Origin of the sequence: Dorea sp. MB18-49, from assembly GCF_023669465.1 — a bacterium.
GTDB classification, from domain to species: Bacteria; Bacillota; Clostridia; order Lachnospirales; family Lachnospiraceae; genus Dorea_A; species Dorea_A longicatena.
The window spans coordinates 1-40,579 of record NZ_JAMOYX010000025.1 but is presented as its reverse complement, the minus strand read 5'-3'; the positions used below and the strand labels follow the sequence as shown (position 1 = coordinate 40,579).

The following is a 40,579-nucleotide window of genomic DNA, read 5'->3' as shown; positions in this document are numbered from 1 at the left end:
ATAAATCGAATATTAAATGTATTATAATCAAAGAAAACCTTGACAAAACGTGTTGCAATGTTATAATAACAAACGTAACATATGTAACAATTCTGTAATAATTACAAAAGATAAGAAAACATAAAGGAGGGAGTTTATGGATTCTATTCTTAAAAAAGGATTGTTCCTGGTTACTGTGACAGGAGCCATAACGGCGTTTCCGATTATGGCGCAGGCTGCAGATATAGATGATACGCAGGATATGCCGACAGCAGGAATTGAGCAGGTACTTGGAGAATGTTACACGTCAGAGAAGACAATTTCGGTAAAGGATTACCTTGTACCGACACAAAAGGGAGAGTATTTAGATATGGCATTCGCCAATGTACAGTCATTTCTTTATATAAGAAGTGAACCGACGACAGAAAGCGAATGGGTCGGAAAATTATATCCGGATTACGCGGCAAAAATCATAGGCCCGGTAGGAGAATGGACGAAAGTGCAGTCGGGTAATGTCACCGGATATGTATATTCTGAGTATATAACAGTAGGAAATGAAGCACAGAAAAAAGCAGAAGAACTTGTGCAGAAGAAGGATACGGAAAATGCTAAGGAAGCATTTACGTATGCAGAATCAAAAGAAGAAGAGGCCGCAAGGCTTCAAAAAGAGGCAGAACAAAAAGCCGAGGAGGAGAAAAAGGCAGCAGAAGAAGCGGCCAAACAACAGGAAGAACAACAGACGCAGGCGGCACAGACCGGACAGGCTATTGTAGATTATGCATGCCAGTTTATCGGTAATCCGTATGTATGGGGAGGTACAAGCCTGACAAACGGAGCGGATTGTTCGGGATTCGTACAGTCGGTATTTGCACACTTTGGAATTTCTCTTCCGCGTACGACGTGGGATATGGAGAATGTAGGAACTGCGGTAAGTTACGATCAGGCTGTTGCGGGAGACATTATTCTATATGACGGACATGTTGGAATTTATATGGGAAATGGGCAGATCGTAAATGCAATTAACAGTGCAAAAGGGATAGGAATTTTGCCGGCAACATATACGAATATTGTTACGGTGAGACGACTGGTATAACAGAAACGGACGGGAGATTTTAAAATATTTTTGCGAATCTTTCGTCCCTTTTTTGTTATCCACACTATCCACATAAATTTAGAGTTATCCACAATGTACAAAATCCACAAAAATCGACACTTTTCATCGAACGTACAAAATCTTAAAAAATATGGTGGAAAAAGTTATCCACACAAAAAAATAGGAAAAATGTAGAAAAATGGGGATTTCCACAAAGTTATCCACGTTATCCACACCCAAAGTGGGAAAAACGGGGGATTACTCGGGGATAGAAAAAGAACGAACGTTTTGTAGACTTGTTATAAAAATGACGTTTTGTCGAAAAAAAAAGGAATTCGTATTGACTTTTAAGTAGTCAAATATTAAGAATAAATTTACAGAAAATGTTTACACAATGGTAAAAAGCTACTATAATGGAAACACTGAAATAAAAAGGAGGCGATAAGATGGCACAGATTACAAAAGACATGACATTTGGTGAGCTGCTTTCCAAATACTATTCTACATGTCCAAAGCTTGTTGACGATCTGATGGAAGCAGGAATGGGTTGCATCGGATGCCCACATTCTCAGATGGAATCTATCGAAGAAGGCGCTATGGGACATGGAATCGATCCAGACCTTTTAGTTGCAAAGTTAAATGCAACACTGGAAGCAAGCCAGGCATAATATAAAATGAGTATAAAAAAGCTCTACGGGGAATTATCCCGTAGAGCCTTTTTAGTATACCAGAGTATGCAGATTAAATATTCGCAAGCTGCTGAACCGCATTCCCGGAAAGGAATGTCTCACAGTGCTCTTCTAAAAATGCAAATGTTGCACCGGATGCACTTTCTAATGCACCGTATTCGGATAACATATTACAGATACGGTTAAAATCTGCGGTGGAATGGTCTGACTGTGCAAGTGCCAGCAGATACATCTCTTCCTGATCATCTTTGTATAATGTATTGGAACCGTGGTACATCGGAGCCAGCAGATGAGCGGCCTTCAGTACATTCTCCATTACAGGGAAAGAAAAGAGCCGGATATTGTTACCGGAATCCTTCTTATCTGTATTATCATCTGAAGTCTCAGAAGCTGCTTTTGCAGTCTGTGCTGCCTGTGCTTCAAAAGATTCCTGAACCTTTCCGAGCAGATCAAGTAAACCTTCTGCTCCTTCCAGCTTGCCTGGAGTATTCTTCTTCTTGGCGTCAGCTATGGAAGAAGGTGCAAATTTTGAAAATCTAGTATCGAGTTCTTCTGGGTCCTCGACTTTCGTAATTATCAGCACGATCGAATCTGCAGAAGGGATAGCCTCGATCATAAGAGGAATATCTTCTGCTTCAAAACCAAATTCGAAGGCTGCCTGTTGCATCATATCGCGGAAAAGTGATTTGGCTTTCTCGGTTCCGTATGCCAGTTCACTGAGCTGTAACTGACGGTCAGCAAGATCGGCACGTGTCAGAGTACAACGGATCTGGTTGTCACTGATTTTTTCAATCTTCATAATCATCACTTCCTTCTAAAATAGTATATCATACAAAATGTTGGATGTTCAATAAATTTAATATAAACAAAGTGGAATATAAAAATAAAAAAGACTTGATTCTTCAAAATGAATCGGATATAATGGCCCTACTGGAAGATAGTTTTCCCTGATAACTGTGTTATTAGAACATCAGGAAAAGAATTTCCTGAATTTTATTTCAATTCCACATTCCGGGTGGAATGAATCTATCAATGACAAATCAGATTAATTACAGCCGTTTCAGGCAGATATTTCACGTTAACAATTTATTTTTACAATTACATAATTGCCGGAACTGTTTTCCAGTTATATTTATCAGTTGCTGCATAGAAGGACAGTATTGTATCACAAGCATCTCCCTGACCGTAAAATATGCGTGACAACCACGGTTATCATCCGGTAAAGAGGAGGAAGCAGTATGGGGGAGAAAGAAGAGATGAAAGAGATGTTTCAGGAACTGACTGGTTTTGAAAAGAAAAATATAAGCCTCAGGATCAATGGGGTACCGGCCAGTCCTATGCAGATCGTACAGGCGCATACAATGTGTGAACACCAGTCCTATATGAGGGATTATGTGCTGAATGACAAAGGCGATGTGAAAGAAGTGTGGTTCCAGAATATAACAATTTAATGGAAGAAAATATGTAAATACCCCGCAGATCAGAACGAAAGTTTTGATGAAAATGTCGAAATATAATGACGTGTATCTAACGTTTTGCTATAATGTCTTCTGTAGGAGGTGCAGCATGGAAGACAGAGGAAGAAATAGCCGCACATATAATAACAGAAAAAAAACAAGTGCAAGACCATCCGGAAGACCGGCTTCGCAGAGCAGAAACAGAAGGACATCCGGACAGACGCCTGGAAGAAGACCGACAGGTAGGAGAAGTTCTGCGGACAGAGCGCGCATGAGAAGAAGACGACAGAGAAACCGCATGATCCAGCTTGTCCTGTTAATAATATTAGTAATTGCAGCAATAGCAGGGATTGTTATATGGAAACGATACAGCCCGTCAAAAGAGCAATATGATATGAAGAAATATTATGGAATTGAAAAAGACGGACAGCTTGGGATCACTGTAGATAACAAGGTCGTAGAGGCTAAGGGTAAATTGTCGGACGGAAAGGCTTATGTTGCGTATGATGTCGTAAGAGATTACATTAACAGCCGTTTTTACTGGGATTCGAATGAGAATGTACTGTTGTATATGCTTCCGAAGGATATGATATCGGTAGATGTGGGCAGTAAGGATTATTCGGTATTCAGAGAGAAAAAGAGCGAAGATTACGTCATTTTAAAAACAGAAGGAAACACAGCATATATCGCGTTGGATTTTGTCCAGCAGTACACCAATATTGATTATGAAGTGTCAAGTAATCCGGATCATGTAATGATCAGAACCAAATGGGGCAAAACGGATGTGGCAACTGTAAAGAAGAATACACAGGTGCGTTATCAGGGTGGAGTAAAGAGCCCTGTACTGGCAGAACTCAAGAAAAAAGATGAAGTAACAATCATCGAAAGTGAAGAAAACTGGAAGAAGATCCGCACAAAAGAAGGTGTGATCGGATATGTTAAGAACAATGCTCTGAAGAATGAAGAGAAGAAGAACATTACAAGAAAATTCGATGAGCAGAACTATTCAAGCATTTCAAAGGATTACACCATTAATATGGCATGGCATAATGTAACAAATCAGGATGCTAATAAGGGAGTGGCACAGAAGATCGCACAGACCAAAGGTCTTACGACACTGGCACCGACATGGGTGCATGTGGCAGATACCAGCGGCAATATTACATCTATTGCATCATCTGATTATGTAAGTTATGCACATCAGCAGAATATCGAAGTGTGGATGACCGTCAGAGACTTTGACGGAGGAATCAGTTCAGAACAGGAATCTTACGAATTGCTTAGTTATACATCAAGACGTGAAACGCTGATCACACAGCTGATCGCTGAAGCGCTGCGTGTTGGGGTAGACGGTATTAATGTAGATTTCGAGAAGATATCTGATAAATGCGGAGAACATTATATAGAATTCATTCGTGAATTATCGGTGAAGTGCAGACAGAATGGTCTGGTATTATCGGTGGACAATTATGTTCCGAAGAGTTTTAATACGCAGTATGACCGTAAGGAGCAGGGAATTGTAGCAGATTATGTAGTGATCATGGGCTATGATGAATATTATGCGGGTTCCCCTGAGGCAGGACCGGTATCCTCATATAATTATGTAAAAGAAGGTATTGAGGAGACATTAAAAGAAGTTCCGGCTAAAAAAGTTATCAGTGGAATTCCGTTCTTTACACGTCTGTGGAAAGAAACACCGAAGACAGAAGAAGAGCTGGCAAGTGAAAAGGGAACAGATGCGGCAGAGTATTCTGTCAATGTAGAAAGTGTGGCATATGGTATGGATAATGCCCAGGCGCAGATTAAGCAGGCTGGGGTTGAGACGACATGGGACAAGAAGGCCGGACAGAATTATGCAACATGGGAAGCAGACGGAGCAAAATACGAGATCTGGCTGGAAGATGCCAAATCCATCGAACCAAAACTTAAGCTCATGCAGAAGTATAAGCTTGCAGGTACCGCTGAGTGGTCTTTGGGACAGGAAAGCACGGATATCTGGAATCTGATTCAAAAATATGTAAATTAATCAAAACTAAATAACAGATAAAATACCTCTTGCAGTCATATAGTAGAATATATGAATTGCAGGAGGTATTTTTATTTGCGAAAAAAAATAGAACTGGCAGTACTGTTACTTTTTCTGGCGGTACTTGTGCTGCTCAGTAAGAATCTGCAAAAACTTGTATCCAGCGGAAATGTAACAGCGAAAAATAAGATAATCGTTCTTGACAGCGGGCACGGCGGGGATGATCCGGGAAAGATCGGTGTGAATCAGGCAAAAGAAAAGGATGTCAATCTTGAGATCGCCAGAAAAATTAAAAAAGGACTGGAGAAAAAAGGCTGGGAAGTTGTAATGACAAGAGAAAAAGATGAGATGCTCGGCGATCCACAGGCCGGAAATAAAAAGATCCATGATATGAAAGCAAGAGTAGAGATCATCAATAAAACAATGCCGCAGGCAGCGGTAAGTATACACCAGAACAGTTATCAGGATGAACAGATACGGGGTGCACAGGTCTTTTATTATTCTCATTCGGAAGAAGGAAAGAGAATGGCGGAGCAGATGCAAAAAGCCCTTCTTACAGTGGATGAGACGAATACAAGACAGGCAAAAGCAAATGATACATACTATCTGCTCAAACGTACGGAAGTACCGACGATTATCGTTGAGTGTGGCTTCTTAAGTAATCCGGAAGAGGCCGCGAAGCTGACCGATACGAAGTATCAGAAGAAAATGGCAGATGCAATTACGAAAGGAATCATTGCTTGTGTGGAAAACTAGAGTGTAGTATAATGAAAATCATGAAAACAATAATAGAGAAAATAGATAAAAATCAAAAAAATACAGATATTATAAGAGAAGCAGGACGGATCTTAAAAGAAGGAGGTCTGGTTGCATTTCCCACAGAGACTGTATATGGTCTGGGAGCCGATGCATTGAATGAAGATGCGGCAAAGAAGATATATGCCGCAAAAGGAAGACCGTCCGATAACCCTTTGATCATCCATATCACGAATATGAAAGCACTGGATAAAATTGTCTCAGAAGTTCCGGAGAAAGCTGTTAAAGTTGCAGAAAAATACTGGCCGGGACCGCTTACAATGATCTTTAATAAGAGTGATATTGTGCCGTATGGAACGACGGGAGGTCTTGATACGGTTGCTGTCAGAATGCCGGTAGACGAGATCGCAAGAGAAGTAATAGATGCGGGTGGCGGTTATATCGCCGCACCAAGTGCCAATACATCGGGAAGACCAAGCCCGACGACTGCACAGCATGTGGCAGAGGATCTGACAGGCAGAGTGGATATGATCGTAGACGGTGGTGCTGTGGAGATTGGCGTGGAATCAACGATACTGGATGTGACAGTAGAGCCGCCGATGATCTTAAGACCCGGAGCGATCACAAAAGAAATGTTCGAAGAAGTAATCGGGGAGGTTACAGTTGACCGGACACTGATCAGACCGGACAGCAAACAGGTGCCGAAAGCACCGGGAATGAAGTACCGTCATTATGCACCAAAAGCAGATCTGACGATCATAGAAGGACCGCTTGAAAAAGTAGTAAAAGAGATTAATAAGCGCGCAAAGGAAAAATCCGAAGCAGGCTATAAGGTAGGAGTGATCGGAACAGAAGAAACCGTAGCTGATTACAAATCCGGTGATGTAAAATGTATCGGAACAAGAGCCGATGAGTCTACGATTGCTGCGAATCTGTTCCGGATATTAAGAGAGTTTGATGACGACCAGGTAGATTATATCTACAGTGAGTCGTTTGATACTGCGGGAATCGGAAGTGCGATCATGAACCGTCTTCTGAAGGCTGCAGGACATCATATAGAAAAATTGGTATGATACATTGCACAACAAGGAGGAGAACAATGTCGAAAGTACAGGTTATGGATCATCCGCTGATTCAGCACAAAATCAACTACATCCGCAATGAGGAAGTAGGATCAAAAGAATTCAGAGAAATCGTTGGGGAGATCGCATCATTGATGTGTTATGAAGCAACAAGAGATCTGAAGATGGAAGATGTTAAGATAAAAACACCAATCTGCGAGATGACAGGTAAGCAGTTAAGTGGTAAGAAACTGGCTGTAGTTCCGATCTTAAGAGCAGGCCTTGGAATGGTAGATGGAATGTTAAATATGATCCCATCTGCAAAGGTTGGACATATCGGTCTTTACAGAGATCCGCAGACATACGAACCGGTGGAATATTACTGCAAACTGCCATCTGACTGCGATGAAAGAGAAGTATTTGTCGTAGATCCAATGCTGGCAACCGGCGGATCATGTATAGCAGCACTTCAGATGCTGAAAGATAAAGGTGTAAAGCATCTGCGCTTTATGTGTATCATTGCAGCACCGGAAGGTGTAAAACATCTGCAGGAAGCACATCCGGATGTAGATGTATATATCGGTGCACTGGACGATCATTTGAATGAACATAAATATATCGTTCCGGGACTTGGTGACGCAGGAGACCGTATTTTCGGAACAAAATAGTGACGAGGAGAAACATATGGGAGATAAAAGAAAGGATTATATAAGCTGGGATGAATATTTCATGGGAGTTGCCAAACTTTCGGGAATGCGTTCTAAAGATCCAAATACGCAGGTTGGATGTTGTATAGTCAGTCAGGATAATAAGATTCTGTCAATGGGATATAATGGTCTGCCGACAGGCTGCTCGGACGATGTATTTCCATGGGGAAGAGAAGGGGACGATCCTTTGGAGACCAAATATGTATATACGGTTCACAGTGAGCTGAATGCGATCCTGAATTACCGGGGCGGCAGTCTTGAAGGAGCCAAATTATATGTATCCTTATTCCCATGCAATGAATGTGCCAAAGCAATCATTCAAAGCGGGATTAAAGAGGTTATCTATGATTGTAATAAATACGAGGGTACAGCTGCGGTAATGGCTTCCATGAAGATGTTTGATGCGGCAGGAGTAAACTATCATAAGTATCACCGCACGGACAGGGAAATTAAGATTTCGTTATAAGATATGAAAAACAGGTTTGGAAAAGGAATTCCGGACCTGTTTTTTTGTATCGCCATGCGTTCGGAAGAAACTGCCGGTGGCGGGTTCTGTAGATACCAAAGTATATAAAAGAGTGGAATAAAGTATGGATAAAAGGACATATAATTAAAAAAAGTAAAAAGAAATAAGAACAATTATGAAGAAATGGGGAACAAAAATTGCAGTAAATTTCCTGGTTCGAGGAATTGTCAGCTTCGCAATTATATTTTTTGTAAACGGATTTCTTGACGGACAGGAGATTTCTGCGTGTGTGGGAATGAATCCTGTCACATTTTTGACATCGGGAATCCTTGGATTTCCTGGGGTTGCCATGCTTTACGGTATAACTTTCTATCAAATTATGTGAACATTGCACAAAGATTAAAAATTTTTAAAAATACCATAGACAAATATAAATCATCAGGTATATAATCAGCCTACAAGTTACGAAGTAGCTTGTATCTGATTTGTAGTTCTAATTGTTAGATTCAAAAGATTCAATGAATTCAGTGCCATATCGGCAAGACGTTTCAGACATTTTTATAATGTATTGAAGGAGGGATAGTATGTGGTAAGCAGAAATCTGGTAATTTGCGACCAGGAAGAGAGATATGCGGCGGCGCTTGCACATTTTTTTATGAAGACCAAGGAATTGGCGCTTGGAGTGCAGGTGTGTAACAGTGTTGCGCAGGCCCTGAGACTGCAGGAGGAATCACCGATTGATATTCTTCTGATCGGCAGCGGTTATCCACAGGAAGAGCGGCAAAAAGTACGGGCAGAAAGTGTGTTTGTTCTGACACAATCGGAAGACGTGGCACATGAGACGCATGAGAAACTTATTAATAAATATCAGTCCGGAGAGGCCATCTTAAGAGATGTGATCGAACAGTGCCAGGAGTCGGTAGAACCGGGGAATTTCTTTCTTGGCACGGTGAAGAAAGAAAAGGTTCGGATCATCGGAATATTTTCCCCTGTTCATCGAAGCAGGAAGACCGGATATGCATTGAGACTGGGGAAAGATCTGGCCAAAACATATAATGTATTGTATCTGAATCTCGAGATGTATGGAGGTATTGGCGGTCATTTTCCTGAGATTGGACAGACAGTCGCAGATGCACTCTATTATTCGAGACAGGAAAAGAAGCATTTAAGAGCAGCACTTGCGGGTATGGTAAAGCATATGGGGCCGCTTGACTATCTTCTGCCAATGAGGATGTCGGAAGATCTGAAGGCAGTAAAGATAGAAGAATGGATGAGATTCATAGAGCAGATTGCCAGCCAGAGCATATATGAAGTGCTGATATTGGATATCGATGAAGGAATCCGGGGTGTATACGAACTTCTGAGGATGTGTACAGAGATACATGTAGCAGTAATAAAAGAGGAGGTGGCGCAGGCAAAGATGTTCCAGTTTGAAGAGGAGTTACATCTGATGGGATACGATGATGTCAGACATAAGATGATAAAAAAAGAACTGGAAGGATGATAAAGAATGATAGAAGCAGAGCAGCTCCATGCAAGAATCCTGGCCAGATTAGATATGACAAGGGACATGGAGGATGAAGAGCTGACAGAATTGATCTATGAAGTACTTCAGGAAGTCTCACAGGAAGAATATCTGCCGCTTGATCAGAAGACAATGCTTGGAAAAGAACTTTTCAATGCATTCCGGAAACTGGATCTGTTGCAGGAATTTCTGGAAGATGATGATATTACAGAGATTATGATCAATGGAACACAAAATATTTTTATTGAAAAGGCAGGGAGGATATCCCAGTCAGATAAAAGATTCTTGTCGGCGGACAAGCTGGAAGATGTGATTCAGCAGATCGTGGCAGGATCTAACAGACTGGTAAATGAGGCATCACCGATAGTGGATGCCAGACTTGCGGACGGATCTCGTGTAAATGTTGTGCTGCCACCGGTAGCGCTGAACGGACCGATCGTTACAATCCGAAAATTTGCAAAAGAAGTAATTACAATGAATAAACTGATGGAATGGCAGTCAATCAATTCAGAAGTATCGGGATTTCTGGCTTCATTAGTAGCCGCCGGATACAATATATTCATCAGTGGTGGAACCGGATCCGGGAAAACCACATTCTTAAATGCATTATCGCAGTACATTCCAAAAAATGAACGCATCATCACAATTGAAGACAATGCAGAATTGCAGATTCAGAATATAAAGAATCTTGTAAGACTGGAGGCAAGGAACGCGAACGTAGAAGGAACCGGGGAGGTCACGATCAGAGATCTGATCAAATCGGCGCTTCGTATGAGGCCGGACCGTATCATCGTAGGAGAAGTGCGCTCGGCGGAAGCGATTGATATGCTTCAGGCACTTAATACAGGACACGACGGAAGTCTCAGTACGGGGCATGCGAACAGTCCGAAGGACATGATAAGCCGTCTGGAAACTATGGTACTGATGGGAATAGACCTTCCCCTCCCTGCAATTGAGCGTCAGATCGCGTCAGGACTGGATATCATTGTACATCTTGGAAGGCTTCGGGATAAAAGCAGGAAGGTGCTGGAAGTAACAGAGGTATTAGGATATTGGGATGGACAGATCCATTTGCAGACGATTTACCGGTATGAAGAGATTCGTAAGGAGGATGAAAATGTAACAGAAAATGAAAAAAAGGATCAGGAAAATAAAGTCCATGGAGAATGGAAAAAAGTTGCGGAACTTTTTCACCGCGAAAAACTTGTGGCAGCAGGATATTACATTTAAAGAACGCACAAAAGCAGGGATGAAGACGGCCGGAATGATAGGCATTACAGCCTGGCTTTATTATCGCAGAGTGTGGGCCGCTATTTTTTTGATACTGCCGGGAATCTGGCTGTACAGGGAATTCCTGGAAGAAGAAAGTAAAAAGAAGGAACAGGAATTTCAAAAACAGTTCCGGGAGATGATACAGACACTGTCGTCGGCGCTTAATACAGGATATTCGGTGGAAAATGCATTTTATGAAACGCAAAAAGAACTTAAAATACAATATCCTGAAGAAGCGAGGATTTCCAGAGAATTACTTCTCATTACAAGGAAATTAAGAATGCATATTCCGGTTGAACAGGTCCTGGAAGAATTTGCAGAGAGGGTTCCGTCAGAGGATGTAAAAAGCTTTGTGACAGTATTTGTAACAGCGAAGAAAAGTGGCGGGGATATGATCGGGATTATTCGTAATACAACCAGTCAGATCGGCGATAAGATAGAGGTAAAAAGAGAGATTGATACACTACTTGCCGCAAAGAAATATGAATTTCAGATCATGTCGATGGTTCCGTATGGGATTATTGCTTATATGTCACTTAGTTTTTCTGATTTCATGGAAGAATTGTATGGGAATGTAACAGGAATAGGGGTGATGACGCTATGTCTCGGAATCTACGTGGGCGCTTATTATCTTGGAGTAAGGCTCCTGAGAATCGACGTATAGTGAAGGCAGCAGGCCTGATCATTGCTTTGGGGATATTAGTGACGGGAGCAGATATGGCATGTTCCCGGACACAGATGACACCATCCATAGAGAGAAATGACTATGGAAAAGGGAAAAAAGTGGAAGAACTGGATGTGCAGATCGGAAATAAAAAGAAAAAGGTCCGGACTTCGGTAGAGGTATCAGAGCGACAGTATTCTGCGAAGGAGGTACAGGAATTATTCTCAAGGATCATCAGGAAAATGGACAGGCTGATATTGGCCGGTAATGAGACATTGGATCGTGTGGATGAGGACCTGGATCTGGTCACAGATATCCCGGGGGAGCCTGTGAAGGTCTCCTGGGAACTGGACCGGTATGACGTAATGGATATCCAGGGCAAACTTAAGGAGCAGAATATCTCTGAAAAAGGAGTTCTTGTAAAACTGAATGCAGTCCTTACCTATACGGCAAACGAAAAAGAGCAGGCTTCTTATCAGTGCGTGGCATGTGTATATCCGAAAAAACTAAGCGGAGAAGAAAGCACAAAAAAGAATGTTGAAGAGGCAATAAAAAAAGCAGATACAGCAACAAAAGAAAAGAAAAAACTAATTCTGCCAGAGATGCTGGACACAAATGAACTCAGATATTATCAGGCCTTTAATGAACGCGGACCGGTTATAACGGTAATGGGAATGATGATAGGGATACTTCTGTATGCATTACAAAAACAGAATATCCGAAAGGCAGAAGAAGAAAGAAAAAAGCAGATGATCGAAGATTATCCGGAAGTCATCAGCAAACTGACATTGTATCTTGGTGCAGGAATGACGGTAAAGAAGGCATGGAGAAAGATAACCGAAGGATACATGAAGGAAAAAGAAGACGAAAATGAAAGATACGTATATGAAGAAATGAGACAGACCTGCCATGAAATGGACAGCGGCGTAACAGAAGCTGAAGGCTATGAAAATTTTGGAAGACGATGTGATCTGCAGATTTATATAAGGCTAGGAGCACTATTGTCACAAAATTTAAGAAAAGGAACGAAGGGATTATCAGAACTTTTAAAGCTGGAATCCATACAGGCTTTTGAAGAACGGAAGGCGCGGGCGAAAAGACTGGGTGAAGAAGCAGGAACGAAGCTGCTTTTGCCAATGTTTCTGATGCTGGTAGTAGTATTGATCATTGTTATAGTTCCGGCTTTTTTGACCATGCAGATATAAAGGATAAGAAAGGAAGAGATGTTATGTGGAGAATACGATATGCATTACAGGTATTAAAAGATGACAGGGGAATCGGAGTAGTGGAAGTGATATTGATCCTGGTGGTTCTCATTGGGCTTGTTATCATCTTCAAATCCCAGCTTACCAGTCTGGTGCAGACAATCTTTGAAAAAATCACCAGTGAAAGTTCGGGAATTTAAGTTATTATGCATTCGAAAGAAGCGGCCGGCTGTAGATTATGCAGATACCGAAGAGTGCAGGAAAAGCGGCCGGATAGGGACTGTTTGAATGGAGAAGTTACAGTCTATCTGACGTTGACTTTTGTTCTGTTTGTTTCTTTGATACTGGCTCTTGTGGAAAGTGCGTCGGTGCAGATGGCAAAGAATTACAGGCGGGCAGATATGAACCGGGCATTGGAATGTGTATTTGCAGAATATCAGAAAGAATTACTGGAAAATTATGACGTATTTGCCATTGAATGCGGTTATGAGACTGGGACTTACACGGAACAGAATATTCTGGATCGTCTTTCTTATTACGATGCAGATATGGAAAATGAGATAGAGCGGATCCAGTTGTTTACAGATAATAGCGGAGAGTTATTTCGTGATCAGGTCGGAAAATACATGAAACATAAGTACGGGATCGCGTGGGCGGATAAATATCTGGGAAATGTCTCTCTCTGGAAGAACCAGGAAGAGAAAGCGGATGAATTTACTGAGGAAGAGGAAAAGCAAAATGATCAGCTTAAGGATCTTTTAGGAGAACAGGAAGCAGAACTTCCGGAAGAGGAAAATCCGATGCAGCATGTAGCAGAATTGAAACGTTCACCAATCTTAGAACTTGTGCTTCCGAAAGATAAGACAATATCGGAGAAACAGATATCATTACAGGAGATGCCGGAAAAAAGAGAAAATCATACCGGATATGGGGCTTTTTCAGATGTGGAACCGGAGGATGGAACGTTGACGTCCGTTTTGCTCGGAGAATATGTGATAGATCATTTTACAGATTTTACCGATGGACCGAAAGGAGGAGAACTTGATTATGAACTGGAATATATTCTGGCGGGCCGGGAAAGTGACAAAGGAAATCTGGAAACGGTGGCAAAGAAGCTTGTGATGTTGAGATTTGTGCCGAATTATATTTATCTTCAGACGAGCAGTACAAAACAGGCGGAAGCAAGGGCGGCGGCCGGGACTTTATGTACACTCCTGGCAGTCCCGGCTGTTACAGAGGCAGCGGCGCAGGGAATCCTGCTTGCCTGGGCATATGGAGAATCCGTTATGGATGTCAGGTCACTCTTAGACGGGCAAAAGGCCGCAATTACAAAAGATGATACGAACTGGCAGTTATCGTTGTCCGGTCTTATGAAACTTGGAACAGATGAAGATACAGGAACCGGCATGGATGTGCAGGATGGTATGGGATACAAAGACTATATGAGGATGCTCTTATTTCTGGAAGGAAAGGAACGCATGTCTATGCGGGCAATGGGCATCATTGAGAAAAACATGCAGAGCATTTACGGACAGCCGGCGTTCCGGATCGATTACTGTGCAGGAAGAATGGAGATCCGTACAGTGTGTAATCTAAGAAGAGGAATAAAGTATCAGTACCGGACATATTACGGTTATCAGTAGAAAGAATCAGAGAACAAGATGTAATAGTATGAGGCGGATAAAGATGCCCTTTCAGGCATCAAAAATATCCCAAAATTATAATAAAAAAACAAAGAAAGGAGCAGGATTCGCATTATGAGTAACAATTTACTCCCCTCACAACCTATCTGTTATTCAGGCCTTGAAAGGGTATCTTTATCCGTCTCACAACTATTGCGCAGATTTTCCGATGACAGACAGAAAGGAAGCGTGACGGCAGAGGCAGCGGTTGCTGTACCGGTGTTCTTTCTGGCAGTCGTTACGATGTTGTATCTTCTGGAGATGATGGCAGTACATACGGCAGTGAGAAGCGGTCTTCAATATGCAGGAAAAAAAGCAGCTAAAGAAAGTTGTGTGACGCAGATGCTGATGCCGTCAAGGATAGAGAATGATCTGGTGTATGCAGTGGGTGAAGAACGGCTTGGAAGAAGTATTGTAAGAGGCGGGAGCAGTGGAATAGACTGTTCACGGTCGAAGATGTCGGCCCGAACCGGGATCGGTAAATTAACGGCAGAGTATCAGGTAGTCATTCCGGTGCCGCTATTTGGGATTGCTCCGGTAAAATGCAGTGAGAAAATGAAGATAAAGGCGTGGAGCGGATATGAACGGGAAGGGTGGATGGATACGGGAAATGATACGGTGTATGTAACGGAAACAGGACTTGTATATCATAAAGATTATCATTGTTCGCATCTGGATCTGTCGATCCGCATGACTCATTTGGAACTGGTAGAGGGACTTCGCAATGAAAACGGAGGCAAATACTATCCATGTGAACACTGTGTAAAAGGAAACGGGGGAAACATTTATATTACGAATTCGGGAGACCGGTATCACAGTTCGCTGTCGTGCAGTGGTTTAAAACGGACGATATATGCAATACCGATATCGGAGGCGGCAGGAAAGGGGGCCTGTTCCAGATGTGGACAATAAGCAAGGTGCTGGCAATGGCTGTATTAACAGGACTGTCAGTGATGGATTATAGAATACGGAAAGTTCCGCGGGATGTACTTCTGCTATGTATGGCAGGGGTGATCATCTATCAGGTACTGACGGGAAATGTAGACTGGAAATTGTCGGTGGCCGGTGGATTAAGCGGCATATTATTTTTATGGATCAGTAAAATTACCAATGAAGCGATTGGGTATGGGGACAGCCTGGCAATTCTGATCCTGGGGATATATCTGGGAATCTGGGGACTTTTGGAAGTGCTTATGACGGCATTTTTCATCCTTGGAATTATCGGATTGATCTGTGTGGTAATAAAAAGAAAAAAGAAAGGACTTGCTTTTCCTTTTTATCCATTTCTGACAGTGGGATATCTGCTTGGGGTGTGTATAGGAGGAATCTGAGATGGAGGAAAGAAAGCAAAGGTGGTTAAAGGGTAGTTTTACCGTGGAGATGGCTTTTCTGATACCAATGATATTATTCCTGATCATGGGATGTATAAGGATATCTTTTTATTATCATGACAAGAATATTATTGCAGGAGCCGCATATGAAACGGCGGTTACGGGAAGTACAAAGGTGAGAGAAAAGGATGGAATCAGCGAGAGTGAATTAAATGCGTTATTCAAAGAAAGGGTGGGAAGGAAGTGTATCTTATTTTCAAGAATAAGAGTACAAAGCAGTGTGGGAAAAGATGAAATTAAAGTACAGGCAGCTGCAAGACGAAAGAAAATGGCAATATCTGTAGAAAGCCGTGCAGCGGTGACAGAACCGGAGAAATATATCCGGGATATCAGAAGGATTAAAAAATGAGAAGGATCAGATAATGGAACGAAAGATAACGATAGAAGAACACGTATTATATAAAGAGGATTACCAGATGAAAATGTTAAAAGCAAATTCGCCGGAGGGCTTTTTGCATGTAGGAGGAAGAGGTGTTAATGGCAGCAGTTATTATGATTATGATGTAAGTGGTAAAGTATCAATGCAGGCGATGTATGCCAGAGCGAAATTAAAAGCAGAAGATATAAGGCACTTTATGGAACAGTTAGGAAATGTACTTAAGGAAGCGGAACGTTATCTTCTGGATATTCATTGTATCCTGATGGATCCGGAATACATTTTCTATGAAGAGGGCAGATATTATTTTTGTTATTATCCTTTGGCAAAACAGGATATATGGGAGAAGTTTCATATATTGACGGAGTATATGGTAAAAGTTGCGGATTATCAGGAAGAAGAATGTGTCCGTCTGGCATTTTTATTGCATAAAGAGACAATGGAGGATAATTACAGTCTGGAAAAACTAATTGCAGCATGTGAAGAAAAGAAAAAAGAAGAAACGAAGATTCCGGATATAAGAGATATAAGAAAAGAAACGATGATCGATGAATTGCTGGAGGAACGAAGGGAAAAGACATCATATTATGATACCAGAGAACATGACTGGATATCGGAGCAGGAGATGGGGAGTTCGATCATGAGAGAGACGGATAATCTATGGATGCCGGTAAAGCGCTTCCTGAATAAACACAAGAAGTCAAAATGGGGTGACTGGGACGGACTGCATATAGAGGAAGAAGAGCTGTGATAAAATTCAGTTAAATATAGAATAAAATGATTAAGAATTCAGGTAATCTATGTTATACTAAAAGAGACAGAAGATGAACAAAGCGAAAGGTAATGAAGCGTATAAATGAACAAGAATACGATTAAAGCGCCATGTACGATATTACTGGCAGCAGTGAATGTCATTGTATTTCTGGTCCTGTCTTTTCTGGGGATGACAGAAGATGGTGAATTCATGTTGAAGCACGGAGCCATGTATGTTCCATATCTGATACAAAGAGGAGAGTACTACAGGCTATTTTCCAGTATGTTTCTTCACTTTGGGTATGATCATCTTGTCAATAATATGATTGTACTTGTAGCTATGGGATGGAATCTTGAACTTGACATAGGAAAAGTAAAGTTTCTCATTGTGTATTTTGTAAGTGGACTGGCGGGGAATGTTCTGTCGGCATGGTGGGATATACAGACCGGAAGTATGGCTATATCGGCGGGAGCGTCCGGTGCTATCTTTGGGATCATTGGAGCACTTCTGTATGTGGCAATCCGTAACAGAGGACGGATTGGAGACATATCCGGCAGAGGCCTGGTCTTTATGATCGTACTGACATTGTATTATGGATTTACCAGTGGTGGTGTTGATAATATGGCACACATAGGAGGCCTGCTTGCCGGCTTTTTATCAGGAGTTCTTCTCTATCGGAAGCGTAAGGATAAATACCGTACCGGCATATTGTGCTGATCTAAGTGTAATTGTACCGTGATGAGCCTGGATGATCCGGCGTGTGATTGCAAGACCAAGTCCGGTTCCATCAACTTTGTGAGTGATGAATGGTTCAAAGATGTGTTCCTGATCTTCAGGAGCAATACCACAGCCGTTGTCAGAGATTTCGATATGAAGCAAATCTGCATCGGCGGTTACGGACAATGAGATCTGTGGGGAGTGTGCCGGCATATCGTGCTGATCCTGAGAAGGTGATTCGGTACGGACCGCATCAGCGGCATTGCGAAGAAGATTGAGCAGTGCCTGACGAAGTTTTACAGAATCGGCAGATAGAACTGGCAGATCTTCCGGTATGTATGAAGTGAATTCAATATCTGTATCTATAATAGAAGAAGCAAAGGACAGAGCAATTCTGCGGAAAAAGCTGCCGGTACTTAACGGAGCAAGATCCAGCCGTTCACCGTTGTTATAAGAAGACAGATCTTCTAATAACAGTTTCATATATTCGATGTCCTGGTGAAGCTCTGACCAGTGAGCGAATTCCAGTACTTCGGGATGTTGTGATTCGATAAGTTGAAGCGTGCTGTAAACGAGGGTCAGAGGATTACGGATTTCGTGACTGATGGTGCTGATATCCATCTGATGAGACTTAAAAATCCGGTTAAAAAGTTCTTCTGTTTCAGGATGTTCCTGTATAATCTGTTGTAATTTGTCATGGTCTGTCGATGATAACATAATAACTACCGCCCCTTTCTGAGGTATCAGTTTAGCATTGGTGGTTTAAATAATCAATCATTTATTTTCAGAGAAAGAAGGATAATATTATGAAAGACAATAACTGCATTTTTTGTAAACTTGCAAATGGAGAGATTCCTACAGCTACTATTTATGAAGATGAAGATTTTCGTGTGATCCTGGATGCAAATCCGGCAGCTAAGGGACATGCACTCATCCTTCCGAAAGAACATTATGCCAATCTTTATGAGCTGGATGATGAGCTTGCGGGAAAATCAATGATTCTTGCAAAGAAGATGATTACAAAGCTTACAAAAGCACTGGACTGTGATGGCTATAATATCGTCCAGAACAATGGTGAAGCAGCCGGACAGACAGTATTTCATTATCATGTACATATGATTCCAAGACACAAAGATGATAAAGTGGGACTTGGATGGACAATGCATGAACTTACAGAAGAAGAAAAAGAAGATGTTTTATCGAAAATTTAACAGATAAAAGATAGGAGCGTAAAGTGGAAAAAGAGTTTACAGAGGGAGATGCCTTTGTGGCTGCATACAGCGAATACTTCGGTGTTGTATACAAAGAGGCATTAAAATACTCTGGAAACCATCACATAGCAGAAGAGATTGCTCAGGATGCCTTTTTCACCGCATATATACAGTGTGGAAGTGAATCAAAACAGCAGATAAAAATATGGATGCTTATGTTCGCAAGATACAGAGCGATGAATTATATAAGAGATCATAAGCGTGAAGTTCCATTGGCAGAGATTACGATGTCAGAGGACAGATATCCGAATTCATTGATCGATGACAGTTCGGAAGATCAGGTGGTTGCACTGCTGAAAGAAAAATGCTTTCGTGAACTTGGAATTGATATTTTTCAGGAACTGTATCAGAAGAATGCGAGATGGTACAAAGCCGTGACTCTTGTATATTATGCGGATATGCCACAGAAAGAAGTCGCAAAGAGAATGGGCATTACATTAAATGCATTAGAAGGCATACTAAAGAGAGCAAGAAAATGGATGATAAAAAGGTATAAAGATCAGTATGACCGCTTACACGATATATAAAAAACAGGTGGGATGTACAGCCACCTGTTTTTTATATCAAAGTATGCAAGAGGATCTGCCGATGGCAGATCCTGTACATAAGGTCAATAGATGAGAATGTTTCCGGATTAGTGTCTGGCAGCAGCCTCGATCAGATCAATGATGGTGTCGATAGAATTCTGCTGAGGAGAATTCTTCATGGTCTGAATGTATGTTTCACGATTCTGATACAGGTTCATGATCGCATCAAGAAGAACATCATGATTAAGCTCTTCCTCTTCAAGAACGACACTGTAGCCCTGACGTTCGAAAGAACGGGCATTTAAGATCTGGTCTCCACGACTTGCATTTGCAGAAAGTGGAATCAGAAGATTCGGTTTGTGCAGTGCAAGAAGTTCGCAGATCGCATTGGCTCCGGCTCTGGAGATAACGAGATCCGTCAGAGCAAAGAGGTCTTTTAATTCGTCTTTGATATATTCGAATTGTGCATAACCCTGAAGGCCTTTCAGAGATTCATCAACTTTGCCCTTACCACAGAGATGAACAACCTGGAAAGACTGAAGCAGTTCAGGAAGGACACTGCGGACTGCATCGTTGACGGCAACTGAACCAAGACTTCCACCGACTACCATGATTACCGGTTTGTCCTGTGTGAAGTGCAAAAATTCTAAAGCTTTATATTTATCACCGGATAACAGTTCCTGACGAATAGGAGAGCCTGTCAGAACAGCCTTTCCAGCAGGAAGATGCTCGATGGTTTCCGGGAAATTACAGCAGATTTTTGATGCCGATGGCATAGAAATCTTATTAGCAAGTCCCGGTGTCATGTCTGACTCATGGATAATGGTCGGAACATGACGGCTTTTACCGGCAAGAACAACAGGAACGGATACGAAGCCACCTTTGGAAAAGATTACATCAGGATGAAGAATCTTTACAAGTTTTTTCGCTTCGCCGAGTCCTTTGATTACACGGAATGGATCTGTAAAGTTCTGAACGCTGAAATAGCGGCGAAGTTTACCGGTTGAGATTCCATGATACGGGATACCGAACTGTTCAATCAGTTCTTTTTCAATTCCGTTGTAAGAACCTATATAGTGAATATCATAGTTTAATTCTTTCAGGCGTGGCAGAAGAGCGATGTTAGGTGTAACATGCCCGGCAGTACCGCCACCGGTTAAGATAATACGTTTCATAATTACCTCCAGACTTGAATATGTATTATTTTCGAATCAATAATATAATAAAGATTATACCTATATTATACTTTCTGAAAGAAATAGGTCAAGTGGCAAAACTATGGAGAAATTTGAAGACCAGTCAAAAATTTGAGGGTAGCAAAATGAATAATGAGAAAGATGAATTGAAAGAATGCATTGCCAGAGAATTTGAGGAGATTGCAAAAGAGGAAGAAGAGTCCCTTGAAAAGGATACGAGTCTTGTTGTGCCTGAGGGAACGAAGGAGGCTGTCTTTGCAAGATTAAAAGAACAGATGAGAGAATATCAGCGCGAACAGGCGGAAAATGAAGCCAGAGAAAGAGAAGAAGCCATCAATAACCTGTCTGAAGAAGACCGCAAAGCACTGGAACTCGGAAGAAAGATGCTGAAGGCTGAAGTTGGAACGGCAGATACATCAGAAAAGAAAGTTCATTATCGCAGAAAACCTCTGAAGATATATCTGGCACTGGCCGCTGTTATCGTATGCGTACTGGCAATGGGAATCACCAGCATGGGAGGACCGGAAAGAGTTGTACGGATGGTGAGACAGGCTGTTGGAGATAGAGAAGTTGAGAAAAATAGTACCAGCCGGAAAATTAAAACGATAGCAAGTGAGGATGAGGAAAAGGCCTATCAGGAAATAAGAGATGCTTTCGATACAGATGTAGTTAAAATATTTGTCTGCTTACCAGATATGAAATTTGATACGATGAATCTGGATGAGAGTAAACAGGTTGCGGAGATGTATTATAGTTATGATGGTGAAACAATCGGATATATAATTAATATGCCATACAGAGATAGTTCTTTGGGGATAGATTTTGAAGATTCAATAGAAAAGGAATATTCCAAAGTTGTAAATGATTGTGAAATCAAGATAACAATATATAAACTTGAAGATAATAAAAAATCAGGATGTGTTGCGAGATTTAAACATGGAAGTATAGAATATTTATTAACAGGAACAATGAAACAACAAGATTTCGAAAAAATTTTAAAAAATTTATTTTTTCCAAAATAAATGCGACAGTTTTTTGAAAGTTATGTGTATTAATATATGAGGGCGAAAAAATAAGTACGAACGGAGGTGAGATATGAAGAGGAGATTAGTGTCTATGTGTCTGGCAGTAATGCTGGTCGGAGGATTATCGCTGTCGTCAATGCAGGAAGTTAGAGCTGCAGGAAATAAAGTGATTGATGGATCGGAATTAACCCATGATGAGGAATCAATAGGTTATGATACCAAGATTACCAGAGGTGAAGATTTGATGACGGGTTATTCTAAATGCACGAAGCTCGCAAAAGGCAAGATATATGTTGGTGGGACGACGATTGCAAGACATGTAGTTGACAGCGTACAAATAGGTGTACTTGTAGAACGCGCCAAAGAAGAAGATACAGAATGGTCTTACTACGACGGATGGCAGAAAGAAAACCTGAATATGAATCGTGTAACTTCTAACAGGACGTTATACGTCGAAGGTGATTATTATTACCGTGTACGTTGCACACATGCAGCTAACAGCGACGTGAGCAGTTCATTTACTGATGGTATTTATATCGATTAATATCCTCAAAAGAGCATAGAAGCAAAAAACACAACACAAGAAGCAAAAAAACAGTAAAGTTAAAAAAACAACGATGAATGTTTAAAGTAGAACAATAGGACGGAATAACTCGAGGTAATTAAAGGACCGAAGGTCCGATGCAAGCAGAAGATTATAAAGCAGTGGTAAAAGATGTAGTTGGCAGGGATTGAAAAATAAGGTAGTTTATAACAAGGCAAAGACGTAAAAATATGTAATTATAATGTATAACAAAAAAACCATAAACTAATAAAGACAAATATCCATAAAACAAATAAAAGATAAGTAATGCATCAATACTAGTGAACGAAAAACAATTAAAAAAGTAACAATTGTAATAAGTAAACGAAACACTGAATAAAGATCGAAATCTTGCAGTATGAGTACATAAAAAAGAAGGTATCCCCATAAAAGGCTACAAGTCTTCCCCGATAAGGGGAGGACAAGTAGCCTTTTTTTTCTGTAGTTATGAAATTCGCAGAAAATTATTCTCCAAGAGCCTGTTTTAAAGCTTTGGATAACTGGTCAGGGCAGGATGTTGGTCTTGCACCACATTTTGTTCCTTCCAGACGTTTGATCACTTCGTGAGCGTCCATTCCTTTTACAAGGCTGCTGATTCCGGCTGTATTTCCGGCACATCCGCCTACGAATTCTACATTTGCGATTTTATCTCCGTCAAGTTCTACATGGATCAGTCGAGAACAGACTCCTGATGGTTTGTAATCCATATCTATTACCTCCTGTTGCTTTTGTAAATAATTGTTTTATTGTCATACGTCTCAGATTATAACAGAGATTCTGTCTGTTTGCTACTTATTTCGCCGGTTGAAATCGAATTTTCTATAAGATATAATAGGGCATAGACGAATTAATATAGAAAATATCGTAATAACAGGAGGATATAGAGCTATGATAGGTATTATCGGAGCAATGGAAGAAGAAGTGGCAGAACTTAAAAAAGATATGCAGATCGATGAGACTATAGAACAGGCAGGGATGGTATTCTGCAAAGGTTCATTGGGCGGCAAAGATGTTGTTATTGTAAGAAGTGGTATCGGTAAGGTGAATGCAGGAATCTGTGCACAGATCCTGGTGGACAGATTTGGTGTGGATACATTGATTAATACCGGTATTGCGGGTTCACTGGATGCACAGATCGATATCGGAGATATGGTGATCTCGACAGATGCACTGCATCACGATATGGATGCGACGATATTCGGAGATCCGGCAGGACAGATCCCAAGAATGGACACACTGTCATTCCCGGCAGATGAAAAACTGGTCAAGAAGGCAGTAGCAGCAAATGAGAAAGCCAATCCGGATATTCACACATTTACCGGAAGAGTGGTAAGCGGCGATCAGTTTATTTCGGATAAAGATGTGAAGGAAAGAATCTCATCATTATTCCATCCGATGTGTGTAGAGATGGAAGGTGCGGGAATTGCCCAGGCAGCTTACCTGAACAAAGTTTCGTATGTCATCATTCGTGCAATTTCGGATAAAGCTGACAACAGCGCGACTATGGATTATCCAACGTTTGAAAAGAAGGCAATTGCCCACAGTGTAAGACTTATGAAGGAATTACTGCCGATGATCTAGGTATAAGTGAAAAGGCATACAATTTAAAATATCATAGAATGTGCCCGGAACCGACATGATATGTGGTTTTCTGTGCGAAATATGAGGAACGAAATTAAGCGCCCTCCTGTTTGATTTACAGTATAATGCAAATCAAAAGGAGGGCTTTTATTATGCTGGAAATGTTATTGGACAAGAAGTTACTGTTCGTACTCATGGGGATCCTGACCGGACTTGGTGTGGTGGACAAGTGTATCGTGAGTATGACGATGAAACGTATGGTGGAGGCGGCGGGAAGTATGAGTAAGAGTAACCACCCGCTGATGCGCCTGGTCCGTGCAAAATTCGAACACGCATGTATGATCAGCGATACGGTGGAAAACGTAGGGGTATTTGTGGATAAGTATCTGTATGAGTATAAAGTCTGTGGATTACGACTTCACACGCTGCGCAGACTGGAGAAGATATGTGCGGGACTGCTTATCGTAACCGGACTTGTCGGTGCGGGACTGAGTTATCGGGTATATGGCATGGGAGATGCTGTCCTGCGGATGGGTGCATGTGGCGCAGGACTTGGAATCCTGGTATGGCTGTTCCATCTGACAACGGATGAGAATTATTGCATGCAGATGGCAAAGAACTATATGGTAGATTATCTGGAAAATGTATGTCTCCACAAGTATGAAAAGGCAAATCAGAAAGAACGCACCGGACGAAGAGACAGTGTGATCAAAAAAGACGAGACAAATGATACAAAAGAAGAAAAGGCAGAAAAAGAGGACAAAACGGAGCAAGAAGAAAAAGAAGAATCTGTTCCGGTATCCGGCTCCGGTGTTGTGCAGATGCAGCGTGAGAGCCGCAGAAAAGAAAGAGTAAAGGAGAACGCCAGGAACCTGGCAAAAGCATCGGCGCGGCTTGCCGGTACAGACGGGAGTAAAAGGACAGAAGATATATTGCAAGAAGAGGTACAAAGTACCGGGACTCTGGCCGGTAATGCGCAGGCAATGGAGATTAAAGGAAATGCCGATAAGGAGTCTGCACAGGAAGATGTACAGGAAGAAATACCGAAAGAAGACACCATACGTGAGCTTCCAAAGGATGAGATGATCCGCCAGATCCTGCGGGAGTTTATGGCTTGATAATATAATGTTATTTTGCTAAAATATACGCATGAATAATATATTTGATAAATTAAAGAATTACAGCGATTCTGACTACTATGCATTCCATATGCCGGGGCACAAGAGAAATCTGGATCTGATGGACGGGACATCTCCGTACCGGATCGATATTACAGAGATTGATGGCTTTGATGATCTGCATCATGCAGAGGGAATTCTAAGAGATGCGCAGGAAAGAGCAGCAAGAGTTTACCATGCGGACGAGACACATTTTCTGGTGAATGGAAGTACGGTTGGAATCTTAAGTGCAATATTAGGAACAACTGAAAAAGGAGATTCCATACTTGTGGCAAGAAATTGCCACAAGTCTGTGTATCATGCGATATATCTGAATGAACTGGATCCGGTCTACCTCTATCCGAAATTCGATACGGAACAGGGACTTAGCACAGAGATTGATGCTGCGGATGTACAGAAAGCACTGGAAAAACATCCGAAGATCCGCGCGGTGATGATCGTGTCACCGACATATGATGGTGTGGTGTCGGACATCGAAAAGATTGCAGAGATTGTGCATGCAAAAGGGTGTCCGCTGATCGTGGATGAAGCACACGGTGCGCATTTCGGATTTGATCCGTATTTCCCAAAGAGTGCGAATATATATGGTGCGGATCTGGTGATCAACAGTCTTCATAAGACGCTTCCGGCGCTGACACAGACGGCGCTTCTGCATGTGAACGGGGACATGGTGAACCGAAGAAAAGTGAAACAGTATCTGGATATGCTGCAGACGAGCAGTCCGTCGTATATATTGATGGCGAGTATCGATGCGTGTATCGGAATGCTGGAAGAGACACTTGAAACGCATTCGGATGCAAGATCAGATTATAAATATAAAAATATTTTTTCTGAGTATGCCAATCGCATTGAAGCACTTCGCAAAGATCTGAAACGGCTTAAGTATCTGAAAATTGTCCAGACTGATAATACAGACCGCTATGACAGATCCAAATTCGTGATCTCCGTAAAACACGCACCGATGTCCAGTCACGAGCTGTATGAGATATTACTTCATAGATATCATTTGCAGATGGAAATGTTGGCAGGGACCTATGTTCTGGCTATGACAACTGTGGGAGATACGCAGGAAGGTCTGGACCGGTTGAGAGATGCGCTGCTAGAGATTGATAAAGAGATAGATACCAGGCAGGGCCGGCCGGCTGCTATTGAAACTGACCTCCCACTTTCCGGCAGACAGCCGGCACTTGAAAAAGTGTGGACGATCGCAGAGGCGGTGAACCGCAGGGATAAGATACAAAAACGAAGCTTTGAAGACAGTATCGGATGCATTTCTGTGGAATACGCATACCTCTATCCGCCGGGAAGCCCGCTGATCGTACCGGGTGAGCGTATTACAAAAGAAGCGGTAGAGATACTTCACTGGTATCAGGAACATGATTTTTCGATTGAGGGACTTCAATCGGAAGATGGCATAGAGGTGTGGATAGATGGGTAAGATATACTACATGATGGGTAAAAGCTCTTCGGGAAAGGATACGATTTACAAAGATATCAGAAAGGATCTTCCGGAACTTAAGACTTTAACTTTATATACGACCAGACCGATGCGTGAAGGCGAGAAAGATGGAGTGGAATATTACTTCGTAACGGATGAAATACTTGAAAAATACCGTGAAGAGGGTAAAATAATTGAACTTCGCACCTATCAAACCGTGTATGGGGACTGGAAATATGCTACAATAGATGATGGACAGATTAATCTGGATGAAAATGATTATCTCATGATCGGTACACTGGAGTCTTATATAAAGACAAAAGAGTACTATGGAAATGAGAACCTGATCCCGCTTTATATCGAAGTGGAGGACAAAGAACGCCTGATGCGCGCGATCGTGCGAGAACAGCAGCAGGATCATCCGGGCTATGAAGAAGTCTGCAGAAGATTTCTGGCTGATCAGAAAGATTTTTCGGAGGATAATCTGAAGAAAGCAGGAATTACAAGAAGATATCAGAATGATGATAAAGTACGATGCAAAGAAGAAATAGTAGAGGTAATACGAGATGGGAAGCTTTAAAGATGTGGTTGGCCACAAAGACATATTAAAATATATCAGCAGTGCAGTAGAGAATAACAGGGTCTCTCATGCATATATTCTGAACGGGGAGAGAGGTTCCGGTAAGAAGATGCTGGCGAATCTGTTCGCCATGACGCTTTTGTGTGAGACCGGGGACAATGAACCGTGTGGAAAATGTCATTCCTGCAAGCAGGCAGAGAGTGGCAATCATCCGGACATTATCCGTGTGACACATGAAAAGCCGAACAGCATCAGCGTAGATGATATCCGTACACAGGTGAATAACACTGTGGATATCAAACCATATCAGGGACCGTACAAAGTCTACATTATCCCACAGGCAGATATGATGACACCGCAGGCACAGAATGCGATCCTGAAGACGATCGAGGAACCGCCGTCATATGCAGTTTTCTTGCTGCTGACGGAGAATGCGGAGACATTACTTCCGACGATCAATTCCAGATGTGTAATGTTAAAGCTGCGTAATATCAAAGATACACTGATCAAAAAGTATCTGATGGAGAATCTGGAGATCCCGGATTATAAAGCAGATATGTGCACGGCATTTGCACAGGGTAATATGGGACGTGCGATCATGCTGGCCAATTCCGATCATTTTAACGAGATCAGAGAAGAAGCGGTACAGCTTCTGAAGCATATCAGTGAGATGGAATTAAATGAAATCGTTGCTGCGGTTAAGAATATATCCGTATATAAATTAGAGATCACAGACTACCTGGACATTATCATGATCTGGTACAGGGATGTCTTATTATATAAAGCAACAAAAGAGATTGACAAGGTCGTATTCAAAGACCAGTTACAGAGTATAAAAGAACAGGCGAGAAAGAGCTCTTATGAAGGAATCGAACTGATCCTGGAGAGCCTTGAGAAAGCGAAAGCCAGACTGAAAGCGAATGTTAACTTCGATCTGGTTATGGAGCTTTTGTTCCTGACCATAAAGGAGAACTAATCATATGACGAAGGTAATAGGCGTTAGATTCAGAACTGCCGGGAAAATATATTTCTTTTCACCGGGAAAACTTGAGATCAAGACCGGTGATAAGGTAATCGTTGAGACTGCAAGAGGTGTGGAATTTGGTTCTGTAGTAACCGGACCGAAAGAAGTGGAAGATGACAAGATCACACAGCCACTCAAATCCGTGATCCGTCTTGCGACAGAGGACGATAAGAAAAAAGAAGAGAAGAATAAAGAAAAAGAAAAAGAAGCATTCAAGATTTGTTTAGACAAGATCCACAAACACGGCCTTGAGATGAAACTGATCGATGCGGAATATACATTTGATAATAATAAAGTGCTGTTTTACTTTACGGCAGACGGACGAATTGATTTCCGTGAGCTTGTAAAGGATCTGGCGAGTGTGTTCCGTACCAGAATCGAGTTAAGACAGATCGGAGTGCGTGATGAGACGAAGATCCGCGGCGGGATCGGTATCTGTGGAAGACCACTTTGCTGCCACACGTATTTATCTGAGTTCGCACCGGTATCGATCAAGATGGCGAAAGAACAGAATCTTTCACTGAACCCGACAAAGATATCCGGAGTTTGCGGAAGACTGATGTGCTGTCTGACGAATGAAGAAGAGACATATGAAGAACTGAACAGTCATCTTCCGGCGAACGGAGATCATGTGACGACACCGGAAGGATTAAGAGGAGATGTACAGTCAGTTAACGTGCTCCGCCAGCTGGTTAAGGTTGTTGTGACGCTGGATAATGACGAGAAAGAGATCCGTGAATATCCGGCAGCAGAACTGAAGTTCAAACCAAGACGTAAGAAGAAAGACGTAAGACTTTCGAAAGAAGAGATGAAGGAACTGAAGGCGTTAGAAGAAAAGAACGGAGCGTCAAAATTAGATGATAACTAAATTACTTCCGAATGAAAGACTGGATGATCTGCAGATCAAAGGATATGAGATCATTCAAAGTCCGGGCCGTTTCTGTTTTGGAATGGATGCAGTGCTTTTGTCAGCATTTGCCAGAGTAAAGAAGAATGAAAAAGCACTGGATCTCGGAACGGGAACAGGAATTCTTCCGATACTTCTGGAGGCAAAATATCCGGGACTGCATTATACGGGACTGGAGATCCAGGAAGAGAGTGCAGATATGGCAAGGCGCAGTGTCAGTTATAACGGGCTGGAAGAACGGATCGACATTGTAACGGGAGATATCAAGGAGGCAGCATCCATATTCGGAGCCGCCTCTTTTGGGGTTATTACAACCAATCCCCCGTATATGATCGGAGACCACGGACTGAAGAATCAGAATGAAGCATTGTATATTGCAAGACATGAGGCACTTTGTACACTGGATGATATCTTAAGAGAGAGTGCGAAGATACTGAAAGTCAAAGGAAGATTCTATATGGTCCACAGACCGTTCAGGCTTCCGGAGATCATGACAAAGATGTGTGCGTATGGAATTGAGCCGAAGCGTATGCGGCTGGTATATCCGTATATAGATAAAGAACCGAATATGGTTCTGATCGAGGGAATGAAGGGCGGAAATCCGAGGATGCAGGTAGAACCGCCGTTGGTTGTATATCAGAAAGATGGAAGTTATACGGAGGAACTGCTTGCACTCTACAGAATGAGTCCGTCGTAAGTAAGGAAAATATCACGGCGCAAAAGCCATGGCAGCAGATGGAACGGGCAGATAGGTACAGAGCAGGTACCAAACATAAGATGGAGGAGTATGAGATGGCAGGAACATTGTACTTATGTGCAACACCGATAGGGAATCTGGAAGATATGACATTCCGGGCGGTGAGGATATTAAAAGAAGTGGATCTGATCGCAGCAGAAGATACCAGAAACAGTATCAAGCTTCTGAATCATTTTGAGATTAAGACACCGATGACCAGCTATCATGAATATAATAAGATAGAAAAAGGACACAAACTTGTAGAACGTCTGCAGGGCGGTGAGGACATTGCAGTGATCACGGATGCCGGGATGCCAGGAATCTCTGATCCGGGCGAAGAACTGGTGAAGATGTGTCAGGAAGCAGGGATCACGGTTACAGCTGTTCCGGGAGCCTGTGCATGTGTCACGGCGCTTACGATATCCGGACTTGGAACGAGAAGGTTCGCATTTGAGGCATTTCTTCCAACGGATAAGAAAGAAAGACAGGCCGTTCTGGAGGAACTGAAAGATGAGACGAGAACTATGGTCATTTATGAAGCACCGCACAGACTGGTCCGTACATTGAAGACGCTTCAGGAGACTCTCGGTAACAGACGTATCAGCATCTGCAGAGAACTTACGAAGAAGCACGAGACCGTATTTGCCACAACGATCGAAGATGCGCTGGTATATTATGATGTACAGGAGCCGAAGGGTGAATGTGTCATGGTGATCGAAGGAAAGAGCAGAGAAGAGATCCGCAATGAGGAAAAAGCCAGATGGGAAGAGATGAGTATCGAAGAACATATGGAACTTTATCTCGGACAGGGAATGGACAAAAAGTCTGCGATGAAACAGGTGGCAAAAGACAGAGGTGTAGGAAAAAGAGATATTTACCAGGCACTTTTATAGGCTGTTCGTCAACTTGTATAGAAAAAGAGAAAAAGATTGTTCAACTTGGGCATTACCCGGGTTGAACTTTTTTTATATACTTTTATCAGAACGAAACAGATAACGACTGGAATAAAAATGATTATAAATCAGGAGGAATTATAGCAATGGCAAGTTTATCATTGAAACACATTAACAAAACATATCCAAATGGATTTGAAGCAGTGAAAGACTTCAACCTTGAGATTGAAGATAAAGAATTCATCATCTTCGTAGGACCTTCAGGATGTGGTAAATCTACAACACTTCGTATGATTGCCGGTCTGGAAGATATCACTTCCGGAGAATTAAAGATCGGAGACAGAGTGGTAAATGACGTAGAGCCAAAAGACAGAGATATCGCAATGGTATTCCAGAACTATGCTCTGTACCCACATATGACAGTATACGATAACATGGCATTTGGGCTGAAATTAAGAAAAGTACCAAAAGACCAGATTGACAAAATGGTTCGTGAAGCAGCTAAGATCCTTGATCTGGAACCACTGCTTGACCGTAAACCAAAGGCTCTTTCAGGTGGACAGAGACAGCGTGTTGCAATGGGACGTGCGATCGTTCGTAATCCTAAGGTATTCCTTATGGACGAGCCTCTTTCAAACCTGGATGCAAAACTTCGTGGACAGATGCGTATCGAGATCTCTAAATTACATCAGAGATTAGGTACAACTATCATCTACGTAACACATGACCAGACAGAAGCTATGACACTGGGAACCAGAATCGTAGTTATGAACGCAGGTATCGTTCAGCAGGTAGATACACCACAGACTCTGTACGATCATCCATGCAACCAGTTCGTAGCCGGATTCATCGGATCACCACAGATGAACTTTGTTGACGCTACATGTAAAGTTGTCGGAGATAAAGTATACTTAGTAGCAGGACCTTCAGAGATCGAACTTCCACCGGCAAAAGCTAAGAAGCTGATCGAAGGTGGATATGCAGGAAAGACAGTTGTTCTCGGAATCCGTCCGGAAGATGTACATGATGAGCAGATGTTCATCGAAACTTCTCCTAATACAGTGATCGAAGCTAAGATCCGTGTATATGAGATGCTTGGTGCAGAAGTATTCTTATACTTTGACTATGAAGGATCAAGCATGACAGCAAGAGTTGATCCTAGAACAACAGCAAGAACAGGTGACCATGTGAAATTTGCTCTGGATGCTGAGAAGATTCACGTATTTGATAAAGAGACACAGGTTACAATCACTAACTAGTCTGTAATTACAGATAGGAATAAAGACCGCGGTAATCGTGGGGAACAGATGAATATAAGAGGGGCCGGGCGTGAGACAGCGTCCGGTCTTTTGCATTTTTTATGCAGACAATAAAATTTTACTTTGTTAAAGCGTTATTATCTGTTATAATGTATTCGTAATGCAGTTCGTTAGCGTGTTAAAATGTATACAAGTATGCAAGAGGACACAAAGAACAGTATTGCGGACAGGAAATGGAGGACAATGAGTGTTATCAAATCAGATATTACACAAAACAGCGCAGGATATCAGGGAGATCACCGGATTTGACTGTGCAATATGGGATATGCAGGGACTTTGTCTTGTAAGGACGAATGAGAATCTGACAGAGTATGAGCTTCAGATTCAGGATTTCCGTGATGATGAAGAAGAGCCGGATGAGATGATCCTGGATGAGATGGGAATGTTCCGCATCTATGAGGACAGTGATCCGACTTATATACTGATGCTGAAGGGAAATGCAGATGGTATGGAACTGGCGGGGCGCATGGGAGCAAGCCAGCTTAGGAATCTTCTTTATGCATACAAAGAACGGATGGATAAGAACCGGTTCATTCAGAATCTGCTTCTGGATAACCTGCTTCTGGTCGATATCTATAATCAGGCAAAGAAGATGAAGATTCCGGCAGAAATTAAGAGGGTTGTATTTGTAATCGAACCGAAGAATGAAGGAGACATTCTGGTACAGGAAACACTGAAAGGTCTGTATGCGACGGGAACAAAGGATTTCGTAACCGCAATTGATGAAAAACATATCATTCTGGTAAAATCATTGCAGTCGACTGATGACTATCCGCAGGTAGAACAGATCGCCAAAGAGCTGGTCACAACACTGAACATGGAAGCTATGGTAAGTGTAAGAGCAGCATATGGAACAATTGTAGAGGAGTTAAAGGATGTATCCAGATCATATAAGGAAGCAGATATGGCACTGGAGGTTGGAAGAGTATTCTATGTAGAGAAGAAAATTCTTGCATACAATGAACTTGGGATCGGGCGTCTGATCCATCAGCTTCCGGCATCACTCTGTGAGATGTTCCTGAATGAAGTATTCGAAGATGGCAAAGCAGACATTTTCGAAGAAGAAGAACTGACGACTGTTTATACATTTTTTGATAATAATCTGAATATATCAGAGACGGCAAGGCGCCTGTATGTGCATAGAAATACACTGGTGTACCGTCTGGAGAAGATTCAGAAGAAGACTGGACTGGATGTTCGTGTATTTGATGATGCACTGACATTCAAGATTGCTATGATGGTAGCGGATCATATGAAATATATGAAACAGTAATTTTGTTAGAAAGTGTCTGAATTCAGACATTTCAATATATTTATAACACGATAGTAGGAGGACAAAACATGCTGAAATTATATGACAAGGGAGTCTATTTACTGAATGGAACAGAGATTGTGGAAGAAAAAGAAGCAGTTGCTGCAAAGACAGGTAAAGATGTGACTCCACAGGAAGCTGCAAAGAATACGATGGCATATAACATTCTGGCAGCGCATAATACCTCAGGAAATATGGATCGTCTGCAGATCAAGTTCGATAAGCTGACGTCCCATGACATTACATTTGTCGGAATTATTCAGACGGCCAGAGCATCCGGACTTGAAAAATTCCCGATTCCTTATGTACTTACGAACTGTCATAACTCACTTTGTGCGGTTGGAGGAACCATCAACGAAGATGACCACATGTTTGGTCTTACCTGCGCGAAGAAATACGGTGGAGTCTATGTACCGCCTCATCAGGCAGTCATCCATCAATTTGCTCGTGAGATGTTAGCCGGCGGCGGCAAGATGATCTTAGGATCAGACAGCCACACCCGTTACGGAGCACTCGGAACCATGGCTATGGGAGAAGGCGGACCGGAGCTTGTAAAACAGCTTCTGAATAAGACTTATGATATCAAGATGCCGGGCATAGTCGGAATCTACTTAGACGGCGAACCAATGAAAGGTGTCGGACCACAGGACGTAGCACTTGCGATCATCGGTGCAACATTTGGAAATGGCTATGTTAACAATAAAGTAATGGAATTCGTAGGACCTGGTGTAAGTAAATTAAGCGCTGACTTCCGTATCGGTATCGATGTTATGACAACCGAGACCACCTGTCTGTCATCTATCTGGAAGACCGACGACAAGATTAAAGAATTTTACGACATTCACGGAAGAAGCGAAGATTATAAAGAGCTGAATCCTGGAGCTGTTGCTTACTATGACGGTATGGTATATGTGAACTTAAGCGAGATCAAGCCAATGATCGCAATGCCGTTCCATCCGTCTAATGTGTACACGATTGACGAAGTAAGAACGAACTTAAAAGACATCCTTCACGATGTAGAGCAGAAAGCTCTCGTAAGCCTGGACGGGGCAGTTAATTATTCTCTGCAGGATAAGATTGTGAACGGACAGTTATATGTGGATCAGGGAATCATCGCAGGATGTGCCGGTGGTGGATTTGAAAATATCTGTGCTGCAGCAGACATTATCAAAGGACATTACATTGGTTCTGATGAATTTACATTCAGCGTATATCCGGCAAGTACACCGATTTACATGGAACTTGTAAAGAACGGTGCAGTTGCTGACCTTATGGAAGCAGGAACGATTGTGAAGACAGCATTCTGCGGACCTTGCTTCGGTGCCGGAGATACACCTGCCAATAATGCGTTCTCCATCCGTCACTCAACCAGAAACTTCCCGAACCGTGAAGGCTCTAAGCTTCAGAGCGGACAGATCGCATCTGTTGCACTTATGGATGCACGTTCCATCGCAGCAACAGCAGCAAATAAGGGATTCCTTACACCTGCAACTGACATGGATGTGGAATACAAAGGACAGAAATATCACTTTGATAAAAATATTTATGCAAACCGTGTCTTCGACAGCCACGGCGTAGCAGATCCATCTGTAGAGATCAAATTCGGACCGAACATCAAAGACTGGCCGGCAATGGCAGCACTTCCGAAGAACTTACTCCTGAAAGTAGTATCCGAGATCCACGATCCGGTTACAACAACAGACGAATTGATTCCGTCAGGAGAGACATCTTCTTATAGATCAAATCCTCTGGGACTTGCAGAATTTGCATTATCCAGAAAAGACCCTGCTTATGTAGGCCGTGCAAAAGAAGTGCAGAAAGCCGAGAAAGCAATCGAGGCAGGACAGTGTCCGTTAGAAGTATTAGACGAACTGAAACCAGTTATGGCAAAAGTACGCAAGACGTATCCGGAAGCAGGAGAAGGCAACCTTGGAATCGGAAGCACGATCTTCGCAGTAAAACCGGGAGACGGTTCCGCAAGAGAACAGGCAGCATCCTGCCAGAAGGTACTCGGCGGCTGGGCAAATATTGCGAACGAATACGCAACCAAGAGATACCGTTCGAACCTGATCAACTGGGGTATGCTTCCATTTATTACAGAGGAAGATCATGAGAACTTAAGCTTCAAGAACGGTGATTATATCTTCGTGCCGGAGATCAGAAAAGCAATCGAGGATAAGAGTGCTGAAATTAAGGCGTATGTGGTTGGAGATACTTTGAAAGAGATCACTCTGAAGCTCGGTGATATGACGGATGCGGAGAGAGAGATTATCTTAAAAGGATGCCTGATCAATTATTATAGAGGATAGAGAATAAGAAAGACAGAAAATAAGACAGATAGAAACACTCCGGGAGGTCTGATAGACAGCCTGGAAAGTTTTGATTTTTCAAAAGTCCATTATGTATTTATGACAGTGTCGATTACCAAGGAGATTCCTGTACCAATCGTAGAAGTCGGAATGTTCCTGGGACAGGACGATGTACAGATCTGGTGCAGAAAGAAGCGGCCGGTGAAGACGCGAAGATGAGTCTCATCCTTGCACATGCAGAAGACCAGATGATGAGTACGGAAGTATTCAAGGTTTTGGCAGAAGAAATGATCGAACTTTATAAAAAAGTGAACAAATAAATTAGAATTATTTTAATAACCTTTTTTCTCTCCAATATAAACAAATAAAAACTCTTCAGAATTCTGAGACATGAAAGATTTGTCGGGATTTTGAGGAGTTTTTTGACGTCATAATAAAATAGGTAGATGAAAAATAAAATTAAATTTACTATATACAACCTGAGTGCCTTATGCTAGAATATATCCAAGCATTATATTTCTATATTTTCTAAAGCAGAAAAACTGTTTCTATATTCAAGCGAAATACATATCAGAGATTTTCAATGCTTAAGATTCACAACATATTAAAATGAGCGGGAGGATTTCTGAAAAAGTATAGATCCTCCTGAATTGCAAGTGGAGGATAATGGATGGAAGAAAGCAAAAGAGAACGATGGAAAAAAGCAGTGTTACCGGAAAGAGACACAAAGATGGGATTTTATCTTAACAGTAGAGCACCATATGTTTTGTACGAAGGGGAGACGAAGTCACGATATTTTATTGATAAGACATTGATGCTGGAAAAAATATTTGGATTTATAGAAGAGGAAGTAGACGGGCTATATGAGAAGTATCTTGCGGATACGGTGAATCCGAATGGGAAATTATTGGACAAATTCTGGTCCATATGATGAGATCTGAAAGTTGATGATACAGCAGAATCAGCAGTGCGTCAGATCAAAGAAAAGGGTTATGCGTTACGTTTTCAGGGAAAACTGGGTGATGACGAAATATACACGGGTGACATTCTGGCAATTGGAATCGGTTATTGGAAGGACTCAAAGGAACATGAATGTAAGATAGAAAAACTTTCAATTTAGTGCAACAGAATCTGGAGTAAAAGACTCTTATATATGTAGATGATAGAGAAAAGAAAGAAAAACCATGAAAACTCATATCTGAGGGAGGACACGATATGAAATGCAGTATAAAGAAATTCTCGGAAATGTACGAGACTGTCTACCGTGATCTGTACCGTTACGCACTGTGCCTGATGAAGAATCCGCAGGAAGCTGAAGATGCGGTGAGTGAGGCGGTTATCACAGCATACGAGAACATACATAAATTAAAAAAAGAAGAAGCATTCAAAAGCTGGATATTTACAATTCTTACGAATAAATGTAAGAAGAGATTGAAGAAAGCGTTAAAAGAAACACCGGGAAGAGAAGAAGAACTTCCGGAACAAGCGACAGCACCGGATTATGATCTTGCAATCGATGTTAAGAAAGCATTCTTTGTGCTGTCGGAAGAGGAACAGATATTAGTCGGATTATCCGTATTTGGCGGGTATTGCAGTCAGGAGATCGGTGAGATGATGAGGCTGAATCCGAACACGGTACGGTCGAAGCGGAGCCGGGCACTTAAGAAGATGGAATGTGTGCTGGGCAGTTACGGCGAAGATGAGAAGGAAAGAAGGGAGTGAGAAGGTATGAAGCGCGAGAATGAACATAAAGAATATTGTGAACAGGACATCGTAGATCAGATTTCAAGAATGTCAGAAGATACAGAAGTCCCGGATAGTCTGAGATCGGAGAATATAGATAAATTATTGGAAAAGAAAAAACAGAAGAAACATTTCCGTCCGTATCAAATCGGGCTTGTAGCGGCGGCCTGCGTGGCAGTTGTGGCGGGAACTGTAGTGTGGCAGTATGGAAGGATGCATGAAGGAGCGATAAATTCTCCAGATGTGTCAGGTGGCAATGCAGGCAGCAGTGCAGGAAATAGTAATACAGTAAAGAAGATCAGCGACAGTAAGAAGATCAGGACAGCCCAAAGTTATGACGAAATCTATAAATATATCAAACGTTCACAAGATAACTCCGGCATTGCAATGTATGCAAGAAGTGTAAATGAAACAGCAGCCGTAGAGGATTCGGCTTCAACAGGAAGATCAACGGCGTCTTCAACGGAAACGGCCTCGGCAGATACCGGTGTGGCAACAGCAGATGGCAGTTATTCACAGACCAATGTACGACAGTCCGGTGTAGATGAAGGGGATATTGCCAAAACAGACGGGACTTATCTATATGTGCGGGAAGATAATGGCCGGACCATCGATATTGTAGACGTAGGAAACAGCGGAACGAATATAGAAAAATACAGCGAGATTACGCTTGGAAAAGAATACACAATACAGGAGTTTTATGTAAATACAGATCAAAAGAAACTGGTGGCTGTATGTCAGAAAGAATGTGCAGATAAAAGTAACAAAAAGCAGACGAACACAGATACCTGGAATCAGACTAAAACAGCGGCGGTCACTTATGACATCCGTGATATTAAAAAGCCGGTAAAAGAAGGCGAAGTAACACAGAGTGGTACTTACAATTCGTCTCGTATGGCAGACGGATATCTGTATCTGTTCAGTGAATACTATACAGGTGGCGACATGGTCAAAGATAAACCGGTCACCTATGTGCCTCTGGTGAATGGCAAAGAGATGAGCCAGACCAGTATCTGTCTGCCGCCGGTGAATTGTGGAACAATGTATGAAGTGATCAGTTCCGTGGACATCAGCAAACCGGATAAAACAGTAGATAATAAGGCAATTCTCTCCGAAGGCGGTCAAATGTATGTAAGTGGAAAAAATATCTACTATTATGAATCAGAATGGCAGCAGGATAATCAGACTGTGACGACACTTCGCAAGATTTCTTATAGAAAGGGCAAGCTAAAGGCCGTAGCTCAGGGAAAAGTAAAAGGATATCTGAATGATACATTTTCACTGGATGAATATAAAGGGAACTTAAGATTATTTACAACCAATGATGATGAAAATCTGGTAACAATCTTAGATAAGAAATTGGATAAGATCAGTTCTATCGAGAATCTGGCAAAAGGGGAATCCATCTATTCTGCAAGATTCATGAAAGAGGCAGGATATTTCGTGACATATGAGCAGGTAGACCCGTTGTTCAGCGTGGATCTGTCCAATCCGGAGAAACCAAAGATCCTCGGCAAATTAAAAATCCCGGGATTTTCAGAATATCTGCATTTCTATGGAGAAGATAAATTACTTGGAATCGGCATGTCAACCGATGAAGAATCAGGGGTGTCGGAAGGCGTAAAAATCACCATGTTCGATATTACAGACAGAGCGGATGTAAAAGAAGAATCAACCCTTGTACTGGATGATCTGTATGGAACAAATGCAGCATACGATTACAAATCCGTTCTGGCCGATCAGCAGAAAAATAGGATCGGGTTCTCCGGCTACAGCCAGAATGGGGAAACGTACTGCCTGCTGACTTATAATGGAAAAGAGAAAAAGTTTGAAACAATCCTGAAAGAAGAGATTAATGGAAATACTTCGCAAGGTATCCGGGGGATTTATATAGAAGATACATTATACGTGATCAGTGGAAATATTATCGAGGCTTATGATATGGATACCGGCAAGAAAAAGGGAGATATTATATTGTAAAACCGGAAGTTTTATAGTCGAGGTTCCAGAATGGAAAATAAAACACACAATACCGAAACAGAAGGAATCATATAATCGGTATTGTGTGTTTTTTAGATACCAAAGTATGCAAGAGAAGCTGCCAATGGCAAGTTCTGTAGATGTAACTGTTACTGCATATGACTCAGACGGCTGCGAAGCACAGGTCCGACAATGATCGCAATGATAATCTTCACTGCGTCACCGGCAAGATAAGGGATAACTCCGACAGAAAGTGCTGCAACAAAGGACATTTTTAACTGAATTGCAAGCCACTCTGTACCGAAGATATAAGTGATCGCCATACCGATGAGCATACCGACAACGGCCAGGATTCTGTTCTTTGGAAATTTGTCAACGAACAGTCCTGCGATCAGTGCGAGGAAGATAAAACCAATCAGATATCCGCCGGTAGGACCTGCAAGCTTACCTAATCCGCCGGTGAAACCAGAGAATACAGGAAGACCGACAAGGCCAAGTAACAGATATACGATATAGCTGATCGTTGCATCTTTAAATCCAAGTACATAGATACTGATCATGATCACCAGGTTGGTAAGACTGATCGGTACCGGACTGACAGGGATCGGAATCGCCATAGGAGCGAAGATACAGGTGATCGCAGTCATCAGGGCGATCAGAACCAGTTTACGGGTGGAGAGCCTTTTCGTTGTTGTGCTGTTTGCTGTGTTATTCATAGTAGTAATTGTCTGCCGGCTGGCAGAACTCCTTTCCTTTAGATTCATATCAAAATATAAAAGCAGTATAAAATGAAATGTGCAAAATGTCAACTATGTGTTTGGTGCGGTTAACAATTGAAAAGGTGATATGTTGACAAATATGGTTACAGAGAAACTGTATAGTATTGTGCAAACATTAAAATAAATATATAGAAATCAGACAATTTAACGTAAAAAATAAAATAATGAAAAATAAAAGAAAATAATCGCAAAAAGTATTGACAAAACAAAATGCGGATGATATTATGTAATCAATCCAAAGGAAATCCGAAATAAACAAAAAGGACTCCTGACGAGAAAGGGAATCTTGAAAATTCTATAGCATATATTTTATAAGAGAATTTTTATTATCAGAGTTTCGATTCATTTAGAAATCTAAAATGCATATATAGGTATAAA

General features: G+C 41.9%; 45 protein-coding genes. 40 read left to right on the top strand and 5 right to left on the bottom strand.

Annotation, left to right across the window (positions count from 1 at the left end; genetic code table 11):
• Positions 1–136 precede the first annotated feature (136 nt).
• On the top strand, positions 137–1,072 hold the full coding sequence (locus tag NCY30_RS08915; RefSeq protein WP_006427232.1) for a C40 family peptidase: 936 nt from the start codon (positions 137–139) through the stop codon (positions 1,070–1,072).
• A 446-nt stretch (positions 1,073–1,518) separates the two neighbouring features.
• Entirely contained in the window at positions 1,519–1,740 is a 222-nt protein-coding gene (locus NCY30_RS08910; protein WP_006427234.1) for a DUF1858 domain-containing protein, read from the top strand.
• A gap of 73 nt (positions 1,741–1,813) precedes the next feature.
• Here NCY30_RS08910 and NCY30_RS08905 read toward each other — a convergent pair whose 3' ends face one another.
• Positions 1,814–2,560 carry an adaptor protein MecA gene (locus NCY30_RS08905; protein WP_044920682.1) on the bottom strand — a complete coding sequence of 249 codons (747 nt, stop codon included), beginning with the start codon at positions 2,558–2,560 and terminating at the stop codon, positions 1,814–1,816.
• 439 nt (positions 2,561–2,999) lie between these two features.
• Here NCY30_RS08905 and NCY30_RS08900 point away from each other — a divergent pair, with 439 nt between their 5' ends.
• The 18 genes from NCY30_RS08900 (at position 3,000) to NCY30_RS08815 (ending at position 17,820) form a co-directional block, all read left to right on the top strand.
• Positions 3,000–3,212, top strand: a complete 213-nt coding sequence (locus NCY30_RS08900; protein WP_006428860.1) for a hypothetical protein — start codon at positions 3,000–3,002, stop codon at positions 3,210–3,212.
• A gap of 115 nt (positions 3,213–3,327) precedes the next feature.
• Positions 3,328–5,244, top strand: a complete 1,917-nt coding sequence (locus NCY30_RS08895; RefSeq protein ID WP_161170157.1) for a glycosyl hydrolase family 18 protein — start codon at positions 3,328–3,330, stop codon at positions 5,242–5,244.
• 75 nt (positions 5,245–5,319) lie between these two features.
• Positions 5,320–6,000 carry an N-acetylmuramoyl-L-alanine amidase family protein gene (locus tag NCY30_RS08890; RefSeq protein WP_161170158.1) on the top strand — a complete coding sequence of 227 codons (681 nt, stop codon included), beginning with the start codon at positions 5,320–5,322 and terminating at the stop codon, positions 5,998–6,000.
• 11 nt (positions 6,001–6,011) lie between these two features.
• Positions 6,012–7,073, top strand: a complete 1,062-nt coding sequence (locus NCY30_RS08885) for an L-threonylcarbamoyladenylate synthase (RefSeq protein WP_006428856.1) — start codon at positions 6,012–6,014, stop codon at positions 7,071–7,073.
• A 26-nt stretch (positions 7,074–7,099) separates the two neighbouring features.
• Positions 7,100–7,729, top strand: a complete 630-nt coding sequence (upp, locus tag NCY30_RS08880; protein WP_006428855.1) for a uracil phosphoribosyltransferase — start codon at positions 7,100–7,102, stop codon at positions 7,727–7,729.
• A 16-nt stretch (positions 7,730–7,745) separates the two neighbouring features.
• Entirely contained in the window at positions 7,746–8,234 is a 489-nt protein-coding gene (locus NCY30_RS08875; protein ID WP_006428854.1) for a deoxycytidylate deaminase, read from the top strand.
• Between the two features lie 175 nt (positions 8,235–8,409).
• A complete protein-coding gene (locus NCY30_RS08870) occupies positions 8,410–8,619 on the top strand; it encodes a pro-sigmaK processing inhibitor BofA family protein (RefSeq protein WP_070097821.1) in 210 nt (69 codons plus the stop codon).
• A 201-nt stretch (positions 8,620–8,820) separates the two neighbouring features.
• A complete protein-coding gene (locus tag NCY30_RS08865; protein WP_055181489.1) occupies positions 8,821–9,738 on the top strand; it encodes a hypothetical protein in 918 nt (305 codons plus the stop codon).
• Positions 9,739–9,744: 6 nt separating this feature from the next.
• Positions 9,745–10,989, top strand: a complete 1,245-nt coding sequence (locus tag NCY30_RS08860; RefSeq protein WP_250818636.1) for a CpaF family protein — start codon at positions 9,745–9,747, stop codon at positions 10,987–10,989.
• Positions 10,919–11,695, top strand: coding sequence for a type II secretion system F family protein (locus NCY30_RS08855; protein ID WP_055194312.1), 777 nt, complete (start codon positions 10,919–10,921; stop codon positions 11,693–11,695). Before NCY30_RS08860 ends, NCY30_RS08855 begins: the two co-directional genes overlap by 71 nt.
• On the top strand, positions 11,695–12,900 hold the full coding sequence (locus NCY30_RS08850; protein ID WP_243121209.1) for a type II secretion system F family protein: 1,206 nt from the start codon (positions 11,695–11,697) through the stop codon (positions 12,898–12,900). The genes NCY30_RS08855 and NCY30_RS08850 overlap by 1 nt, the downstream gene beginning before the upstream one ends.
• Positions 12,901–12,923: 23 nt before the next feature.
• The gene (locus NCY30_RS08845; RefSeq protein WP_006428847.1) at positions 12,924–13,100 is read left to right on the top strand and encodes a Flp1 family type IVb pilin; all 177 of its coding nucleotides are present in this window, start codon (positions 12,924–12,926) and stop codon (positions 13,098–13,100) included.
• Between the two features lie 6 nt (positions 13,101–13,106).
• On the top strand, positions 13,107–14,543 hold the full coding sequence (locus NCY30_RS08840; RefSeq protein WP_055181473.1) for a DUF5702 domain-containing protein: 1,437 nt from the start codon (positions 13,107–13,109) through the stop codon (positions 14,541–14,543).
• A 114-nt stretch (positions 14,544–14,657) separates the two neighbouring features.
• Positions 14,658–15,494, top strand: a complete 837-nt coding sequence (locus NCY30_RS08835) for a TadE/TadG family type IV pilus assembly protein (RefSeq protein ID WP_006428845.1) — start codon at positions 14,658–14,660, stop codon at positions 15,492–15,494.
• Complete coding sequence (locus tag NCY30_RS08830) at positions 15,482–15,913, top strand: prepilin peptidase (protein ID WP_022416431.1); 432 nt, start codon at positions 15,482–15,484, stop codon at positions 15,911–15,913. Before NCY30_RS08835 ends, NCY30_RS08830 begins: the two co-directional genes overlap by 13 nt.
• A 1-nt stretch (position 15,914) precedes the next feature.
• A complete protein-coding gene (locus tag NCY30_RS08825) occupies positions 15,915–16,322 on the top strand; it encodes a TadE family protein (protein WP_006428843.1) in 408 nt (135 codons plus the stop codon).
• A 13-nt stretch (positions 16,323–16,335) separates the two neighbouring features.
• Complete coding sequence (locus NCY30_RS08820; protein WP_055181469.1) at positions 16,336–17,100, top strand: DUF6382 domain-containing protein; 765 nt, start codon at positions 16,336–16,338, stop codon at positions 17,098–17,100.
• A gap of 105 nt (positions 17,101–17,205) precedes the next feature.
• Complete coding sequence (locus NCY30_RS08815; RefSeq protein WP_139009244.1) at positions 17,206–17,820, top strand: rhomboid family intramembrane serine protease; 615 nt, start codon at positions 17,206–17,208, stop codon at positions 17,818–17,820.
• On the opposite strand, the gene NCY30_RS08810 is transcribed toward NCY30_RS08815, so the two are convergent.
• Positions 17,761–18,537, bottom strand: coding sequence for a sensor histidine kinase (locus NCY30_RS08810; RefSeq protein ID WP_139009245.1), 777 nt, complete (start codon positions 18,535–18,537; stop codon positions 17,761–17,763). The genes NCY30_RS08815 and NCY30_RS08810 overlap by 60 nt on opposite strands.
• An 86-nt stretch (positions 18,538–18,623) precedes the next feature.
• Here NCY30_RS08810 and NCY30_RS08805 point away from each other — a divergent pair, with 86 nt between their 5' ends.
• Both NCY30_RS08805 and NCY30_RS08800 read left to right on the top strand, forming a co-directional pair.
• Positions 18,624–19,031, top strand: coding sequence for an HIT family protein (locus NCY30_RS08805; RefSeq protein WP_259829119.1), 408 nt, complete (start codon positions 18,624–18,626; stop codon positions 19,029–19,031).
• Positions 19,032–19,054: 23 nt separating this feature from the next.
• Positions 19,055–19,618 (top strand): RNA polymerase sigma factor, encoded by a 564-nt coding sequence (locus tag NCY30_RS08800; RefSeq protein WP_173817556.1) that lies wholly within the window; start codon positions 19,055–19,057, stop codon positions 19,616–19,618.
• 107 nt (positions 19,619–19,725) lie between these two features.
• On the opposite strand, the gene NCY30_RS08795 is transcribed toward NCY30_RS08800, so the two are convergent.
• On the bottom strand, positions 19,726–20,793 hold the full coding sequence (locus NCY30_RS08795; RefSeq protein WP_139009248.1) for an undecaprenyldiphospho-muramoylpentapeptide beta-N-acetylglucosaminyltransferase: 1,068 nt from the start codon (positions 20,791–20,793) through the stop codon (positions 19,726–19,728).
• A gap of 518 nt (positions 20,794–21,311) precedes the next feature.
• Here NCY30_RS08795 and NCY30_RS15440 point away from each other — a divergent pair.
• The gene (locus tag NCY30_RS15440; protein ID WP_416387625.1) at positions 21,312–21,836 is read left to right on the top strand and encodes a DUF4367 domain-containing protein; all 525 of its coding nucleotides are present in this window, start codon (positions 21,312–21,314) and stop codon (positions 21,834–21,836) included.
• 73 nt (positions 21,837–21,909) lie between these two features.
• Positions 21,910–22,383, top strand: a complete 474-nt coding sequence (locus NCY30_RS08785; protein ID WP_173817559.1) for a DUF6147 family protein — start codon at positions 21,910–21,912, stop codon at positions 22,381–22,383.
• 503 nt (positions 22,384–22,886) lie between these two features.
• Here the strand turns inward: NCY30_RS08785 and NCY30_RS08780 are convergent.
• Complete coding sequence (locus tag NCY30_RS08780) at positions 22,887–23,129, bottom strand: TIGR03905 family TSCPD domain-containing protein (RefSeq protein ID WP_006428834.1); 243 nt, start codon at positions 23,127–23,129, stop codon at positions 22,887–22,889.
• Positions 23,130–23,310: 181 nt separating this feature from the next.
• Here NCY30_RS08780 and NCY30_RS08775 point away from each other — a divergent pair, with 181 nt between their 5' ends.
• From NCY30_RS08775 to NCY30_RS08700, 16 genes are all read left to right on the top strand, one after another.
• Positions 23,311–24,003, top strand: coding sequence for a 5'-methylthioadenosine/adenosylhomocysteine nucleosidase (locus NCY30_RS08775; protein WP_006428833.1), 693 nt, complete (start codon positions 23,311–23,313; stop codon positions 24,001–24,003).
• A 152-nt stretch (positions 24,004–24,155) separates the two neighbouring features.
• The gene (locus tag NCY30_RS08770; RefSeq protein WP_055194292.1) at positions 24,156–25,121 is read left to right on the top strand and encodes a hypothetical protein; all 966 of its coding nucleotides are present in this window, start codon (positions 24,156–24,158) and stop codon (positions 25,119–25,121) included.
• Positions 25,122–25,152: 31 nt separating this feature from the next.
• Positions 25,153–26,619 carry an aminotransferase class I/II-fold pyridoxal phosphate-dependent enzyme gene (locus NCY30_RS08765; protein ID WP_055194290.1) on the top strand — a complete coding sequence of 489 codons (1,467 nt, stop codon included), beginning with the start codon at positions 25,153–25,155 and terminating at the stop codon, positions 26,617–26,619.
• Entirely contained in the window at positions 26,612–27,199 is a 588-nt protein-coding gene (locus tag NCY30_RS08760) for a hypothetical protein (protein ID WP_022416438.1), read from the top strand. The genes NCY30_RS08765 and NCY30_RS08760 overlap by 8 nt, the downstream gene beginning before the upstream one ends.
• Entirely contained in the window at positions 27,186–28,175 is a 990-nt protein-coding gene (gene holB, locus NCY30_RS08755; protein WP_022416439.1) for a DNA polymerase III subunit delta', read from the top strand. The genes NCY30_RS08760 and holB overlap by 14 nt, the downstream gene beginning before the upstream one ends.
• Positions 28,176–28,179: 4 nt before the next feature.
• The gene (locus tag NCY30_RS08750) at positions 28,180–29,091 is read left to right on the top strand and encodes a PSP1 domain-containing protein (RefSeq protein WP_006428828.1); all 912 of its coding nucleotides are present in this window, start codon (positions 28,180–28,182) and stop codon (positions 29,089–29,091) included.
• Positions 29,081–29,827, top strand: a complete 747-nt coding sequence (locus NCY30_RS08745; protein WP_173732984.1) for a tRNA1(Val) (adenine(37)-N6)-methyltransferase — start codon at positions 29,081–29,083, stop codon at positions 29,825–29,827. Before NCY30_RS08750 ends, NCY30_RS08745 begins: the two co-directional genes overlap by 11 nt.
• A 95-nt stretch (positions 29,828–29,922) precedes the next feature.
• A complete protein-coding gene (rsmI, locus tag NCY30_RS08740) occupies positions 29,923–30,759 on the top strand; it encodes a 16S rRNA (cytidine(1402)-2'-O)-methyltransferase (RefSeq protein ID WP_022416441.1) in 837 nt (278 codons plus the stop codon).
• A gap of 146 nt (positions 30,760–30,905) precedes the next feature.
• On the top strand, positions 30,906–32,018 hold the full coding sequence (locus tag NCY30_RS08735; RefSeq protein ID WP_006428825.1) for an ABC transporter ATP-binding protein: 1,113 nt from the start codon (positions 30,906–30,908) through the stop codon (positions 32,016–32,018).
• Between the two features lie 247 nt (positions 32,019–32,265).
• Complete coding sequence (locus tag NCY30_RS08730) at positions 32,266–33,351, top strand: PucR family transcriptional regulator (protein WP_022416442.1); 1,086 nt, start codon at positions 32,266–32,268, stop codon at positions 33,349–33,351.
• A 68-nt stretch (positions 33,352–33,419) separates the two neighbouring features.
• Entirely contained in the window at positions 33,420–35,699 is a 2,280-nt protein-coding gene (locus tag NCY30_RS08725; protein ID WP_173732986.1) for a hydratase, read from the top strand.
• A 182-nt stretch (positions 35,700–35,881) separates the two neighbouring features.
• Positions 35,882–36,019: a PTS lactose/cellobiose transporter subunit IIA gene (locus tag NCY30_RS08720; protein ID WP_242853906.1), complete on the top strand. Its 138-nt coding sequence runs from the start codon at positions 35,882–35,884 to the stop codon at positions 36,017–36,019.
• A 350-nt stretch (positions 36,020–36,369) separates the two neighbouring features.
• Positions 36,370–36,630 carry a hypothetical protein gene (locus tag NCY30_RS08715; protein WP_237998744.1) on the top strand — a complete coding sequence of 87 codons (261 nt, stop codon included), beginning with the start codon at positions 36,370–36,372 and terminating at the stop codon, positions 36,628–36,630.
• 36 nt (positions 36,631–36,666) lie between these two features.
• Positions 36,667–36,819, top strand: coding sequence for a hypothetical protein (locus NCY30_RS08710; protein WP_155512060.1), 153 nt, complete (start codon positions 36,667–36,669; stop codon positions 36,817–36,819).
• 95 nt (positions 36,820–36,914) lie between these two features.
• Positions 36,915–37,421, top strand: coding sequence for an RNA polymerase sigma factor (locus NCY30_RS08705; protein ID WP_139009255.1), 507 nt, complete (start codon positions 36,915–36,917; stop codon positions 37,419–37,421).
• A gap of 6 nt (positions 37,422–37,427) precedes the next feature.
• Entirely contained in the window at positions 37,428–39,422 is a 1,995-nt protein-coding gene (locus NCY30_RS08700) for a beta-propeller domain-containing protein (protein WP_250818634.1), read from the top strand.
• A 149-nt stretch (positions 39,423–39,571) separates the two neighbouring features.
• Here NCY30_RS08700 and NCY30_RS08695 read toward each other — a convergent pair whose 3' ends face one another.
• Positions 39,572–40,138 carry a biotin transporter BioY gene (locus NCY30_RS08695; protein ID WP_055303281.1) on the bottom strand — a complete coding sequence of 189 codons (567 nt, stop codon included), beginning with the start codon at positions 40,136–40,138 and terminating at the stop codon, positions 39,572–39,574.
• Positions 40,139–40,579: the final 441 nt, after the last annotated feature.

Bases quoted from the DNA above. Each gene is read 5' to 3' on its own strand.
- NCY30_RS08915 (WP_006427232.1), top strand. From the start codon at position 137: ATGGATTCTATTCTTAAAAAAGGATTGTTCCTGGTTACTGTGACAGGA.
- NCY30_RS08910 (WP_006427234.1), top strand. From the start codon at position 1,519: ATGGCACAGATTACAAAAGACATGACATTTGGTGAGCTGCTTTCCAAA.
- NCY30_RS08905 (WP_044920682.1), bottom strand. From the start codon at position 2,560: ATGAAGATTGAAAAAATCAGTGACAACCAGATCCGTTGTACTCTGACA.
- NCY30_RS08900 (WP_006428860.1), top strand. From the start codon at position 3,000: ATGGGGGAGAAAGAAGAGATGAAAGAGATGTTTCAGGAACTGACTGGT.
- NCY30_RS08895 (WP_161170157.1), top strand. From the start codon at position 3,328: ATGGAAGACAGAGGAAGAAATAGCCGCACATATAATAACAGAAAAAAA.
- NCY30_RS08885 (WP_006428856.1), top strand. From the start codon at position 6,012: ATGAAAATCATGAAAACAATAATAGAGAAAATAGATAAAAATCAAAAA.
- upp (WP_006428855.1), top strand. From the start codon at position 7,100: ATGTCGAAAGTACAGGTTATGGATCATCCGCTGATTCAGCACAAAATC.
- NCY30_RS08875 (WP_006428854.1), top strand. From the start codon at position 7,746: ATGGGAGATAAAAGAAAGGATTATATAAGCTGGGATGAATATTTCATG.
- NCY30_RS08870 (WP_070097821.1), top strand. From the start codon at position 8,410: ATGAAGAAATGGGGAACAAAAATTGCAGTAAATTTCCTGGTTCGAGGA.
- NCY30_RS08860 (WP_250818636.1), top strand. From the start codon at position 9,745: ATGATAGAAGCAGAGCAGCTCCATGCAAGAATCCTGGCCAGATTAGAT.
- NCY30_RS08855 (WP_055194312.1), top strand. From the start codon at position 10,919: ATGGAGAATGGAAAAAAGTTGCGGAACTTTTTCACCGCGAAAAACTTG.
- NCY30_RS08845 (WP_006428847.1), top strand. From the start codon at position 12,924: ATGTGGAGAATACGATATGCATTACAGGTATTAAAAGATGACAGGGGA.
- NCY30_RS08840 (WP_055181473.1), top strand. From the start codon at position 13,107: ATGCATTCGAAAGAAGCGGCCGGCTGTAGATTATGCAGATACCGAAGA.
- NCY30_RS08835 (WP_006428845.1), top strand. From the start codon at position 14,658: ATGAGTAACAATTTACTCCCCTCACAACCTATCTGTTATTCAGGCCTT.
- NCY30_RS08830 (WP_022416431.1), top strand. From the start codon at position 15,482: ATGTGGACAATAAGCAAGGTGCTGGCAATGGCTGTATTAACAGGACTG.
- NCY30_RS08825 (WP_006428843.1), top strand. From the start codon at position 15,915: ATGGAGGAAAGAAAGCAAAGGTGGTTAAAGGGTAGTTTTACCGTGGAG.
- NCY30_RS08820 (WP_055181469.1), top strand. From the start codon at position 16,336: ATGGAACGAAAGATAACGATAGAAGAACACGTATTATATAAAGAGGAT.
- NCY30_RS08815 (WP_139009244.1), top strand. From the start codon at position 17,206: ATGAACAAGAATACGATTAAAGCGCCATGTACGATATTACTGGCAGCA.
- NCY30_RS08810 (WP_139009245.1), bottom strand. From the start codon at position 18,537: ATGTTATCATCGACAGACCATGACAAATTACAACAGATTATACAGGAA.
- NCY30_RS08795 (WP_139009248.1), bottom strand. From the start codon at position 20,793: ATGAAACGTATTATCTTAACCGGTGGCGGTACTGCCGGGCATGTTACA.
- NCY30_RS15440 (WP_416387625.1), top strand. From the start codon at position 21,312: ATGGGAATCACCAGCATGGGAGGACCGGAAAGAGTTGTACGGATGGTG.
- NCY30_RS08785 (WP_173817559.1), top strand. From the start codon at position 21,910: ATGAAGAGGAGATTAGTGTCTATGTGTCTGGCAGTAATGCTGGTCGGA.
- NCY30_RS08780 (WP_006428834.1), bottom strand. From the start codon at position 23,129: ATGGATTACAAACCATCAGGAGTCTGTTCTCGACTGATCCATGTAGAA.
- NCY30_RS08775 (WP_006428833.1), top strand. From the start codon at position 23,311: ATGATAGGTATTATCGGAGCAATGGAAGAAGAAGTGGCAGAACTTAAA.
- NCY30_RS08770 (WP_055194292.1), top strand. From the start codon at position 24,156: ATGCTGGAAATGTTATTGGACAAGAAGTTACTGTTCGTACTCATGGGG.
- NCY30_RS08765 (WP_055194290.1), top strand. From the start codon at position 25,153: ATGAATAATATATTTGATAAATTAAAGAATTACAGCGATTCTGACTAC.
- NCY30_RS08760 (WP_022416438.1), top strand. From the start codon at position 26,612: ATGGGTAAGATATACTACATGATGGGTAAAAGCTCTTCGGGAAAGGAT.
- holB (WP_022416439.1), top strand. From the start codon at position 27,186: ATGGGAAGCTTTAAAGATGTGGTTGGCCACAAAGACATATTAAAATAT.
- NCY30_RS08750 (WP_006428828.1), top strand. From the start codon at position 28,180: ATGACGAAGGTAATAGGCGTTAGATTCAGAACTGCCGGGAAAATATAT.
- NCY30_RS08745 (WP_173732984.1), top strand. From the start codon at position 29,081: ATGATAACTAAATTACTTCCGAATGAAAGACTGGATGATCTGCAGATC.
- rsmI (WP_022416441.1), top strand. From the start codon at position 29,923: ATGGCAGGAACATTGTACTTATGTGCAACACCGATAGGGAATCTGGAA.
- NCY30_RS08735 (WP_006428825.1), top strand. From the start codon at position 30,906: ATGGCAAGTTTATCATTGAAACACATTAACAAAACATATCCAAATGGA.
- NCY30_RS08725 (WP_173732986.1), top strand. From the start codon at position 33,420: ATGCTGAAATTATATGACAAGGGAGTCTATTTACTGAATGGAACAGAG.
- NCY30_RS08715 (WP_237998744.1), top strand. From the start codon at position 36,370: ATGGAAGAAAGCAAAAGAGAACGATGGAAAAAAGCAGTGTTACCGGAA.
- NCY30_RS08705 (WP_139009255.1), top strand. From the start codon at position 36,915: ATGAAATGCAGTATAAAGAAATTCTCGGAAATGTACGAGACTGTCTAC.
- NCY30_RS08700 (WP_250818634.1), top strand. From the start codon at position 37,428: ATGAAGCGCGAGAATGAACATAAAGAATATTGTGAACAGGACATCGTA.
- NCY30_RS08695 (WP_055303281.1), bottom strand. From the start codon at position 40,138: ATGAATAACACAGCAAACAGCACAACAACGAAAAGGCTCTCCACCCGT.